The sequence below is a fragment of the Bacillus sp. C28GYM-DRY-1 genome (genome assembly GCF_030519405.1).
Taxonomy (GTDB): Bacteria; Bacillota; Bacilli; order Bacillales; family Bacillaceae; genus Bacillus; species Bacillus spizizenii_A.
On record NZ_JAUMKF010000019.1, the window covers coordinates 1 to 57671 of the forward strand.

Below are 57671 nucleotides of genomic sequence, written 5' to 3' on the forward strand. Positions count from 1 at the left end.
ATCTAAAAAAACTGGCGAATTGGACTTGGAAAGGACCAACTCGCCAGCCTATTCGACCGAAAAACAGAATAAATTGGACAAAAATAGGTCGGATCATAAAGATCCGACTATTTTGTCAACAGTCTGAGAGGCTGATCACTATCAGCCTCTTTTTACTTATTTAGATAACATTATTGATTGCTGAATAAAGATTTTCTCAACATCTTTTTGAGTATAAGCAGGGAAGTATTCACCGCCGCCAACTTTCGCAATGGCATTTAGCTGTCCTTTGTATCCATTTTTATAATCAAATCCGATCACATTAACAGTGATATTGTCTTTTTGCAGTTCACTTGCTGTTTTAACCGGATTTCCGCCGCACGTTTCCTCTCCATCTGTCAGCAGATAGACCACTTTTTCACCTTTTGCATCAAGCTGGTCAAATGAAGATTTCGCCTCGTTCAGCGCTTTGGCAATTGGAGTCCAGCCAGTCGGACCAATTCCATTAAGAGAGTTGAAGAAGCTTTGCTGGTTAAAGTTTTGGAAGCCGTATACGTTGCGGATGGATTCACATGACTGAGTTTTCCCAGAATATTTATTGTTTCCTTCCGAACCGAATACACTCATTTTCACCTGAGTGCCTTCTGGCAGTGAGCTTGCAAACTTAGAAATTTCTTTTTTAGCTGTATTAAATTTAGATACACCATCTATTCTTTTCGCCATACTTCCGCTGGCATCAAGCAAGACTGCCACGTTTGCAGGAGCTTCAGCCTCCGCTTCTTTCTTTTCAGCCGCAAAAGCAGGTGAAGTTAATCCAAATAGCAAGCCTGTCATCATGATCAGTGAGAATCTTTTCTTCATGTCCATACCCCTTTTTTACAAGATTATTTCTGCGTGCAGATGTTCAACGCTGAACATAACTATCGTAATCGACAAAAACAGAGAAATAAATAGGGCGGGCTTCCCCATTGCTGTTGTTTACTTTTGCTTAGAAACCCCTGTTTTTATTAGTGATTTCCGCCTAACATTCCTATGAAAAAAAAAGATTGTCGGCCTTTCGACTTTCGTTCTATGAGTCTGTCGAAGTCTGTCGATACATGTGGATTACTTTACCAATCTCTAAGTCATAAATTAGGAAAAAGGATCTTGTCGCCCTAAAGATTGTCAGAAGCTTCTCTAAACAGTTTTAACCGCTTCTAGAGTAAAAGACCTTCAGAAACAGATAAAGACGCTCATTGAGCGTCTTTACTTCTTCGCCATATATTTATTCAAAAACGAATCTGCGTCTGAAATTTGTGTGCCTTGGTAATAATACTTCACAATTTGATCAACCGTTTTGCCTTCTTTGGCCATAAAATTGGCTCCATATTGACTCATCCCGACACCGTGGCCAAAACCTTTCGTCGTGACCGTAATCGTGTCTCCGTTTCGCTCCCATGCAAAATCGGCTGAATTGAGTCCCAGCTTTTCACGGATGTCTCTGCCTTTCAGCGTCTTGCCGTTAATAACGGCTGTTGCGACCTGGCGACCCGGTGTCTCTCCGGTAATTTTTCCTACTGTGCCAGAACCATCCAATTTAACGCCAAGCTTTTGCTCAAACTCTGTGGCTGTAAACGTTTTCGTTGCCTTATATTTCGGAGACTTTTTATCCCATGAGCTTTTGACGCTTTTTAAATATGGGATGGCACTTGTCCAATAGGCCTCTGCGTTTTCAGTGTATCCATTGCTTGTGGAGAAAAATGAGGCTTCAATCGGCTGGTTGTTGTACGTTAAGATTTTGCCTTGCGTGCTGGCTACCGCATCTGTGATTTTCTTCAGTTTTCCCTCATAGCTCGCGCCCCACTGTTTTTTCAGCTCCGCTTTGCTTTTATACACCTGGAACATCTGTGTATCATCCACCAGCGAGCCTTTAGGAGCCTCTACTGCTGAATTTGCGACCATCAGTCTGACAATAAACGTTCTGGCGGCGAGAGCCTGAGCTTTCAGCGCTTCAGATTCAAAGGTTGCCGGCATTTCGGAGGCGACGACTCCAATGACATACTCTTCAAGCGGAATGTCTTCTACGGATTGATTTGCGGTTCGATAGACGGGAATAGAAACAGGCGATGATTTCAACGTTTCCGCTCCTTTTGATGCTGATTTCGTGCTGACTGCTGTTTTTCCTGATTCTACGCTGGCCCCCGCTTCTTTGTTATGCTGGAACGGAATAACCAAGAGTGTGGGAATCAAGAGAATCAATGCACATAGTATGGATAGTGTGATTACGAATTGTTTCATATTCAGCTGCCTCCTGCTCGGGATTCGACTCTAGTCTAGTTTATGGGTAGGGACAAGCTAATATGACTCTCGTTTTGGACAGAACTTTATTTGTGATTTATGTATTCTTTTTTGCTATTTTGCGCATAATGATGATAATACACGAAAAACAAAAAACCAGTATGCCAGAATGACATACTGATTTTTACGTAAGTTTATGCGTTTAAGTCAGAAACGACTTCTTTGTTCTCTTGCTCAGAAGCAGACTCATCATTTACACGTTCGATGTCTGCGCCAATAGCTGCAAGCTTCTTATGGAAATCAACGTAACCACGGTCTAAGTGCTTCAGTTCAGTAACTCGTGTATGACCTTCAGCCACTAACCCCGCAAGAATCAGCGCTGCACCTGCACGCAAGTCAGTCGCTGCAACTTCAGCTCCCTGAAGCTGTACAGGGCCATTAATGATAACAGAACGTCCTTCAATCTTAATATCACCATTCATACGGCGGAATTCTTCCGCATGCATAAAACGGTTTTCAAAAACAGTTTCTGTAATCATGCTTGTGCCGCTTGCACGAAGCAGAAGCGCCATCATTTGTGACTGCATATCAGTCGGGAAGCCCGGGTGAGGCATTGTTTTAATGTCGATCGGTTTGAGTTCTTTCGGACCGATGACACGCAGGCCTTCACCTTCATCCTTAATCGTTACACCCATCTCTTCCATTTTGGCAATTAAAGAAGTGAGGTGTTCAGGAACTGCTCCTTTGACTAATACGTTTCCTTCAGTAATTGCAGCAGCAACCATAAATGTTCCCGCTTCAATGCGGTCAGGAATAATGTGGTGTTTTACACCGTGAAGCTTTTCGACTCCTTCAATTTTGATGGTGCCGGTGCCAGCTCCGCGGATTTTTCCGCCCATGCCGTTGATATAGTTTGCTAAATCAACGATTTCGGGTTCTTTCGCCACGTTCTCCAGCGTTGTTGTTCCTTCAGCTAGAGCGGCTGCCATAATCAGGTTCTCTGTAGCTCCTACACTTGGGAAGTCCAGATAGATTTTCGCGCCTTGCAGACGGCCTTTTACTTCAGCTTCGATGAAGCCATTGCCGACTTTGATTTCTGCGCCCATTGCTTCAAATCCTTTTAAATGCTGATCGATCGGTCTGGAACCAATTGCGCATCCACCCGGAAGCGCAACTCTTGCATGACCTGTTCGCGCAAGAAGCGGCCCCATGACAAGCACGGACGCACGCATTTTACGTACATATTCAAAAGGTGCTTCAGTTTGTAAAGCGTATGAAGCATTTACAGTCACTTCATTATTCTCAAAATGCACATCTGCTCCTAAATGACGCAACACTTCGTTAATTGTATATACATCGGAGAGCGTAGGTACATCACAAATTACGCTTTTTTCTTCACTTGCTAATAAAGATGCAGCGATAACAGGTAAAACGGCATTTTTAGCGCCTTCAACTTTGACTGTGCCGTTTAACTTTTGACCGCCGCGGACGATGATTTTTTCCAAGGTATTCCCCTCCGCGTCCCTAAATTCTCTATATTAATATTCAGTCGTAACGATTGGTGTGCCAACCGTAACGGTATGTTTTCCGCCCATTCCTGCACTTCTAAGTGCAATTTGCAAATTCATTTTATGTTCCGAGGTCATGATGTACTCTTTCCACTCATCTGTAAACGCAGAAATAGAAACGAAATTTGGCTCAACTACATGTTCAACAGTTCTTGCTTGAAATTCGTTTAATAACTGATTTGCTTTTTTTTGCAAAACAATACCCATATTATCATCTAAATGACCATTTAGACAAGTAAAAGTAACTACTTTTTCTTGGAATATCCTGAGTGTCTCCCGTTCAAACTGTTCATATGTATCATTCCAGCTAACCGGTTTCTTAAGACTCATTTGCTCATATAATAAATACGAAGTTGGGTTGTGTTTTTTGAGGGTTGTGACAAGCTGCAGTCTAAAAGAAGTGTGATTTTTTTTGTCAGTATACGTGCCAACTGCCTTTACGATTTTATCTTCCTGTGCAATCGCCCAATGATATTGACGATACTCTAATTTTAAACGTTTCACTTTTTGATAAAATTCTTTTTCGGTCAGCGACATATTTTGTTTTGCATGCAATGTCCACTTATCTATTGACACATCTTGGCGTTCCATCCCCTCTGCCATTTGTGCTAACGGCGTTAACTCACTCGCATGAATGGTATGGAAAACAGCAATGACGAAGCTTAACATGACGGATATGATAATGGCGTGGCTTACTTGTTTTTTCTTCATGTTCATCTCTCCCCCTTATCCCCAGTTTTACCGGAGGCAAGAGGCGCCATACGTAAAAATCTTCGTCAAAACTCGCGTTATACGCTTCAACCCGCTTCCCAAACCATTCCCGTGATTATCATGTTCAAAACCTATTAAAATAGGTAGGGTAGCTGCTGTGAATAATTAAGGTAATCTAAAAAGAAATTTGCAACAGTCGTTCCAATAGCAATTGTCAGCAATATCATCAGGAGTCTTGCCTGCACGACTTTGCCTTTTTTGATTAATGGATCGATATTGACGGCTTGAAGTGCCCACCAAGTTACCGCTATAAAAATCAGATGAACGACAATACCAATTGCAGCCTGCTGTCCCAATACACTCATCTATTCCACTCCTTTCATCCTTTTTCCGCGTTTATACCCTTTCTTATTATATAAGAAGCACGGATAAAGATGATACTTTTATACAGAACGGAATAATCAGCCAAATTTAGGGGTAATCCCCGCTTAAAGTGCGGTTCTTTTACATGGTATACTTTATTGGAAAGGAGCTGGCAAATGTGAATCATTCTTTTTTTCAGCCTGAAAAGCAATACGGTGAGGACCTGCCAATTTTTGAACAGGAATGGGAAGCAATTGCATTCTATTATGATTATAGACAGTCACAGATTGAAGAACTGAATGAATTGTGTCAGTTTTATAACATTTCTCTCACCTATACGAGAGAAAGCCTTGAAGAGCTTGAAAACCTTTATTTCCAAAGTATACAAGACCTTTTGCTTGCTGATTGGAATCTTCCTATTGAAGAATTCGAGAAAATGATCAGTGTTTATCTAATAGATTGCGTGATTGCTCATCATGAAGACGCTGGGTGGTTCGTAAAGCCATACCCATACAAAGACGGCGCTTATACAATGGGCTTTAGAAGACATCGCAAATCATGGCATACAATGAATTGCTGTGATCGTTTATACTTGCAGCAAAAAGAGGATAAACCGCTTCTGTCGCTGTTTGATTCTCTTGTGCGCTCATAAAAAAAATCCTTCTCATACATGAGAAGGATTTTTTTCTTATTTCCCTGCTACATCCAATCTGTTCAAAGCCCGCTGTAACGCAAGCTCAGCCCGACGAATGTCAGTATCATCTGATTGAGAATTCAAACGCTCCTGCGCCCGCTGACGTGCAGCTGCAGCGCGCTCTTTATCGATGCCTTCCGCTGTTTCAGCAGCTTGGGCAAGGATGGTAACCTGATCAGGACGGACTTCTACAAATCCGCCGCTGACCGCAACCAGTTCAGTCTGTCCGTCTTTTTTCAGACGGACAGCGCCGATTTTAAGAGGAGCCACGGTTGGAATATGACCTGGCAAAATACCGAGATCGCCGCTTTCGGCTCTCACGCTCACCATTTCGATATCCGCATCGTATACTGGGCCGTCGGGAGTAACGATATTGACTTTAACGGTCTTCATGCTTTTACCCTCCTAGGACCAGATTAAACTTCTACACCCATTTCTTTTGCTTTCTCAACAACTTCTTCGATACGGCCTACGAGACGGAACGCATCTTCAGGAAGATGGTCGTATTTTCCGGCTAAGATTTCTTTGAAACCTTGAACCGTTTCTTTTACAGGCACGTAAGAACCTTTTTGTCCAGTGAACTGTTCAGCCACGTGGAAGTTTTGAGAAAGGAAGAACTGAATACGGCGTGCGCGTTGGACGACAAGCTTGTCTTCATCACTCAATTCATCCATACCGAGAATCGCAATGATATCTTGAAGCTCTTTGTAACGCTGAAGCGTTGACTGTACTTCACGGGCAACTGCATAATGCTCTTCTCCGACAATTTCAGGAGCAAGGGCGCGTGATGTAGAAGCCAATGGATCAACCGCAGGGTAAATACCCATCTCAGTTAACTTACGCTCAAGGTTTGTTGTCGCATCCAAGTGAGCGAACGTTGTTGCCGGCGCCGGGTCAGTGTAGTCATCGGCAGGCACGTAGATCGCCTGGATAGATGTAACTGATCCAACGTTAGTAGACGTGATACGCTCTTGAAGCTGACCCATTTCAGTCGCAAGCGTCGGCTGATAACCAACCGCTGAAGGCATACGGCCAAGAAGGGCAGAAACCTCTGAACCCGCTTGTGTGAAACGGAAAATGTTATCGATGAAGAACAGTACGTCCTGTCCTTGTTCATCACGGAAGTGCTCAGCCATTGTAAGACCTGTCAAAGCAACACGCATACGTGCGCCCGGCGGCTCGTTCATTTGTCCGAATACCATGGCTGTTTTGTTAATTACGCCAGAGTCGCTCATTTCGTAGAAAAGATCGTTCCCTTCACGAGTACGCTCCCCTACACCGGCGAATACAGAGATACCGCCGTGCTCTTGCGCGATATTGTTGATTAATTCCTGAATTAATACGGTTTTACCTACACCGGCACCGCCGAACAATCCAATCTTACCGCCCTTGATGTATGGAGCAAGCAAGTCAACAACTTTAATCCCTGTTTCAAGAATTTCAACTTCTGTTGAAAGCTGATCAAATGAAGGTGCCTGTCTGTGAATTGGATCTTTTTTCGCATCCGCAGGAACTGGCTCATTCAAATCAATATTTTCTCCGAGTACGTTAAATACACGGCCAAGTGTTACATCACCAACCGGTACTGAGATTGGCGCTCCTGTATCAACAGCTTCCATTCCGCGCTGAACACCATCCGTAGATGCCATTGCGATTGTACGGACTGTATCATCGCCTAAATGAAGAGCGACCTCAAGCGTTAAATCAATACCTACTTCGTTTTCACTTGTAGCTGGCTGTGAAATTTTAATCGCATTATAAATTTCAGGCAAATGACCATCTTCAAAACGCACGTCGACGACCGGTCCTAATACCTGGCTAACGCGTCCTTTCTTCATCGCTATCCCTCCTGACAAATTCTTTCTATTCTAAAGCGGCTGCTCCGCCGACAATTTCCGTAATTTCTTGTGTGATGGCTGCTTGGCGAGCGCGGTTGTAAGAAAGCGAAAGTGAATCGATAAGTTCCTTCGCGTTGTCTGTCGCGTTTTTCATCGCCGTCATTCTTGCAGCGTGCTCACTTGCTTTACTGTCAAGAAGCGCACCGAAGATTAAGCTTTCTGCATATTGAGGAAGCAAAACCTCCAGAACCTCCTCTTCAGACGGTTCAAATTCATAAGACGCCGTTCTCTTTCCGCCGTCGCTGCCCAAATCAGATAACGGCAGAAGTTTTTTCTCCGTTACTTCTTGAGAAATGGCGCTGACAAAATGGTTATAAACAAGGTGCAATTCATCAAACGCACCATCTATAAACATTTGGATCGTTTGTCGGGCAAGATCCTTAATTTCTGAAAACGTTACTTCATCCCCAAGTCCTGTTAACTCGGAAATGATCGGAATCTCACGTTTCTTAAAGAAATCACGGCCCACTCTTCCGATGACAATCACCGCATACTCATCCTTAGATTGATGACGTTCTTGCATAGCCTGATAAGCACTTCGTAAAACCGAACTGTTAAAAGCGCCGGCAAGACCGCGGTCAGACGTAATGACAAGATATGCCGTCTTTTTCACTTCTCTGCTGAGAAGCATCGGATGCTTCACGTTGCCGGAAACTCTCCCGACATTTGACACAACCTCTTGGATCTTATCCATATATGGCACAAATGATTTTGCATTGTTTTCTGCACGATTCAGCTTAGCCGCAGATACCATCTGCATGGCTTTTGTAATCTGGCTCGTTTTTTTCGTTGACGTGATCCTTGACTTAATATCGCGTAATGAGGCCAAAGATTTCACCACCTTTTCTCTTCATCTGCGTAAAAAGAGAGAAAAAGAGAACCTTTTTCTCTCATCAGCATTCGAGTTAGTTGCTTGGTGCAAATGTGCGTTTGAAGCCTTCGATTGCAGCTTTGAAGTCTTCATCAGCAGGAAGGTTTCCTGTTTTCGCAATTCCGTCAAGCAGTTCTTTATGGTTTTGGTCAAGGTACATGTAGTACTCTTCTTCAAAACGTCTGATATCCGCTACTGGAATATCATCGAGATATCCTTTAGTCAGCGCATAAAGAATAGCTACTTGCTTTTCAACCGGAAGCGGCTTGTTCAGATCCTGCTTCAGTACTTCAACTGTACGCGCACCGCGGTTCAGTTTCGCCTGAGTCGCTTGGTCGAGGTCAGATCCGAATTGAGCGAATGCTTCCAGCTCACGATATGACGCAAGGTCAAGACGCAAAGTACCTGATACTTTTTTCATCGCTTTGATTTGCGCTGAACCACCGACACGGGATACAGACAAACCGGCGTTGATCGCTGGACGTACGCCTGAGAAGAACAAATCAGATTGCAGGAAGATCTGTCCGTCAGTGATGGAAATAACGTTCGTCGGAATATAAGCGGAGATATCCCCGGCTTGTGTTTCTACGAACGGCAGAGCTGTAATTGATCCTGCGCCTTTCGCGTCGCTAAGCTTTGCTGCACGCTCAAGCAGACGGGAATGAAGGTAGAATACATCCCCAGGGAACGCTTCACGGCCTGGCGGACGGCGAAGAAGCAAGGAAAGCTCACGGTAAGCAGCCGCTTGTTTAGAAAGATCATCGTATACAACAAGAACGTGCTTGCCGTTGTACATAAATTCCTCTGCCATTGTAACCCCTGCATACGGAGCCAGGTACAGAAGCGGTGCCGGCTGTGACGCAGACGCCGTTACAACGATTGTATAATCAAGCGCGCCGTGCTTACGCAATGTTTCTACTACGCCGCGGACTGTTGATTCTTTTTGACCGATCGCAACGTATACGCAGATCATGTCTTGGTCTTTTTGGTTCAGGATCGCATCGATCGCAACAGAAGTTTTACCTGTTTGACGGTCACCGATGATCAGCTCACGCTGGCCGCGGCCGATTGGAATCAGTGCATCGATCGCTTTAATACCGGTTTGAAGCGGTTCATGAACGGATTTACGGTCCATAACGCCTGGTGCAGGGCTTTCGATCGGACGTGTTTTGCTTGTGAGGATCGGGCCAAGTCCGTCTACCGGCTGACCTAATGGGTTCACAATACGGCCGATTAGTTCCTCACCGACAGGAACCTCCATGATGCGGCCTGTTCTTTTTACTTCGTCTCCCTCACGGATCTCACTGAAAGGTCCTAAGATGACGATACCTACGTTTGATTCTTCAAGGTTTTGAGCCATACCCAAAACACCGTTTGAAAATTCGACAAGTTCACCGGCCATACAATTGTCAAGGCCGTGTACACGAGCAATACCGTCACCGACTTGGATGACTGTACCTACGTCTTGAACTTCAATATCAGATTGATAATTTTGTATTTGCTGTTTTATCAGCGTGCTAATCTCTTCAGCTTTGATGCTCACTTAGGTTTCACCCCTTCTATCGATTTTCCCCGGCAAGTTGACGTTCAATGCGATGAAGCTTTCCGCTTACGCTGCCGTCAAAAATCCGGTTTCCAATGCGGACTTTAATGCCGCCTATTAAACCCGTCTGCACTTCATTTCTGATTCTGAGTGAAGCGACTCCGGCTTTCTTTGCAAACACTTGTGATAATGATGAAATTTCCGCATCCGTCAGCGGTTTCACTGAATATACGGTCGCGTCTTCTATTTGACGAGCCTCATTTGCGAGTTTGATAAACTCCTCTGTGAGCTCAGGGACAATCGCGGCACGATGGCGGTCAATCAAAAGAAAAATCGTATTGAGCACGGGCTGTGACAAAGAGCCAAATGCATTTTGAATCAGCTCTTTTTTCTTCGCAGCCGGCACCTTCGGATGGTTTAACACATCATTAAGCGCTTTTTCATTTTGAAACACTTGTTTTACAACGGTTAGCTCTTCTTCAACTTGATTCAGCTGAGCGGAATCATTGGCAATATCAAAAAGAGCTGACGCATATCGTTTAGAGACAGCTGATCCACTCATCGGCTTTCTCCTACCTCTTTAAGATAGTCCTGGATCAATTTCTCTTGAGCTTGTTCATCCAGTTCTTTTTCGATCACTTTCGACGCAATCATGACAGAAAGAGACGCTACTTGCTCGCGGAGAGCAGAAACCGCCTGTTCTTTTTCCTTCACGATTTCAGTTCTTGCTGCTTCTTTCAGACGTTCAGATTCTGCACGTGCAGCCTGAATAATCTCTTCTTTTTGCTTATCTCCCAGTTTCTTTGCGTTTTCGATAAGAGTTTGGGATTCCTGTCTTGCTTCTTTTAAAAGAACGCGCTGCTCTTCAATCAGCTGCTGCGCTTCTTTATTTTTTTCTTCAGCAGACGTAATTTCTCCAGCGATGTGGTCTTCACGCTGTTTCATTATGTTTAATAGCGGCCCTAAAGCGTATTTCTTCAGAAGCGCTAATAAGATTAACATAGCTAACAGTTGGAACAGGATATCTCCGCCGTTAAACGACAATCCTAGTTCAAGTGGTAATTGAGACATCTACTACGGCAACTCCCTTCTGCAGGTTTTTCTTTGCTGATTCAGCAGCCGCACTTGTCTCTTTTCAGCCGGCAAGGCGGGATGCTTATCAGACATAAAGCAATGGCGAAGGTTCTCTTGGAATGATCTTCGCCATTTTTAGTTCATATAAGGCTTTTATGCTTAGCCAAAGAACGCTAAGAATGCGATAACGACAGCGATAATAGGAAGGGCTTCAACTAATGCGATACCCATGAACATAAGCGTTCTAAGTTCTTTACCTGCTTCCGGCTGACGGGCAATCCCCTCTACCGTACGTGAAACAATCAAACCGTTACCAATACCTGCACCAAGTGCGCCTAAACCAATTGCAATCGCAGCTGCTATTAAATTCATGAAAAAGTTCCTCCTTTAAAATGTTATCCGTTTGGATATAATGTTTTAATGATCATGACTGATTTTATGAGACATGTACACCATCGTCAGCATTGTAAAGATAAACGCTTGGATGGCACCTATAAATAAACTGAATGCTTGCCATGCCAGCATTGGCAGAATGGCGCCGATCGTACCGACAAGACCGAGAGCCACACTTTGTGAGTAATGGCTTGTCGCTAATCCCGCAAGCAGGCTGAGAAGAATCTCACCGGCGAAGATGTTACCATAAAGCCTCAAACCAAGAGTCAGCGTATTCGCAAACTCTTCGATGATTTTCATCGGGAACATTAATGGAACAGGTCTTAAATAGTCTTTGGAATATTCCTTCAGCCCTTTCATCTTCACACCATAGTAGTGAGTTAAAGCAACAACCATCACGGCTAGCGTTAATGTAATGGCAGGATCGGCTGTCGGAGATTTCCACCAGAGCTCATGTCCGATTGTAATAGAGAAGGGCAGCCCCAGCATATTCGACACAAATATGTACATCAGCAATGTGACACCAAGTGCCAAGAAGTTAGCCCCTGTTTTCAAATCCATTGTACTGCCGATAATATTGCGGACGAAATCCACAACCCACTCCATAAAATTCTGGGCTTTTCCGGGACGGATCGAGAGCGTTCTTGTCGTTAATATAGCAATCAATAAAACAATCACACTCGCCACAGTAATCATCAGAATGTTTGTCAGATTAAAAGTAAGACCTAGAAATTCAATAGTTCTGTATTCATGATTCAAAGGGTTTTCACCTCTCTTCCATTGATGAACGTTTAAGCTGGATAAAGGAATCTATCATAATGACAGGGTATATTGTCATTAATCCAATAACTGTACTTGCCATATGAAAATGCTCGGGATTTTTATAGGCAACAGCCGCAGCAAGAATCGCATTGCACCAGCGCGCTGCGCTCCCAAGAGATCGTATGGACTTCCCTTTCTCAACGGCTCTGTCAAAAGCGTTCATTCTCCTGACGAGCAGTAAAAAATTAAACAAACTGAAAACAGTTCCCAGAATAAGGCCTAAAAACACGGTTTTATACGCTGTTAAACCATAACCCAGTACATACACTGCCAAAATGAACAATAGATATTTACGTTGTCTGCTAAATGTAAGCTTGGGATCGTCCATCAATTATCTGTCTCCTGATGAAAAAATAATGTATAGCTTAGATACGGCATAAATCAGCGGTTAACCCTAGTAGAAGACCTTTTTTGTCCGGCAAAACGGGCCTGTTCGAAAAAATCATTCATCCGCAAGCCTTGCAAGGATGCTGTTTCATTCGCTTAAATAAATCCTCATAATACGGGTTTACTGAGAGGATTTACATTGGGGATGAGGACTATAATGAAAGCTATGAAAACCTTCTCATAATACCCTCGTTTAGCATACAATAGCCCCTAACATGTGTCAATCTGTTTAAAGTTAAAAAACTTTTTATACTGTACGCCTCCACAGAATGTTCACATTTTCACCTATAATTGTATACAAATTGACCGAATAGCAAATAACTGGATAAAAAAGAAAACCCTTTGTCGGGTTTTCTTTTTTATTTTGTTCCAAACATACGGTCTCCTGCGTCTCCAAGACCTGGAACGATATAACCTTTTTCATTTAATTTTTCATCAAGCGCCGCAATGTAAATATCCACGTCCGAATGATGCTTCTGCAATTCTTCCACACCCTCCGGTGCCGCTACAAGACACATGAAACGAATATTCTTCGCACCGCGTTTTTTGAGGCTGTGAATGGCTTCAACTGCGGAACCGCCTGTGGCCAGCATCGGGTCAACCACGATGAATTCACGCTCTTCCACATCAGAAGGAAGCTTCACATAGTATTCCACGGGTTTTAAGGTTTCAGGATCACGGTACAGACCGACATGTCCTACTTTTGCCGCAGGGATCAGTTTTAAGATGCCTTCAACCATTCCTAAACCTGCTCTAAGGATAGGAACAACTCCCAGTTTTTTCCCTGAGATGACTTTCGATTTCGCAGTCTGAACCGGTGTGTTGATATCCACTTCCTCTAGAGGGAGATCACGGGTAATTTCGAACGCCATAAGCGTGGCTACTTCATCGACAAGCTCTCTAAAATCCTTCGTGCCTGTCTCTTCATTCCGAATATATGTCAGCTTGTGTTGAATTAAAGGATGATCAAATACATAAACCTTTCCCATACTGTGTTTCAGCTCCTTTTTTATTGTCCCATCGACAATTTCACACTTCTATTGATTCTACAAAAAAAGACATTGAGTTTCAAGAACATCGTCAAAAAACCCGCCGGGCATTGGCCCGAGCGGGTTTTCAATCTTAGTAACATAATTCTTTATATAGAGGGAATTTGCCAGTCAGAGCTGCTACGCGCTGTCTCGCTTCTTCTAGTTTTCCTTCATCTTCGTGGTTTTTCAATGCAAGCCCAATGATGGCACCTACTTCATCCAATGCGTCTCCGTCAAAACCGCGGCTTGTCACAGCTGCTGTACCAAGACGGATACCGCTTGTTACAAAAGGTTTTTCCGGATCGTATGGAATTGCGTTTTTATTTGAAGTAATACCGATTTCATCAAGCACGTGCTCCGCAACTTTACCAGTCAGTCCGAGAGAACGAAGATCAACAAGGATAAGGTGGTTGTCAGTTCCGCCTGAAACGAGCTGGATGCCCTCTTTCGTTAACGATTCAGCCAGGCGTTTTGCATTTGAAATAACGTTTTGGGCATATGTTTTGAAATCATCCTGCAATACTTCGCCGAATGAGACTGCTTTTGCCGCAATAACGTGCATCAGCGGGCCGCCTTGAATGCCAGGGAAGATCGATTTATCAATTTTCTTGCCGAACTCTTCACGGCAAAGGATCATACCGCCGCGAGGTCCGCGAAGTGTTTTATGTGTTGTGGTTGTTACAAAATCAGCGTAAGGAACCGGGTTCGGATGAAGGCCTGCCGCAACAAGTCCTGCGATGTGCGCCATATCCACCATAAAGTAAGCGCCGACTTCATCAGCAATTTCACGGAATTTTTCAAAGTCGATTGTACGAGGATACGCACTTGCTCCTGCTACGATAAGCTTCGGCTTATGAGCGAGGGCTTTTTCACGCACGTCATCGTAATCAATATATTGAGTTTCTTTATCTACGCCGTACTCAACAAAGTTATATTGAACACCGCTGAAGTTGACTGGACTTCCGTGTGTTAAATGGCCGCCGTGGGAGAGGTTCATCCCAAGTACCGTATCGCCTTGCTCCAAAATTGTGAAGTACACTGCCATGTTTGCTTGTGCGCCTGAATGCGGCTGAACGTTTACATGCTCCGCTCCAAAGATCTCCTTCGCGCGGTCACGAGCGATATCTTCAACGACATCGACGTGCTCACATCCGCCATAGTAGCGTTTGCCCGGATATCCTTCAGCGTATTTATTTGTCAAAACAGATCCTTGTGCTTCCATAACCGCTTCACTTACAAAGTTCTCAGAAGCAATCAATTCGATTTTAGTCTGTTGGCGTTCACGCTCATTTTTAATGGCGTTAAACACTTGTTCATCTTGCGCAGGTAAATGTTTCATCAGCGAGATCCTCTCCTATCCGTATCCTGTTCTTTGTTTTTACCACCACTATTGTACATGGTTTTTTAGGCGAATGTAAAAGATTATTTTTAAAAAATCAAAACTTTCAATGGTAAAAACGAATATTAATAACCTAAATTCAAATTAAAGTTCGGAATTTATTTTACTGCCTTAAAACAAAAGAAAAGACCGGCAATGCAGTCCTTTCATTCGCACTCATAAACCGCCCGTACTCCGCCGATCAGTTTTGGCCGCGTACGCGCTAATGTCACATGGGCTGCACCGAGACTGTTTTGAGAGACTCGTACAGGGACAGCCACCTGCTTTAGATGCATGCCGATAAACGTATCGCCGATGTCTATTCCGGCATCAGCCTGAATGGTTTCGACAAGAACAGGAGACTTCATCTGCTTGAACGCATAAGAAGCCATCGCCCCGCCCGCTTTTGGGACGGGTACAGCAGAAACGGTTGGAAGCCTAAACAGCCGGGCCGTTTCTTCCTCAACGACAAGCGCTCTGTTCAAATGCTCACAGCATTGAAACGCGAGATGGATTCCCGTTTTTCCCTTAAGCTCGGCAAGCCCGCTGTAGATGCTTTCCGCGATTTCTACACTGCCCGATGTTCCGATCCGGCTTCCGGCCACTTCGCTCGTGCTGCATCCAAGGACAAAGAGCTGATCTTGTTTCAATCCCGCTTGTTCCTGAAATTCAAACAGCATCGTCTTCCACGTTTGCTTGATCTCACTCATCGAACAGCACCCCTACAGGTTTTTCTCTTCATAATCTGAGATTTTTCCAATACGGGTTTGATGTCTTCCTCCGGTAAACTCAGTGGTCAGCCAGATTTTCGCAATTTCCCGCGCCAAACCGGGGCCGATCACTCGCTCACCCATCGCGAGAATGTTTGTATCATTATGCTCTCTCGTCGCTTTTGCGCTGAATGTATCGTGCGCCAGCGCGCAGCGGATGCCTTTGACTTTATTGGCGGAAATGCTCATGCCAATACCTGTCCCGCAAATTAAAATCCCTCTGTCAACTTCGCCGCTAACCACTTTTTCGGCCACCGGAAAAGCATAATCCGGATAATCGACAGATCCGCTGCCGCAGTCACAGCCCATATCAATATATTCAATTTGCAATTCGTCCATTAACTCTTTGATTTCATTTCGAATGTGAACGCCGCCATGATCCGATGCTATTGCTACTTTCATCTGCTTTTCCTCCCAGCGTGTGTGATGCGGCCCCGCCCGCTATGTTGACCACGCAGCCTGTCCGCTCTTTTATTCACACCATATGATGTGCTTTTCACTATATTCTACTCCTTCACGCAGGATTTGCAAATGACCTGTTTGCGTTTGCAGATATGCTCAACTTACCTGCCGTCTTTTTTCAATTGTTTTGCCAGCTGCCGAAGAAGCTCTTCAAGCTCATCTCTCGTTTGTTTATAGATGTCAATCGATCCGCCGAACGGATCGATGACATCCCCATGGCTCCCTGTGACATATTCTTTTAATGTAAACACTTTATCACGATAACGTCCAAATTGGCTGGCAATGATCTGTTTGTGCTGATGGGTCATAGCCAGAATCAAATCAGCTGATTCCATATGTTCTTCAGTTAATGGAGAAGACACATGATTCAGGGCAATGTGTTTTTCAAACAGCGCTTCGACCGCTTGAGGCGTCGCTATCCCGTTAGGCGAAGCAAACACGCCTGCCGAGCGGACACTGACATTCAGCCCTTCCGTTTCTGCAATTGATTTAAAAAGCGCCTCAGCCATTGGGCTGCGGCACGTATTTCCAGTACAGACAAAAATAATGTTCATGTCAGTCACCCCTTATTTTCTCTATTATATATGAAGAAAAAAGAAACGGCGACTTCGTTTCTTTTATTGGTATATTAAATTGGCAAAAGCAGCTTAAGGCCGAATACGATTAATATGATGCCCCCTAGCGCTTCGCTGTATGTGCCGAGCCAAGACTGCACTTGTTTTCCGATCAGCAGGCCCAGCCATGTCAAAATCATGCTGATAAGCCCGAACAGGGTAATTGTAAGGAGAGGATGCGATCCGTATATCCCTAAGCTCAATCCGACGGAGAAGCTGTCAAGGCTGACGCCGATGGCAAACAGCAATAAGCCCGGCCCTGTCGGCGACATGAATCGTTCTTCTGACTGTTTAAAAGAAGCCATAAGCATTTGAACCCCCAGAACAAACAGCAGCGAACCCCCGATATAAACCGCTAACACACCAAGGAGCCCTGACAGCATGTTACCGGCCGCCATTCCTCCTAAAGGCATGATGACGTGAAAGAGGCCGATGATGAAACCAATATAGAATATCTGCTTTTTCCTGAGTTTTACCATGCCCATTCCGAGACCGACAGAAAAAGCATCCATCCCTAAAGCAAACGCCATGATGCTTAAAGTAATCAGTTCGCCTATGAACAAATCCGACATACATAAATAACCCCCTTGGACACGCCCCGCTATTTTAGCCTATGCGTGTCCAAAAAGGGTTAGAACATCTGACTGTGTTCAGCGAATCACTCTTCCGCCGGCGGCTTTCATCAGCCTATTCATAATGGCGAGACCGACGCCCGTGTCTGGAAAGGATTCCGCAATAATAAAATCCACCTTATTCTCGTCAAAGCTGCGTAAAGCATCGTACAGCGCTGCCGCAACAGTCTCAAGCTGAGCCCGTCTGCCGCAGCTCTTCACATAATCCGCGGAATAAACACCCGCGTTTTCTTCTGTCGTCAGGACACCGACCCGTCTTCCGCCCTGTTGATATTCTTGGATGAGATGCTGAATGCGCTCTGGGCCGCCTTCACAAATAGCAAGCGGCGCTGTCGGCGCATAATGTGTATATTTCATTCCTGGAGAAATCGGCTTCTCATTTTGATCACTGAGTCCTTTATCCACAAGAATTGGTCCGATCTCCGCTTCAATTTGTTCTTTTGTAATGCCGCCTGGGCGCAGGAGAACAGGGATGTCGCCCGCACATGATAGTACGGTTGATTCGACCCCAATTCCGGTAGGGCCTCCGTCCATAATTCCAGCTATTCGGCCATCCAAGTCGTGAGCCACATGCTCCGCCTTTGTTGGACTTGGCTTGCCTGATAGATTGGCGCTAGGTGCCGCAATCGGCAAACCCGACTCTCGAATCAATGCTAGGGCAAGCGGATGATCCGGCATCCTAATGGCAACCGTTTCAAGCCCAGCCGTTACACGAGGTGAGAGCGCACCAGGTTTGCAAGGCAGAATGAGCGTAAGTGCTCCGGGCCAAAACCGTTTCATTAATGTTTTCGCCTTTTCCGGCGCCGGACCCGTTAAACCGTCAAGCTGACTGATGTCCGCAATGTGGACAATCAGAGGATTATCGCTCGGCCTCCCCTTTGCCTCATATATTTTTTTGACAGCATCTGTGTTTTTCGCGTTTGCGCCGAGACCGTATACCGTTTCTGTCGGGAACGCAACGACCTCATTTTCTCGGAGCAAAGCAGCTGCTTGTGCAATTTGTGGATCATTTGTGGATAACTCGTCAGTTACATCCACAAACCATCTTTTCGTTTTCATTTCTGACCAAACTCCTTATTCACAACAATAAAACGATTGTTTTACGCGTGTAATTCTTTTGAAAGTATAAAAGATGTCCTGTAATAAAACAAGCGTTATCCACAAACTGTGGACAACGCTAATGAAGAAGTGGATAAGTATGTGTATAAATCACGAACATCCAGACGCTTTTTTCATCAAGACCGCCCCTTCGGTTTGCCGCAATTCACAGAAGTGATCAGAAGAAAACAGCTCTTCAGGTACGCTTTCAGCTTGTTCAAATCCCAGCGCCGCCAGGAAGTCAGCAGAAGAATGCTGATTCGCAATTAAATATACTGTTTTGATTTGGTGCTTTTCGCACAGCAGCTCCATGCTCTGAAAGAGCGTCACAATATGGCTTTGGTGAAGCTTGTCCGATATGACAAGTGATCGGAGCAGTCCTTGATCACAGCTTATTTTTTCAATTCCGAGACATCCGGCAATGTTTTTCTCGCTGTCCTCCAGCATAAGAAACTGCGTGAAGCCTTCTTTCACGCCTTCATGATTGGTTTTCGCCTGTTTTAAAAATTTCTCGAGCACGTCTCCGTCTTTTTCCCTTGCCACCCGCAGTTGATAAAACATCCGTTCACCCCATTTTTGCATTCTTTCTTCCAATCTATGAGGCAAATCTATTTTTAGACCAGGTGATTAGGAAAAAAGGCCGGAAATCCACTCGACTAAGAAGAATTTCACTTCTGTGCCGCCTTCCTTCTCTTCTTTCTCTGCTTTTTTGGCTTTTTCCGCTTTAGCGGTTACGTCCTCAAGCACTTTCTCAGTCTGCTTTTTTGAGGCTTCTTTATCTTCCTGTTCTTTGACGGCTTCCCCGTTCGAAAAATCGAGAAAGCAGAGCGGCGGGAACAGCACACACCACCAGTTGGCGCCGTCGCCGTTTCCAAGTGTAATCAGAATCGCTTCATACTCACCAGCCGGATAAACCATGTTGCCGTAAAGCTTTGTCGGAAATGAGATTTTGTCGAAATCAACGGATATCGATTGGTTCGCTCCTTCTTTCTCCATTGTTTCCTTTGCAATTGCTTTGATTTCAGGGAGCTTTGAGCGAATCACACGCCGTGCTTCTTCAATAGAAGTAATATCTTTTACCCAAGTTGTGATTTCTTTATTCACTGCGTCTCTTATATGACGCTTTAATTGCTGATCTTTGTCACTGTCGCTATTTGCTAATATTCTCAGGCGAATCGCCTGATCCGGTATGACTACTGGCTGATTTTCTGATCGCTGTGCCGTCTCTTCTTTTGCCAGCCCTACAAGCGCTCCGGATAATAAAAGAAAGATATATATACATATGATTATTGTTTTTTTCATCGGTCCCCACCGTTCCTCTCCGTGCTTTGTTTCTATCCCTATTATGGACAAGGAGAGCCTAAGGTAAACGTACAGGGTGAAAAAAATCTAGCAAGCTGTTAATCTAATTTATGGTACGATAGTGTTTTAGGAGGTTTAAGATGAAATATAATTATACAGTGCTGTTATCAGCATTCACGATGTCGGTTCTTTATTCGATTATCTATATTCATTCATTTATCATTGCCGCTGTCATCACGATGGCATTTTATTTTCTGTTTCCTTATTTGATATTCGCGCTGCCGCTCCAATTCATGATGAATAAAAAACCGAAACGGTTCAGCCCTTTGTATTTGCTGTATTACCTTGTCGCGGCTTTTATTGCCAACGCGATCATTTTCGGCGTGCTGCAGCCTTCGGGACAATCCCTGTTTCAAAATACAGCCTTCTATCTTTTCGCTGTATTAACAGCTCTTGTTTATTGGATATGGGATTCTGTTTTACTGCAAAAAAAGGAAGCCGAATGAGGCTTCCTTTTTTCATTAAAACAAAACCGTCAGCAAATAACATAGAATAGAAGGTATCGCCGCAACAAAGAAAGCAGCCGCCATTTTCAAGCGGGCTGTACGGCCTTCTTTGGTTTCTGAATGGTAGTTTGCCCGCTGATCGCTTCCGCTTACAGCCAAACCCGATGTGATGATCGCAAGCCCAACCAAAACAAGAGACACAACGCCAAACGTCGTTTCATATGAAAGAGCCTGCGAAAAAATGGTGCCAACCATGCTTTCAATTGCAATGAGCAAAATTCCTGCTGCCAGGGCTTTTTTCATCTTTTACATCCCCTTTGCTGGTGTTAACACAGCTTGATTCATCAACTCGCCAGCAAGCTGCTTATATATCTTTATGAATCACGGCGCATATGGTTCTGTCTTTTCCGTTAATATCTTTCAGCACTTCCACTTCCGAGCCCTTAAACGTCTTGAGAATCAGCTCTTTCACCGCTGCGCCCTGTTTCCATCCGATTTCAAAAACGACAAACACTTTATCTTTCATGACAAGCGGGATGTCTTCCATCAACCGCTTATAGAATTTAAGCCCGTCTCCGCCGTCGGTAAGAGCGTGCAGCGGCTCATGAAAACGGACAATCTCTGATAGATCAGCCATTTCTCCTTCTGAAATATAAGGAGGATTCGAGACGACAATATCCACTTTTTTGCCTTGCTTAATTAAAGGCTCAAGCAGATCGCCCTGAAAAAAGCGCACATCTGCGCCGAGCGTATCCGCATTGGCAGAGGCGACTTGCAGCGCCTCTTTCGAGATATCGACAGCCGACACAGAAAAGTTTTTGTTTTCAAGCGCAAGCGTGACGGCTATCGCGCCGCTCCCTGTACCAACGTCAATGACTTCGAGCCTGCTGTCTTCAGAAAAGACATGCCGATATTTTTCAAGCAGATGATAGACAACCTCTTCTGTTTCTGGCCTCGGGATTAACACATCATCATTCACCATAAATTCCCGTCCGTAAAAAAACTCTCTTCCGATAATGTATTGAACCGGCACGCCCTCTTTATGCATCTCAACGTGACGCTTAAAGCGATACAGTTCGTCTTCGCCAATCGGTTCCTGTAAGCTGGCGAGCAGCTTGCTTCTGTCCATTCCAGTATCATAAAGCAAAAGCAGCTCGGCCGCATTTTCTTCTCTTCCCGCTTTGGTTAAATAAGAAGAAGCCCATTTCAGGGCTTCAAATATCGTCTTCATCTTAACCTTCCGCTTGCTGAAGCTTACTTGCCTGATCTTCAACGATCAGCGCTTCAACCACTTCGTCTAGTTTTCCTTCAAGAATCTGATCAAGCTTTTGAATCGTCAAGCCGATTCTGTGATCCGTCACACGGTTTTGCGGGAAGTTGTATGTGCGGATACGTTCAGAACGGTCACCTGATCCGACTGCTGATTTCCGTGTTTGATCATATTCAGCCTGAGCTTCCTGCTGAAATTTATCGTAGATTCTGGCACGGAGAACCTTCATTGCTTTTTCTTTGTTCTTGATTTGAGATTTTTCATCCTGGCATGATACAACTACACCTGTCGGCAAATGCGTCAGACGAACGGCAGACATTGTTGTGTTAACGCTTTGTCCGCCCGGTCCGCTTGATGCAAACGTATCAACACGGATATCCTTCTCATGAATGTCGACCTCTACCTCTTCTGCCTCAGGAAGACATGCTACTGTTGCAGTAGAGGTATGGATACGGCCGCCTGATTCTGTTTCGGGAACACGCTGTACGCGATGGGCGCCGTTTTCATATTTGAGTTTAGAATATGCGCCGCTTCCCGTAATCATAAAGATGATCTCTTTGTAGCCGCCCGTTCCGGTTACACTCGCTTCCATGACCTCTGTTTTCCAGCCTTGCAGCTCGGCATAACGGGAATACATTCTATACAGGTTACCCGCGAATAAAGCGGCTTCCTCGCCTCCCGCAGCTCCACGGATCTCCATGATAACGTTTTTGTCGTCATTAGGATCTTTCGGAATCAGGAGCACTTTCAAGCGTTCTGACAGTGTTTCCGTTTCCTTCTGAAGTTCAGAAATCTCTTCCTTCACCATGTCGCGCATCTCAGCGTCCAGTTTCTCTTCAAGCATCGCTTTTGCATCAGCCAGCTGTTCTGACGCATCTCTGTATTGTCTATATACGTCAACTGTTTCTTGTATATCAGATTGCTCTTTTGAATATTCTCTAAGCTTTTTCGGATCGTTGACTACTTCTGGATCGCTTAAAAGCTCATTTAATTTTTCGTATCGTTCTTCGATTGACTTTAAACGGTCTAACACGGTCTTCACCTCTGTTTTCCTGTGCGTAACATTCTCATTATAGTATAGTGAATAACCCCAGTCAAAAGCATTTCAATCCCAGCTGGAAAAGCCTTCTCTGCTATACTGGGAATCAAGGAGGGATGATGTTGCTGAAATCCATACATCATATTGCAATCATATGTTCAGATGTTGAAAAGTCGAAAGCTTTCTACGTGCATAAGCTTGGTTTTCAGGTGATTCAAGAAACGTATCGCGAAGACCGCGGTTCCTATAAGCTGGATTTGTCGCTTAACGGCTCGTATGTCATTGAGCTGTTCTCGTTTCCTGATCCGCCCGCACGCCAAACTCGGCCTGAAGCTGCAGGCCTGCGCCACCTCGCCTTCTCAGTCGGCCACTTGGATGAGGCCGTTCAAGAGCTTCATGAAAAAGGGATCGAAACAGAGCCAATCAGAACAGATCCGCTGACCGGCAAAAGTTTCACCTTCTTTTTTGATCCTGACCAGCTTCCTTTAGAGCTGTATGAACAATAACGGTTTTTGAAGAAAAAAAGGAGATACCCACTTTCTTTGCCGAATCTTTTCTTGTTTTGTCTAACAGGAAGGGAACCGCATTCTATGGTCGAATACCTAGCTAAAAAGGAGGTATGGGATCATGAATACAAATATGGTAGCAAGTGAACTCGGCGTCTCCGCGAAAACGGTGCAGCGATGGGTGAAGCAGCTGAATCTTCCGGCCGAACGCAATGAGCTCGGGCACTATTCGTTCACTACAGAAGATGTGAAGGTTCTAAAATCTGTTCAAAAACAAATCTCTGAAGGCACGGCAATTCAGGATATTCATGTGCCGCAAAGCACTAAGAAGCGCACAGGCTTCATTGTTCAAAAAACAAATGGCGACACAGAACGGCGAATTGAACAGCTCGAACAGAAGCTGGACACCCTATTACAGCAAAGGCAGGACGAAAATGAACTGCTGATTAGGATTTCGGAACTGGAACGCCAGCTGAAACAAAAAGCCGATGAGGGTGTATCTTATCAGCTGCTTCAGCACCGCAGAGAAATTGATGACATCCTTGCAGACCTGCAATCACTGACCTCACAAATGAAAGAATTCACCGCTCAGCCAATCCCCGAGACTGCTGCTGCTTCTGAAAAAACCAAAACAAGAAAAAAACCGCTGCTGTCACTGTTCAAATTTCAAACCTAAGCAAAAAAGCTCCCCATAAAGGGAGCTTGAGCTTTTTTAATTATGCAGTAAGCGCGATAATGATCGGAAGTGAAATCAATGACAGAATCGCACTGATCACAAACGCAGAAGCTGTTTCTTCCTCTTGTTTCTCGAAACGAGTCGCAATCATGGCCGCAACAGCAGACCCAGGGAATGAAACAAGTAGGATCGCTTTTGTCATTTGGTCAGCTGGTAGTCCGACTGCAAGAGCAATCAGGAACATTAACGCAGGCTGAACCGCAACTTTGAGTAACGCTATACCAAATGCCGGTACGCTGAGTTTGATACTGCGGATACCAACAGTAACACCGACAGCAAAGAGAGCAACACCAGATGTTGTGCTTCCAAGCTGATCGAGCATTTTAACACCCAGCTCAGGAAGAGTGACACCGCAAAGCACTAAGATCATACTGATTAACGGAGCAGCTGCAAGCGGCTCAGAGAGACCGTGCAGAATTGATTTTCCTGTCATCTTCCAGAAGCTGTCGCCGCCCTCTTCGTTTTTCTTAGAAGACTCACCGACAGTAGCAATAATAATCGCAAGCGGATCAAGAATCGCATTAACAACGATACCTGTAACCGCGATCGGAATCGCAACCTCTTGCGCACCGAACAAGCTTCCCAGAACAGGAATACCCATAAACGCGAATGTCGGCTGTGCAGAGTTCAAAGAAAATACGGATGAGTTCGTTAAATCATATTTAAACACAAATCTGCAAAGCAATAAAATAACGATATAGAAACCAACAATCCCAATAGTTAAAGAAATCATTAATGGAATTTGAGATAAAAATTCACTTCTGGAAGTTGTCAAAATACCAGCGATAAAGTGAGCTGGAAGTGCGTATTTCGTTACTAACGTACTTACCCCTTTTGCCGACTTGGCATCGTAACTTCCAAAATGTCCTGCAAACCAACCCAGCACGATAACAAAGAAAATCGGTGCCAGGAGGATTAAGATATCTAAGATGCTCAAAATATTCTCCTCCAAATCCTATGTCCGTATACTGTAGCTTTACACAAAGCTTTCCCTCGGACGAATAAATTTACTCGCTAATTATTTCGCGATGACTTTTTTGTATTCCGGTGTCCACATTGCATCAAGAACCGCTTGTTTCACATCTTCTGGCTGACGATTTGCTACGCCGTCTTTAATAGCTGCTTCAGCAACAGCAATCGCAACTTGAATAGAAACTTCTTGAAGCTTGTCAATGCTTGGAAGCAAACCTGCTCCAGGTGTTTCAAGATCTACCATTTCAGCAATTGCATCAGCAGTTGCAGCAAACATAGCAGGCGTAATGATACGCGCTTCAGCTACAATTGAACCAAGACCAAGACCAGGGAACGCGAATGCGTTGTTAGATTGTCCGATTTCATAAGAAACACCGTTGTATTCTACATTGTCAAATGGGCTTCCTGTTGCAATAAGCACTTTTCCGTCAGTCCATTTGAACAGATCTTCAGGAACTGCTTCTGCAAGGTGAGTCGGGTTAGACATCGGCATGATAACCGGACGGTCTACGTGAGATGCCATCTCTTTCACAATTTCCTCTGTGAACGCACCTGAAACCCCTGAAGTACCAATCAAGATAGTTGGTTTCGCTTGGCGAACCACTTCATCGAATGGAATTTGGCCTTTTTCATCATGTTTCCAGTCTTTTACTTCATCTGTACTGCGAAGATATGGTTTTTGGAAATCAAGGATGCCTTCGATTTCTTCAGTCAGCAAGCCTCTGTAATCAATTGTGTAGAAGCGTTTGTTAGCTTCTTCTTCAGATAATCCAGCAAGCACCATTGTGTCACGGATTTGATCGGCAATACCGATACCAGCAGAACCAGCACCGAAGACAACAACACGCTGATCTTTAATAGAAGCACCAGTTTTCTTCATAGCGGCAAGCACACCAGCGAGTGTGATCGCACCTGTACCTTGGATATCATCATTAAATGTAAGAATTTCATGGTTGTATTTTTTCATGATATTGCGTGCATTTTTGTTACCAAGGTCTTCCCAGTGAAGAAGTGCTTTAGGGAAGAATTTCAAAGCTGCTTTTACATAAGCGTCAATGAAAGCTTCATAGCGTTCGCCTTGAACACGTTCATGCTTGTTACCAATATATAAAGGATCGTTCAGAAGTTTTTCGTTGTTTGTACCGACATCAAGTACGACCGGGATAACACGGCTAGGGTCAATACCAGCTGCTGCAGTGTAAACCGCCAATTTACCGATTGCGATGTTAATACCGCCTACACCCCAGTCACCGATACCGAGAATACTTTCAGAGTCAGTGGCAACGATAAGATCAATATCGCCTGCTGTCGCATGAAGGTTTTCAAAAGCTTTTTCAATACCGTCAATATTGTCGATTGACAAGTAGACACCTTGAGGTCTTCTATATTCATGGCTGTATTCCTGAATCGCTTCACCAACTGTTGGTGTGTAAACAACAGGAAGCATTTCGCGAAGATGGTTTTTCAGCAATTTATAGAAAAGAACTTCGTTACGGTTTGCAAGATCACTTAAGTAAACATTTTGACGAAGGCGGTCAGGCTGCGCTTGAAATTGCTCGTATGCGCGTTGTGCTTGTTGATCAAGAGAAAGTACAGTCGGCGGCAGAAGTCCTTCTAAGCCAAGCTCTTGTCTTTCTTCTATTGAAAAAGCAACACCTTTATTCAAAGTAGGAATAGATAAAACTTCTTTTCCTCTAAGAGTTGTTTCTAAGTGGCCTTCTTTCGTTTTTTTTATGTTATTCAAGCAAATCTCCTTCTTTCTTGAAATAGTTAATCAGGTTAAGTAATATCCCATCTAAAAAATACCGATCATGATCTTTATGCGACTTTGTGACAATTATTCGAACAATGTCTCAAAACTATTTACATTACGTAAGCTATTGTATGCCTGTCCAAATCAAAATTCAAGGGAAGAAAATTAGTTAATTTTTTAATACACTTAATTAAATTTTTTAATTGTATATTATCAGAATATAGAAAAAACACCGGTGTTTTTCGCCGGTGTTTTCTATCTTTAGACCCATGTTTTGGACTATTTTTTAGATTTTCCAAGGACTTCGTGGTGATGTCTGCATCTTGCTTCATACGATTCGGATGCGCCCACCAAAATGACCGGATCATCGTAAGAAGCAGGTTTACCGTCAATCAGGCGCTGTGTTCTGCTGGCCGGTGATCCGCAGACAGAACAGACGGCTTGCAGCTTTGTCACACTTTCTGCAATCGCCATAATACTCGGGACGACGCCGAACGGCTCTCCCCTAAAATCCATATCAAGGCCCGCCGCAATCACACGGTAGCCTTTATCGGCTAGAGATGATAAAACCTCAACAATTTCCTCATCAAAAAACTGCACTTCATCAACCGCAATTACGTCCGTACTCTCACTGATGTGATCCCAAATGTCAGCAGCAGAAGAAATAGAAAAGCTTGTCATTGATGTTCCATTATGGGAGACAACAGCATCTTCGCTGTATCGATTATCAATCACAGGTTTAAATACCCTGACTTCCTGCTTGGCGTAAGTCGCTCTCTTTACTCTTCTGATCAGCTCTTCAGATTTCCCCGAGAACATGCTGCCGCAAATCAGCTCAAGCCACCCGCTTTGTTTCATTATGTACATAGGCGTCGCTCTCCTCTCTGCCAGCTGTGTATATTAGACAATATAAAAAACAGGCAAGATTGCTCCTTGCCTGTTGAAAAATCTATTATTACTTAAGACCGTATTTTTTATTAAAGCGATCAACACGACCATCAGCAGAAGCGAATTTTTGACGGCCAGTGTAGAATGGGTGGCATTCAGAGCAAATCTCAACGCGTACCTCTTCTTTTACTGAGCCTGTTTCAAATTCATTTCCGCAAGCGCATTTAACTGTTGCTTTTTTGAAATTAGGATGAATTCCTGCTTTCATTGTATCCATCTCCTTCCGCCCTGAATCCCGTGTGGAAACAGAGTTATTATTTCGGAGCATTGTCCGAAACGCATATGAGAAAATTATATCAGTGATTTACTTCTTTTGCAAATACAATTTATCGTCTAGCAGATGATAGATTTGCCTGTTTCCATTCTTGATTGAGAATATCGAAAAATTCCTGGTTTGTTTTGGTTTTTTTCATTTTTCTCATAAATTTTTCTGCGAAATCAGGTGAATCAGACATCGTTTTGCGGATAGACCATAAACGATCAAGGTGCTCTTTAGGCACAAGCAGCTCTTCCTTGCGCGTTCCCGAACGGCGGATATCGATGGCCGGGAAGATGCGGCGCTCTGCCAGAGAACGGTCAAGGTGAAGCTCCATGTTGCCTGTTCCCTTGAATTCTTCATAAATGACATCATCCATACGTGATCCTGTATCAACAAGAGCCGTAGCAAGGATCGTTAAGCTGCCACCCTCTTCGATATTTCTCGCAGCCCCGAAGAAGCGTTTTGGACGGTGGAACGCTGCAGGGTCAATCCCCCCGGAAAGGGTTCTTCCGCTCGGCGGAATCACTAAGTTGTAGGCGCGGGCAAGTCGTGTGATGCTGTCCATCAGGATGATGACATCTTTTTTGTGTTCCACGAGACGCATCGCGCGCTCAAGCACAAGCTCGGCCACTTTAATATGGTTTTCCGGCACTTCATCAAACGTTGAGCTGACGACATCCCCAGCTACAGAGCGCTCGATATCGGTCACTTCCTCTGGTCTTTCGTCGATTAAAAGCACGATTAGCTCTGCTTCAGGCTGGTTTGCTGTAATGCTGTTGGCAATTTCCTTCAGCAACATCGTTTTTCCGGCTTTTGGAGGCGCAACAATCAAACCGCGCTGTCCAAATCCAACCGGCGCCATCATGTCCATTATTCTTGTAGACAAGAAGTTCGGCTTTGTTTCAAGCACCATTTGACGGTCTGGATAAAGAGGTGTAAGAGCCGGGAAATGTACACGCTCTTTTGCTGATTCGGGATCATCCCCATTTACTGCTTCAACGTGCAAAAGTCCATAGTAACGCTCATTTTCTTTTGGCGGGCGAACCTTGCCTGATACTTTGTCTCCGTTCCGCAAATCGAAACGGCGGATTTGTGAAGCTGAGATGTAAATATCCTCTGAGCTTGGAGAGTAGTTGATCGGTCTCAGGAAACCGAAACCTTCGGACTGGATGATCTCAAGAACACCTTCCATAAACAGCAGATCTTCCTGTTCTGCATTTGCTTTCAGAATGGCGAAAATGAGTTCTTTTTTTGTCAGTTTGCTGTAATAGGAGATTTTATAATGTCTTGCAAGTTCATAAAGTTCTTTCAATTTCATATTTTCCAAAGAAGAAATAGATACGTCTTTCATAAAAACACCACGCTTTTCATAGTCAATATCTTACTTGCACATGTAATCTGCTGCTTTTGCACAACATCCGCCAAAGCACATTCTTTTTTAACATAAAGGAACTTCTATCGGTAACACTTCCACCCATGATCGGCGCTTTTGTTAAAAGGATTGTCTTAATGAGTTTTGAAGGAAGCGAGGACAAATACATGAGAAGATCAATACTTATATCGTCTGTATGCGGTAGAAATTGAAACTTTCCTAGTGCTTAAAAGAAGGAATTACGCAGTAAAAATCGCAGCACTCTTTATTTTTACCTTATTTCAAAAGATTATTCAACTGTAATAAGGTTTTGACACGGAATTGATAGAGTTGACGCTTTTCTGCAAAAGAAAAGCGGGCTCACACCCGCATTTTCTATGCTATGGACGGATTACAAGATTTGGTTTCTTTTTCAGGCTATGTCTGCCGTCAACGAAACGGACAGTGCCTGATTTTGCACGAATAACTAAGCTTTCAGTTGTGCCGACAGAGCCTTTGAATTGAACGCCTTTTAATAGCTCACCGTCCGTTACCCCGGTAGCTGCAAAAATTGCGTCATCACCCTTCACAAGGTCTTCCATACGTAGGACTTTGCTTACATCAAGCCCCATATTATGGCAGCGTGTGATTTCTTCATCACTTTGCGGAAGGAGTTTACCGATAATTTCTCCGCCCAGCGCTTTTAACGCAACAGCAGAAAGCACACCTTCAGGGGCTCCTCCAGATCCGAACAGGATGTCAACACCCGTGTGGTCGAAAGCCGTGTTGATGGCGCCTGCGACATCGCCATCATTGATCAACTTGATTCTGGCGCCGGCCTCACGAAGTTCAGAAATAATGTTTGCGTGTCTTTCACGGTTTAAGATTGTGGCAACAATGTCCTCAACGTCCTTGTTTTTCGCTTTTGCCACCGCTTTAAGATTATCAATGACAGGTGCTTCAATATCAATGCAGCCCACCGCTTCCGGACCGACTGCGATTTTTTGCATATACATGTCAGGAGCATTCAGAAGCGTGCCGTGATCTGCTACCGCAATAACCGTCAGCGCATTCCAGCCGCCGCTTGCTAGGATGTTTGTGCCTTCAAGAGGATCAACTGCGACATCGACGCGCGGGCCGTACCCGTTTCCGAGTTTTTCCCCGATATACAGCATCGGCGCTTCGTCCATTTCGCCTTCACCGATCACAACGGTCCCTTTCATCGGAACTGTATCAAAAACGTCTCTCATTGCGCTCGTTGCCGCTTCATCAGCCTCATCTTTTTTTCCCCGGCCCATCCATCTAGCAGATGCCAATGCCGCAGCTTCGGTCACACGTACCAATTCCATTGATAAACTTCTTTCCATTTCAACACGATCTCCTCTCACAAGAAACCATTATGAATTTTGAAGCTGTTCTATTTCTTCGTCAGTCATTCTTTCACGCCAGATTGTCGCTCCAAGCCCCTCAAGCTTCTTTTCAAGACTGCTGTATCCGCGGTCAATATGCTCCAGACCCGTAATTTCCGTGACACCGTCAGCCATCAGTCCGGCTACCACCAGGCAGGCTCCAGCACGCAGATCGCTCGCCTTCACTTTTGCGCCTTGAAGCTCGACAGGACCAGTGATGATGGCAGATCTGCCTTCTACTTTCATATTGGCACCCATCCGTCTCAGCTCATCAATATGCTTAAATCTTGCCGAGTAGATGGTGTCTGTTACGACGCTTGTCCCTTTTGCTCTTGTCAGGAGCGCCGTCATCGGCTGCTGCAAATCAGTCGGAAAGCCCGGGTAAACAAGGGTTTTGACATCAACCGGCTTTAAGTGCTTCTGCCCGCCGACAATGAGAAGCTGGTCGTCGCTTGTTTCGATATGATAGCCCATTTCTCTCAGCTTTGCCGTTAACGATTCAAGATGAGTGGGAATCACATTATCGATAATAACTTCCTTGCCCATTGCAGCTCCCGCAATCATAAATGTCCCGGCCTCAATTCTGTCCGGTATGATTGTATGCTTGCAGCCGTGCAGTTCCTTCACACCGTCAATTCGGATCACATTGGTTCCCGCACCTTTGATTTTGGCTCCCATGCTGGTAAGCAGTGTCGCGACATCAATGATCTCAGGCTCCTTGGCAGCGTTTTCGATAATCGTTTTTCCTTCTGCCAAAACAGCGGCAAGCATAATGTTAATGGTTGCCCCTACGCTTACGACATCTAAATAAATACGTGCGCCCCTCAGCCTTTCAGCACGCAAATAAATAGCACCTTGTTCATTGGTCACTTCTGCCCCTAACGCTTCAAAGCCTTTGATATGCTGATCAATCGGACGGGGCCCTAAATGGCAGCCGCCGGGCAATCCGATGACGGCCTGCTTAAAGCGGCCGAGCATTGCCCCCATTAAATAATACGACGCGCGAAGCTTTTTTACTTTCCCGTTAGGTAGCGGCATGCTGATCATCGACGTGGGGTCAACAACCATTTCCCCATTCTCAAAATGCACGTTGCCGCCGATTTCCTTTAACAGGTCACGCAGCGTTTCAATATCTGAAATCTCTGGAAGCCCTTCAATTGTCACCTCGGAATTTGCCAAAATGGTTGCAGGTATTAATGCAACAGCACTATTTTTAGCGCCGCTGATATGTACTGTACCGTTTAACGAGTCACCGCCGGCAATATTCAACTTTTCCATGATAGTCTCCTTCCATAAGAAGATAGCTGCGGAGCTAGATAAAATGTCATTTTATTCTGTCTCTGCAAATAAAGCTCATGTCCAAAATCTAGCCAATTCGAAGAGAAAGAATACAACACATTGTAAAATATCAAGAAGAAAATAGCGAAGCTTTGCGGGGGACAGGTTTCGATAGTTGCACAGAGACCCGCCGGCTCGAGAGACATCATCGTCATCCGGCAAAAGCAGTACGCAAACCCTTCATTCCGATATCAGCTTCTGCAGCCCAATGATTCCTTCTCTGTAAAGCGGCGTCAACATCTGTAGGTCCGCTGTATCAGACGGTGAAAACAAAGGTTGCGGCAAACAGGCATATAAGCTGTTTGCCGCCCTTTGCGATTATTTATTCCAGTCTGCCAGGAATTGTTCAATTCCTTTGTCTGTTAACGGATGCTTAGTGAGCGCATGAATGACTTTCAGCGGCATTGTGCCGATATGAGCCCCTCTTAGAGCCGCTTCTGTCACGTGCTGCGGATGACGGATTGACGCTGCAATGATTTGCGTGTCAAGACCGTGAATGTCAAAAATCGCTTTGACGTCTGAAATCAGGTCAAGTCCGTTGTGGCCGATGTCATCTAAACGTCCCAGGAATGGAGATACATACGTTGCCCCAGCTCTGGCAGCGAGAAGCGCCTGGTTAGCATTGAAGATCAATGTGACGTTTGTTTTGATGCCTAAGTCAGTAAGTGCTCTTACCGCTTTTAAGCCATCAGACGTCATCGGGATCTTCACCGTGATGTTCGGAGCGATTTTCGCCAGTTCTTTTCCTTCCTCGATCATTTCCTCAGCTTTCAAAGAAATAACCTCTGCGCTTACAGAGCCTTTCACGACGTCTGTGATCTCGCGAAGACGGTCGTGGAATGATACGTTAGCTTCTTTCGCTACTAAACTAGGATTCGTGGTTACACCGGCAAGAATTCCTAGTTCATTCGCTTCTTTAATTTCATCAATATTGGCTGTATCAACAAAGAATAACATTTTCAAAAGCCTCCCTGATTAAGAAATTTTCTGAACTGCGAATATGATTGCGCTTTCTAAAGATAGACGGAAAACCGCCTGTCAAGCTGTCAGGCGGCTATAAACGTTCCAATTGAATTAAGCTTGGTTTGAAGAACCAAATTCACGCATTTTACCGATAACTGTTTCTTTGATCGCTTCACGAGCTGGTCCAAGATATTTACGTGGATCGTACTCGTCAGGCTTAGCTGCCAATGTTTCGCGAACAGCTTTTGCAGAAGAAATTTGGTTTTCAGTATTCACGTTGATTTTAGCTGTACCAAGTGAAATTGCTTTTTTGATGTCAGCAGTCGGAATTCCAGTACCGCCGTGAAGAACTAGCGGAAGACCAGTTGTGTTTCCGATCTCTTCCATCTCTTTGAAGCCAAGGTTTGGCTCACCTTTGTAAGGGCCGTGAACAGAACCTAGTGCAGGTGCAAGGCAGTCGATGCCAGTGCGCTCAACAAGCTCTTGGCACTCTTTAGGATCAGCGTAGATTACGCCTTCAGCGATAACGTCATCTTCTTGTCCGCCGACTGTTCCAAGCTCAGCTTCTACAGATACTCCGTGGAAATGAGCAAGCTCAACAACTTTAGAAGTTGTTGCTACGTTTTCTTCAAATGGATGGTGAGAAGCGTCGATCATTACAGATGTGAAACCTGCATGAATCGCTTTCGCACAAGATTCAAAGCTTGAACCGTGGTCTAAGTGAATCGCAACAGGAACTGTCACTTTGTACTCTTCCATAAGTGCTTTTACCATAGCAACGACTGTTTTGAAGCCGCCCATGTAGCGTCCCGCACCTTCGGAAACACCAAGGATCACTGGAGATTTTTCTTCTTCAGCTGCTTGTAAAATGGCTTGAGTAAACTCAAGGTTGTTTAAGTTAAATTGTCCTACAGCATAACCTTTTTCTTTAGCTGTATTCAACATTTCCGTCATAGAAACTAAAGGCATGTCGAATGTCCTCCTTATGTAGCCTGATTGTCTTCTAGCGAAAAAAGCTTTCCACCCTAGCATGACCCATCTATTGCTGTCATATGTAAATACCAGATCGCTTTTTCTCCATAACTAGAATACCAACTTTTCGACAAATCGGCAACACAATGACATGATTCATTTGTTTCTTCTTTTTGTCAGTTAGACTTCAGGGGCAGATATTTTTTCACGGCGTCTCTAATTTCATCGATATCAAACGGCTTCGCAAAGTGCGTCAAAGCGCCCAGTTCCTTTGATTCCTGGATCATGTCGAGCTCTCCGTATGCCGTCATGATAATCACACGGATGTTCTCGTCAATGACCTTCATCCGTTTTAAGATTTCGATACCGTCCATGCCGGGAATTTTCATGTCCAGAAGCACAAGGTCGGGCCGTTCTTTTGTCACGATGTCAAGCGCCTGCAGGCCATTTGCAGCCTGAAACGTCTGGTAGCCTTCTTTATTGAATACTTCGTTAAGCAAAATACGTATACCGTATTGATCATCAACGATTAAAATTTTTTCATTCATCATTTTACACCCCAATGTTATGATTTTCGTCAAAAGTAAGCAGTAGTGTATGTATTCTGTTTGATTTTCCTATTTCCTTTAATTATAATAGTCTACTTTACGACATTTTCTGAGCATTTTCTCTTTTGCTGTATACTGATATTGTACGTTATAAAGGAGGATTCACTTATGTTGAAAATATTTACGACGCAGTTAACAGGTATTTTTTCCCGCATTCAGGATAAGGAATCTGACGCGATTGAAGATGGGGCGCGGCTGCTTGCTCAAGCAGTGATCAGCGGACATTCCATTTATTTATACGGAGCTAATGAGCTTCAGGGCGTCTTTTATGAGGCGACCGAAAGCAGCGAACCCTTCCCATCTGTCAAAGCCTTTCCAGAAAGCGCTGAGGAAGTGACAGAAAGCGACAGAGTGCTGATGTTTTGCTCAGGGACCGGCACAGCCGAAGAGCAGGCGCTCGCGAAAGAGCTTTATGAAAAAGGTACGGGAGTCGTATGCGTATCGCCGGCAGCCAAAGACAGTACGGGAATTGAACAATATTGCGATGTGCATATTGATTCTAAATTAAAAATGCCGCTCGTTCCCGATGAAGACGGCACCCGTTATGGATTTCCCTCTTTAATGACAGCACTGTATGTCTACCATGCTTTATCGTTTACATTAAAAGAAATTCTGCAAGAGTATGCATAATATCTTATTGTACATGCTGTATCTTGCAGGAAACAAATAAAAAAGACTTGCCCGCTATTGACAAACGGCAAGTCTTTTTTAATTACTTCTGATTTGCAGCTTCGACAGACGCTCCGATAAAGCCTTTGAATAGAGGCTGAGGTCTCGTCGGTCTGGACTTGAATTCTGGATGGAACTGAGAAGCCACGAACCAAGGGTGATCTTTTAGCTCGATGATTTCAACAAGGCGTCCGTCAGGGCTTGTGCCTGAGAATACGAAGCCTTGATCTTCCATTTGCTGTCTGAATTCGTTGTTGAATTCATAACGGTGGCGGTGACGCTCGTACACCACTTCATCCTGATACACTTCAAAGGCTTTCGTGCCTTCTTCAAGCTTACAAGGGTAAAGGCCGAGACGAAGCGTTCCTCCAAGATCCTCAACATCCTTCTGTTCAGGAAGAAGGTCAATAATTGGGTATTGAGTTGACGGATCAATTTCCGCAGAGTGAGCACCTTTTAAGCCCAATACATTACGTGCGTATTCAATAGACGCAACCTGCATACCCAAGCAAATACCCAAGAATGGAATATTGTTTTCACGCGCGTATTTGGTTGCAACGATTTTGCCTTCAACACCGCGGTCTCCGAATCCGCCCGGCACGATAATACCGTCCGTTCCGCTTGTGAGCTCCTGGATGTTGCTTTCTGTCACTTCTTCTGCATTGATCCATTTCACTTTTACATCTGTGTCAAACGCATAACCCGCATGGCGGAGAGACTCGACAACAGAGATGTATGCGTCAGGAAGCTCAACGTATTTCCCGACAAGGCCGATCGTAATCGTTTGAGACAGATTGCTAACCTTGTTAACAAGCTCTTTCCACTCTGACATTTCAGCTTCTTTGCATGCCAATTGCATGTGCTCGCAAACAAGCTTATCAAGCCCTTGTTTTTGAAGTTCAAGCGGAATGGAGTAAAGGTTGTCCGCATCCTCACACTCGATCACCGCTTTTGTATCGATGTCGCAGAATAGCGCGATTTTATCTTTCATATCTTGAGAAATCGGCATTTCTGTACGCACGACGATGATGTTTGGCTGAATGCCCAAGCTGCGTAATTCTTTTACGCTATGCTGTGTCGGTTTTGTTTTCAATTCGCCCGCAGCCTTAATGTAAGGAACAAGCGTGCAGTGGATGTACATTACATTTTCACGGCCGATGTCGCTCTTCATTTGGCGGATCGCTTCAAGGAATGGCAGTGATTCGATATCTCCGACAGTACCGCCAATTTCTGTAATGACGACATCCGCGTTTGTTTCTTTCCCCGCACGGTAAACACGGTCTTTCAATTCGTTTGTGATGTGCGGGATAACCTGTACGGTTCCGCCAAGGTAGTCTCCGCGTCGTTCTTTTTTAAGAACTGTTGAATAAATTTTACCAGTTGTTACGTTGCTGAATTTATTCAGGTTGATGTCGATAAAACGCTCATAGTGACCAAGGTCCAAGTCTGTTTCTGCGCCGTCATCCGTTACGAATACTTCACCGTGCTGGTATGGGCTCATCGTTCCCGGGTCGACGTTAATGTATGGATCAAATTTTTGAATCGTCACGTTCAGTCCGCGGTTTTTCAGCAAACGCCCCAATGAAGCTGCTACAATACCCTTTCCAAGCGAGGATACGACTCCCCCGGTTACAAAAATATATTTCGTCATTTCGTTTGCTCCTCTCTTCGCTCATAGCTACATGTTTAAAATGTACTGTTTTATAGAAAATCATTTAGCCTTTTAAATGATTTATAAGAAAAATGAGGGGTGAAAATAAGAAAGCTCCCTTTCAATTTCTTGAAAGGGAGCATAACGCACTATGTTCTCTCTTCGTTTTTGAAGAGCCCAAAATACATACTACATAGTTCGACTTTGAAAGTCAAGATTGTTTTAAAGATGATCTATTACTATTTGAGATCCTCATCTTCATCATCAAGATCTTCATCATCTTCATCATCTTCATCAATAATATCCTCTTCGATCTCTAGATCATCGTCGTCTTCATCAAGATCTTCATCGTCAAAATCGTCAGCCTCAATATCAAGTTCTTCCTCGACTACATCTAAATCAATGTCGTCTTCATCGATCTCTTCAAACTCGTCAAGGTCAAGATCTTCTTCGACTACTTTCTTGGCTTTTTTCTTTTTCGCCTTGACGGTCGGCTGCGTTTCTTCGTCAAGCTGATCATACGGATACCAGCTGCGAAGTCCCCAAGTCTGGTCAGAAAGCGCCAGGAAGCGGCCGTCAATGTTTAAATCTGTATAAAATTGAGCGATGCGGTCTCCAAGCTCTTCTTTTGCCACGCCGAGCAAAGACGCAATTTCATTTAAAAGCTCCTGAAAAGGAACTGGTTTTTTATGTTCTTCAAATAATTCGTGAGCGATTTCAACTAAAGCCATTTCCTTTAGCTCTTCCTGTGAATATTGTTTGATACCCAAGGTCGGACACTCCCTTTCTATTACTTATATGTATCTGTTTTATCATTAATGAAAGCGATTTTGTATCGTTCTTATACAAACCATACCTCTCATTATAAACAAAATAAAACAGAATATGCTACCCTTAACAGCGTTAATTTAAATAATTTTACAAGAGTGTTCCGACTGATAGATGTTTTGCGTTATTCCGCGAGCATTCTGGAGATGACAAGTCTTTGAATTTCTTGAGTGCCTTCATAGATTTGCGTGATTTTTGCATCACGCATATAGCGTTCAACCGGATAATCTTTTGTATAGCCATAGCCGCCGAAAATCTGCACGGCTTCGGTCGTCACCTTCATTGCCGTATCCCCCGCCAGCAGTTTGGACATGGCGGAAGCTTTTCCATATGGAAGGCCTGATGATTCCAGCCATGCCGCCTGATAGGTCAATAGCCTTGAAGCTTCTATCATTGTAGCCATATCCGCGAGTTTAAAAGCAATGCCCTGCTGCTCTGCGATCGATTTTCCGAATTGCTTTCTCTCTTTTGCGTATTGAAGCGCCGCATCAAGCGCTCCCTGTGCGATGCCCACGGCTTGAGCAGCAATGCCGTTTCTGCCTCCGTCAAGCGTCTTCATGGCAATTTTGAAACCCTCCCCTTCTTCTCCGAGACGGTTTGCTGCAGGTACAACACAATCTTCGAACATGATTTCCGTTGTCGGAGACGAACGGATGCCCAGCTTCTTTTCTTTCTTGCCTGTCAAAAAACCTTCGAATTCCTTTTCTACAATAAAAGCGGAAATGCCTTTTTTCTTTTTCTCGGGATCGGTGACTGCAAAAACAATGTAAATATCCGCGATGCCGCCGTTCGTAATAAACACTTTTGAGCCATTTAACACATAGTCATCGCCGATTTGTTCAGCAGTTGTTTTCATGCCGCCGGCGTCAGAGCCGGATCCTGCTTCGGTCAAAGCAAAACCGCCGATTTTCTCTCCTAGGGCCAGTTGTGTCAAATGATCTGTCTTCTGCTCATCCGTCCCAAAGGCAAACAGCGGCCAGCTGCAAAGAGAGATATGGGCGGAAAGCGTCACACCGGTGGAGGCGCACACTTTCGACAGTTCCTCCACCGCGATGACGTAGGCCAGATAGTCACTTCCGATTCCCCCATAATCTTCAGGCCATGGAATTCCCGTCAGCCCCAGATTCGCCATTTCCCGAAACAGCTCACGGTCGAAGCGTTCTTTTTCGTCGCGTTCTGCGGCTGTCGGGGCCACCTCATGCTTCGCAAAATCACGCACCAATTTCCTGATCATCTCGTGTTCTTCTGATAATGAAAACTTCATGGCTTCTCCCCCATTTTCATATCAGCACCTAAGACAGATTGGGCCAGAAGCTCGGCGACGTCATACGTTTTGACTTTGTCTTCGGCTTCTTTCGCCTTTGTGCCATCCCCGAGCATCGTGAGACAGTAAGGACAGCCTGAGCTGATCACCGATGGGTTGACCGCGAGCGCTTGCTCTGTCCTCGCGACGTTAATCCTGTTGCCTGTTTCTTCCTCCATCCACATTAACCCCCCGCCGGCGCCGCAGCACATGCCGGTTTCCCTGCTTCTCTCCATTTCAATTAGCTGCACGCCCGGAATGGCATTCAAAATCTCTCTCGGCGGATCATAAACTTCGTTGTAGCGGCCCAAATAGCATGAATCGTGGAAGGTAATCGCCTCTTGAAGCGGGTGCCGCGGTTTTAATTTTCCGTTCCTCACCAGCTCAGCCAACACCTCTGTGTGATGATAAACCTCGCCTTCAAAGCCGAAATCAGGATACTCGTTTTTAAATAAATTGTATGCATGGGGGTCGATCGTAACGATTTTGTTGACATGATTTTTTTCAAATTCAGAGATATTCTTCTCAGCCAGCTCTTGGAATAAAAATTCATTTCCAAGGCGGCGCGGCGTGTCTCCTGAATTTTTTTCTTTATTGCCGAGGATCGCAAAGGACACGCCGGCGTGATTGAGCAGCTTGGCAAAAGAAATCGCGATTTTCTGGCTTCTGTTGTCGTAAGACCCCATGGAACCGACCCAGAACAGGTATTCAAATTCTTTCCCTTCTTTTTTCATTTCTTTTACGGTCGGAATCTCAACATCCGGCGCCGCGTCACGCCAATTTTCGCGTTCCTTGCGGTTGAGGCCCCACGGATTTCCCTGCCGCTCGATACTGGTCATGGCGCGCTGTGCATCACTATCCATTTTTCCTTCTGTCAAAACGAGGTAGCGGCGAAGGTCGATGATTTTATCCACGTGTTCGTTCATAACCGGACATTGATCCTCACAATTCCGGCAAGTGGTGCACGCCCAAATTTCTTCCTCTGTAATGACGTCTCCGATCAAGCTCGGATTGTAATCTAGCGCTGCCGCGGCTTCCTGCGATCCGCTGCCCGCTGACGCCGCAGCCAGCTGATTGCCTCTTGTGTGCCGGAACGCTGCCGCGGGCACCCATGGCGAGCGCGAGGTGACGGCGGCGCCTTTTTCAGTGAGATGGTCTCTGAGACGCAAAATTAAGTCCATCGGCGACAGCATTTTTCCGGTGCCTGTTGCTGGGCACATATTGGTGCAGCGGCCGCACTCGACGCATGCGTACAGATCAAGCAGCTGGGACTGCCGGAAATCTTCAATTTTTCCCGCTCCGTAGCTTTCTTTCGTTTCGTCGGTAAAATCAATTTTTTCAAGCTTACCGGGTGACTCCATTCTATTGAAAAAGACATTTGCCGGTCCGGCGATTAAGTGGGCATGCTTCGACTGAGGCACGTACACTAAAAAGCTCAGCAAAAACAGAAGGTGCACCCACCATGCGATATAGAAAATGACCGCCGCACCTGTTTCCCCGACTCCGCTAAGCAAAAACGCGATACCTGATGCAATCGGCTCGCTCCACGAAAGCCCGTGCTCATGCCAGATCAGGTTCATCCCGTTTCCAGCCAGAACGGTCAGCATCAATCCTCCGATAAAAATAAGAACGAGTCCTGCTTTGAAATCGCGTTTCAGCCTGACGAGCTTTTCGATATAACGTCTGTAGAATGCCCAGCCCACAGCAATTAAAATGAGAAATGTAACGATCTCCTGAAAAAAAGTGAAGGCGGGATAGACAGGGCCAAGCGGCAGATTCCGATCGGGGGCCAGTCCTTTGATGATAAAGTCAATTGCTCCGAACTGAACCAAAATAAATCCGTAGAAAAACATGATGTGAATGATTCCGCTTTTCTTGTCCTTGAGCAGTTTTTTCTGTCCGAATACATTTACCCATATGGCGCGAAGCCGTTCCTTAATCCGTTGATCAAAGTGTTCTTTCTGCCCAAGCCTGATGTAGGCCAGTCTCGTTTTAACCAAGTAGATAAACAAATAGACAGCGTAAGCGGTTACAATCAGAAATAACAATGCATTTGCGATGAGAAAGCCGCTCATTTTAATTCCCCCTTTTTACTGATAAAGACCGCGATCCCCTACCCTCGAATCTGTTAAAGATTATCTTTATGATAAATAATGAATGAGTGTTCAGTCAATAATTAAATTCCTGCTGTTCGGGCACACTACCTTTACTACGGAAAGGAGTGCCGGAATGAAGATATTTTTTGTAATCCTCATCATTGTCATCATACTATTGACTTTTATTCTGCTTGATATCTTCATGGGTCGCGCCGTTTATAAAAAAAACGCGTACGAGCCTGTTTTTTCGAAAAAGAAGAGTGATATCGAAATGATCCACTGCGGCGCTGATCTTGTCGAACGGATGATGGAAGACATCCGCCAGGCCGTTTCCTCTGTTCACGTGATGTTTTTTATTATGAAAAATGATGAGGTCAGCCACAATATGTTTACGCTGCTGAAAGCTAAAGCTAAAGCTGGTGTTTCTGTTTATTTGCTGCTGGATTGGTCAGGCAGCCAAAACATTAAAAAACCGGCGCTGGAGACGATGAAACATGCCGGGGTTCATGTTCATTTTCTTAACAAGCCCCGTTTTCCTTTTTTCTTTTTCCATATGCAAAAACGAAATCACCGAAAAATCGCTGTCATAGACGGAAGAATCGGTTATATCGGCGGGTTTAACATCGGTGAAGAATACCTTGGAAAAAAGGCGAAATTCGGCAATTGGGAGGATTATCACCTGCGCATGAAGGGAGAAGGTGTCCACGATCTTCAGACGCTTTTTACAACCGATCTGAAACGGAATACCGGATCAGCTGAACTGGATCCGGAAGTTTGGCCGGAGCTTCCGCAAGGGAATATCTCTCATCAGATTTATGCGACTGATGGTTATTCTCTTGAAAAAACGTATTTGGCTAATATCGCGCAGGCAAAAGACCACATCACCATTTGCACACCTTACTATATTCCGACAAAACCGATTCAGCAGGCATTGGTCAAAGCAAGAAAAAACGGTGTAGCGGTTACGATCATTGTGCCGATGAAATCAGATCATCCGCTGGTCAGAGAGGCAGCTTTTACGTATTATTCGGAGCTCTTGGATGCCGGCTGTCTTATCTACCGTTTTTACCAGGGGTTTTATCATGTGAAAGCCCTGATCATTGACGATCACTTCAGCATCATCGGCACAGCCAATTTTGATCAGCGAAGCTTTTTTTTAAATGAAGAGGTGAATGTTGAAATCGATGATAAGGCTTTTACAAAAGAAGTCTATGCCACGATTGAAGAGGATATTAATAGGTCGGAGCTGCTGACAAAGGAGAAATTCAAAGAGCGTACGTTTAGACAGCGCCCGGCGGAATGGCTAGGCAGAGCATTATCTTATTTTTTATAAAGGAGAGTTCCTATGATTTTCAGATTCGGGTTCGTTTCAAACGCGATGAGCCTTTGGGAGGCGTCTCCCGCTAAAACGTTGACATTCGCGCGTTATTCCAAGCTTTCAAAGGATGAAAGAAAAGAAGCCCTGCTGACTGTGACAAGAGCCAATCTACGTAATACGATGAGAACCCTTCACTATATCATCGGCCACGGTATTCCTTTGTACCGTTTTTCCAGTTCGATTGTGCCGCTGGCCACGCATCCCGATGTCATGTGGGACTTTGTAACGCCATTTCAGAAAGAGTTCCGGGAGATTGGAGAGCTTGTTAAATCACATCATCTGCGAACAAGCTTTCACCCAAACCAATTCACTCTGTTTACGAGCCCGAAGGAAAACGTCACAAAAAATGCGGTGACCGATATGGCGTATCACTACCGCATGCTTGAAGCCATGGGCATTGCTGATCGCTCCATAATCAATATTCATATTGGCGGCGCTTACGGAGATAAAGACACCGCCACTGCTCAATTTCACCAAAATATGAAGCAGCTGCCGCAGGAGATCAAACAGCGGATGACGCTGGAAAACGATGATAAAACCTATACGACAGAAGAAACGCTTCAGGTCTGTGAACAAGAGGATATTCCGTTTGTCTTTGATTTTCATCATTTTTACGCCAATCCAGATGATCACGCCGACCTGAATGAAGCACTGCCCCGGATGATCAAAACGTGGGAGCGGATAGGGCTGCAGCCAAAGGTTCACCTGTCTTCCCCAAAATCGGAGCAAGCCATACGCAGCCATGCCGATTATGTTGACGCCAATTTTTTGCTGCCGCTGTTAGAGCGCTTCAGACAATGGGGAACAAATATTGATTTCATGATCGAAGCAAAACAGAAAGACAAGGCGCTTCTTCGCCTGATGGATGAATTAAGCTCCATCCGCGGTGTCAAACGCATCGGCGGCGGCACGCTTCAATGGAAATTATAAATGTGCCATATTAGGTTTACATTTTGTCCGCTCTGGGAACATACGCTATATAAGACACCAACCGATGGAGGAGAAAGATTATGAAAAACATCAAGTCTCTAAAAGTAGCCGCACAGGCATTTACTTTAAGAAATTTGATTCATCTATATAAAATGTGCCATTCTGGAAGCCACGAGGTTTATATTTATTCAAAGAAAACAATGTGCAAAATCAAAAGCTTAATTGAGCTTGAGACGTTCCGTATGGCTCATGATGAAAATGAATATCTGATTGTAGTCGAAGGAACTAAAGCATCACAGCTGATTGAAAAGTTCCAAAAAATTATCGAGCCTGCTGAAAAAGAAGCACTCTAACTTACATACAATACAAAAAGGATAGACATGTTTTTCTTGTCTATCCTTTTTCTTATGGTCTGACATAATGAAGCTGAACCGGTTTTATCCTGATACGGGAAAACCGGTGTAAGAATTTTGACGTGTTCATATGTGCTCCGGCCTAAAATGACAGTATCAATAGTTTGATAAAACGCCGCACTGTAACCGTTATCGCCTTCACCTTCAAATTCATCCAGCCAATCGATGCTTCCATCCTCTAGAGCACATTTTTTTCTGTTCATATTCCCCTCTTATAGCTGCACCATTTGCCCGAATTGCGCTTGATGCAGCCTGCTGTAAAGACCTCCGGCTTTGATCAGGTCTTGATGGCGGCCTTGTTCTTCAATACCGTTGTTTGTGACGACCACAATCCTGTCCGCGTCTTTGATTGTCGCCAGCCTGTGGGCGATGACGAGCGTCGTGCGCCCCTCGGACAATTCTTGCAGCGCCTTTTGGATCGCCGCTTCTGTTTCTGTATCTAGGGCAGAGGTTGCTTCGTCGAGTATCAGGATCGACGGATTTTTCAAGAACATCCGTGCAATTGACAGGCGCTGTTTTTGACCGCCGGAAAGCTTAACGCCCCGTTCACCGATAATGGTATCCAGCCCATCCGGCATGTGATGGACGAGCTCTTCCAGATGCGCCTGCTTCACAGCCTGCCAAATGTCTTCTTCTGATGCGTCTAATCGGCCGTAGGCGATATTTTCTCGAAGCGTGCCCGAGAATAAGAAAACGTCCTGCTGCACGACGCCAATCTGACCCCGCAGCGAAGACAGCGTCATGTCTTTAATGCTGATGCCGTCGATCGTAATGTCACCCTCCGATGCTTCGTAAAAGCGCGGAAGCAGACTGCAAAGTGTCGATTTTCCCGCACCTGACGGACCGACGAACGCAACCGTTTCCCCCGCTTGAATGGACAGGTTAATGTCATTGAGGACGTGGTGATGCTCATCATAGCCAAATGAAACGTGTTCATAGCAGATATTGCCCTTCAGACCGGAAACGTCTCTCGCATCAGGAGAATCCTGAATATCCGGCTCTGTCTCCATCAGTTCCATATAGCTTTTGAAACCGGCAATTCCTCTCGGATACATTTCGATAATCGCGTTAATTTTATCAATGGGCCTGAATAGCACATTCGTCAGGAGCACAAACGCCACGAATTCCCCGTACGATAAAGAGCCGCGAATGACAAACCACGTTCCGCACAAAAGCACAAACAGCGTGACAAACCGAGTCAGCATATAGCTGATTGAGCCATTTTTCGCCATGATTTTATATGAGGAAAGCTTTGTGACACGGAAACGCTGATTGTTAACAGCGAAGCGTTCTTTTTCAAATGATTCATTGCCGAACGCCTGCACAAGCCGGATCCCGCCGATATTATTTTCTACACGCGCGCTGAAGTCTCCGATATCTTTGTTCAGCGTGGTAAACGCTCTGGTCATTTTTTTGTTGAAATAAAGCGCTAGCCAAATGACAATCGGCATGATGATAAACGTTAATAATGCAAGCTGCCAGTTAATAAACAGCATGACACCGAACGCCCCGAGAATGGTCATGATGGCAATGAACAGGTCTTCCGGGCCATGATGGGCAACTTCGCCGATGTACATTAAATCGTTTGTCAGCTTCGACATCAGCGTTCCCGTCTTGTTGTTGTCGTAAAATTTGAACGAGAGCTTTTGCAAATGGTCAAAAAGCGACTTTCTCATATCGGTCTCGATATTAATCCCGAGCATGTGTCCCCAGTATGTGACGATATACTGGAGAGCCGAGCTGAGCGCATAAACCGCAAATAAGCCGATTGAGGTCGCGATGATCAGCCCCCAGTCCCTGCCCGGAAGCAAGGTGTCAATAAAATAATTGACGATTAAAGGAAAACTCAGCTCCATTAAGCCTCCCGCGATGGCCGAGAAAAAATCGAGAAAGAATAACGTTTTGTATGGTTTATAATACGAAAAAAATTGCCGCAGCACCCTATCTTCCCCCAATGCATAAATAACTGATAATTTTTTCAATTATACTATACACCGGCATTTTTTATAGATGAGATTTCTTTTTTACAGAACACCTGAAAACAGACGGGCTAAGGATTCTTTTGTCCGGTCGGTCATTCCCCTTTTATAAAAGCCGACAGGGCTGAGTTTTTCACTGTCCAGCATATCCTCTTCGAAATGGGCTTCAAGGGTGCGGATCGCATCGGCATCCGTGAAGAACACGTTTACTTCAAAGTTGAGCTGGAAGCTGCGCATGTCCATATTCGCGGTGCCGACGGAGGCGAGATCGCCATCTACAATCATGACTTTTTGGTGCATGAAGCCTTTTTGATAAGAATACACCTCTATGCCTTCGAGAAGCAGCTCTGGGAAATAGGATCTTGATGCGTATTGCGTCAAAAAGCTATCATTCTTCTCCGGCACCATGACCCTTACTTCTACGCCTTTAGTCGCCGCTGCTTTCAGCGCCGTGCGAATGGATTCATTCGGTACGAAATAAGGTGTAGCGATCCATATTGATTTCTGTGCTGAAGAAATCATTTCATAATAAAGGTCGCTCATGCTTTCCTTCATGTCAGGGCCTGTCGCGACAACTTGGTAAATGCCCTCTCCTTCCACGGGAACCGGGGTATTGTACTCCTCTTGATCAATTAACACTTCATTGGAGACGTATTCCCAATCGAGCATAAAGATGGCGTGAAGCGTTTGCACAATTTCGCCTTCCAGCCGCAGATGAGTATCTCTCCAAAACCCGATGTCCGGATCTCTGCTGATATATTCCTTCCCGACATTTAATCCGCCGACAAAACCGGTTTTTCCGTCGATGATGACGATCTTCCGGTGATTTCTGAAATTCAGCTTCTGATTGAAGAACCCGTATTTCAGCGGAGAAAACGGAACGATGTCCACTCCCGCTTGTTTCATTTTCATGATGTCTCTTCTTTCCAGCTTGATGCTTCCTGCGGCGTCATATAAAAACCTTACATCGACACCCTGGCGCGCTTTTTCCATCATAATGTCCATCATGCCGCGGCCAAGCATGTCTGATTTAAACATGTAGTATTCAATATGTATATAAGATTTCGCTTTCCTCATCGCTTTGAAAAGGTGCGGAAAGGTTTCTTCACCGTTTTTCAGCACTTTGATCTTGCTTTTCGTATTGATATTCATATGGGCAGCCCTGATGGAATACGTAAAGAATCTCTCCTGATTGTCTTTCAGCCCTGTCACTTCCGGCGTTTCCTCCATGTCAAACAGCTTCCTGAGCTTTTCCCTGTTGTGCATTCGTTTTGTCTTGAACAGCTTCCCTTTTACATAAAGCTGTCCGGAAAACAGATAAAACATGTAGCCTGCGATCGGAAAAAAGACAAGAATGTGGATCCATAGCAGCGTGTGCTGCGATGTGCGGTTTTCAAGAATTAATGAATAGATGCTGAACAAAATAATGCTGACATAGCAAAGCAATCCCCCGTAAAACTCAAGTCTGGAAACCGGAAAAACCCATATGACATATGCTCCGATAAGCATCATATATAAAAAGAAAAATTCCAGTCTCCTTTTCAGCATCCTGATTCTCTCCAATCTGATTCGATTACATCCGTATTACCTCTTTTTTCTAATCGATAAACCTTCTATGTAAAAAGCCTCTCCGCAAGATGCGAAAAGGCTTATGAAGAAGCTTCCTGAGATTGGCCGGATGTGATGTTCTGGAGCATGGCCGGATTGAGGGAATAGCTGCTTTTGATTTTATTTTTGAAGAAGCTGACGATCAGGCCCGTGACCGCAATCGACACTAAGGAAAAGAGCCCTTTCAGCAATCCGACGGAGAAAATGCCGACCAGCACTACGCCAAAGTCGAAGAGGAAATTAACCGTACCCGGATTCCATCCGTAGCGCTTTTGCAGAAATAAAGCAAGAATATTGGCGCCGCCGAGCGAAGCCTGATGATAAAACATGAGCGACAAGCCCAACCCAATCAGCGCACCGCCGCAAATTGCCCCGGCAAACGGCGAAAAAGAGACAGACGGCAGCCAGTGATCCGCGCTTGTAAACAGAGTCAGCGCTGTGACTGCAAATACAGTAGATAGGGTGAATTGAATGCCCATTCTGATGAGAGAAAACACGTAAAACGGGATATTGATCAGAAAGAAGATCATGGCAAACGAGGAATGAAACAAGTATGTCAGGCTTAGTGACAATCCGGCTGTCCCGCCGGTTAATACGTGAGAATGTCTGAGTGTCAGGACCCCCGCGCTTGTCATAAGACAAGCAGCTACAATGAGTAAAATCCGCTTCATTCTTCACTCTCCTTATTAAAATGTTATTTCCAAATACAAACATACCAGGATTCCTGGCCGCCCAGCCATTACCTTGGCAGAAAATATCTTACGTTTTTATTTTTTTATCAAACTGTTTTGTAAGACTTGTTTCCATCATCATAAAAAATCCCCCTCTTTCAAGGGGGATTTTTACGAGCGTTTTCGATACACGACATAGCTTCGTGTCAAATACTTGAGCGGCAGACTGAACACGTGTACCAATCTTGTAAACGGCCACAGGATAAAAATGATGTACCCTATCATGATATGAAGCTTAAACCATAGCGGGACACTCCCCATCAAAGAGGCGTCAGGGCTGAACAAAAAGATCTCCCTGAACCACGGCCCGACTGTTGTCCGGTAATCAAATCCTTTCGAATCAATGTTTAGAAACGTGGCGGCAACGCCTGACAGCATCATGAACAGCAGCAGGATGAGAATAAGGATATCCGATAGCGAGCTTGTTTTGCGGATTCTTTTGTCAAACAGCCTTCTGTACGTCAGGATGAAAAGTCCGGTACATGCCACAATCCCCGCCGGCAGGCCTGCGCCAATCGCCATCTTGTGATAAGCATGCTCTGAAATGCCAATAGAAGTGTACACGGCTTCCGGGATCAGAATTCCCATGAGATGCCCGCCGATAACGCACAGCATGCCCCAGTGAAAAAGTGTACTGCCCGCCGCAAGTTTTTTCTTTTCTAACAGCTCGCTGGATTTCGCCGTCCACCCAAATTGGTCATGCTGGTAGCGGTAAATATGGCCGCCGATAAAGATTGTTATTACAATGTATGGCATCACGCCCCACAGGATCTGCCCGCTCATGCCTGAACAGCCCCTTCAATGCTTTCACGTACGCCGATGTTTTTCAGCGCGGCCAGCAGCACGTACAGCAGCTCCGCATATATGCTGTCATTTTTTCCGAGGCGGGATGCCAGTTCCCTCACATTGGACAGATATTTCTCAAACACGCTTCTCGCTGCTTCAATCTCTGCAACCGCGGCAAATTCCAGCATAAGCGGCAAATAATCAGGCAGCTCTTTCTCTGTCGGCAGGAAGCCGGATTGCTGATATGTGTTCTTTAAATGCAGCAATTCAACGCCGCGTTCTCTTTGCTCACCTGAATTAAAGTAAGTGACGTACATATTCGTTTTTTTTCCGAAGTCGAACGTATAGACGTAGTGTTCAATCAGCGTTTCTTGAGAAAAGCTGGCTGACGCCTCTAAAAAGTGCAGCAGCTTCTCCCGAATTTGATGGTTGCTGATGTCATGGATAAGAGCATTCCACTCGGGAAGCTCGGCTCTCCACTCTTCATCCGGATAGGAAAGAAGACAGGAAAGAGCGGAGAACGTGATTTGCCGGTCTGTGGTGTTCATCTTGTTACACCTCGTTTATCAAAAGTTAAAAACAAGAGCCGGGATCGCCTGAAAATGATAAGCCGCAGCTCCCTTGTTCAGCGTATAAATCAGACACTTCTTCTCGGTGGCTGCTCGGAATCACAAATCGGTCATCGTATTTGGCGATCGCAAGCAGCCGATACATGTCTTCAATTTGCTGTTCTGTTAAGCCGACACTGGAGATCAGTGCCGGGTCGATTGATTTATTTGTCTGGACTGCTCTCATATACTGGCGCATGACAGACATTTTCTTTAATGTCGACCGAATATGATCTGTATCACCGGCCGTTAATAGCTGCGCCAAATAGTCAATCGGAATCCTCATTTGGTCGATAGCCGGAAAAATATCTTCCGCTGTTTGCCGGCTTCCCTCTCCTTCAAAGAGATTCATGATTGGACTCAAAGGCGGAATGTACCAAACCATCGGCAATGTCCGATACTCCGGATGAAGCGGCAGGGCGATTTTCCAGTCGATGATCATCTTATAAATGGGCGATTGCAGTGCAGCCTCTATCCATTCTGTCGGGATGCCTTGTTCTTTTGCCAGTTTGGCAACTTCAGGGTCATTCGGATCAAGAAAAACGTCCAATTGGGAATGGTAAAGATCCTTTTCATTTTCAACAGATGCCGCTTCCTCCACTTTGTCCGCATCGTACAACATGACGCCGAGATAGCGGATTCTGCCTACACACGTTTCGGAGCAGATAGTCGGCAGTCCCGCCTCCAAACGCGGAAAGCAGAGGGTGCATTTTTCCGCTTTGTTCGTTTGCCAGTTAAAATAGACTTTTTTATAAGGGCAGGATGAGACACAATATCTCCATGACCGGCATGCGTTTTGATCCACAAGCACAATGCCGTCTTCCTCGCGTTTGTACATGGCGCCGGAAGGACAAGAGGAAACGCACGCCGGGTTGATGCAGTGCTCACAAATACGCGGCAGATACATCATAAAAACCTCATCGAATTCTGTTTTGATCGATTCCTCCATCTTTTGCACATTTGGATCCTCAAGCCCCGTAATATGGCCGCCTGCGAGATCATCCTCCCAATTCGGGCCCCATTCAATATTCATGAAATCCCCCGTCAGCGACGATTTTGGGCGTGCCACTGGCTGGTGTTTTTTCTGCGGGCTGTTTGTTAATGTTTCATAATCATAGTTCCAAGGTTCATAGTAATCATCAATCGACGGCTGGTTTGGGTTATAGAAAAGGCCAGCAAGCCGATTTGTTTTCGGGCCTGATTTTAGCTCGAGTTTTCCTTTTTTCAATGCCCAGCCGCCTTTATATTTGTCCTGGTCCTCCCATTGCTTCGGGTAGCCGATGCCGGGCTTTGTTTCTACATTATTAAAGTACATATATTCCGCACCGGAACGGTTTGTCCACGTGTTTTTGCAGGTGACGCTGCACGTGTGGCAGCCGATGCATTTATCCAAGTTCATGACCATACCGATTTGCGCTTTAATCTTCAAGCCAATCGACCTCCTTCAGCTTACGGATAACGACGTTTAGATCGCGCTGATTCCCTGTTGGACCGTAATAGTTAAAGCCGTAGCTGAGCTGGGCATAGCCCCCAATCATCTGTGTCGGCTTGACGTGTATCCTTGTCGGGCTGTTATGGGTGCCTCCGCGGTTATTCGTCAGTTTTGTGCCTGGCACGTTGATGTGGCGGTCCTGGGCATGGTGCATAAACGCCATACCTTTAGGAATCCGGTGAGACAAAACCGCTCTCGCGACGACAACACCGTTTCGGTTAAAGCATTCAATCCAATCGTTATCTTTGATATCCGTATCCTCTGCATCATCTTTATTCATCCACACCGTCGGCCCACCGCGGAACAACGTCAGCATTGGCAGGGAATCAAAATACATGCTGTGGACAGACCATTTATTATGCGGCGTCAAATAATTGAGGACGATTTCTTTTCCCTCTTGATCAGGCCGCTTGCTCAGAAACGGACGATGCTGGAGGATCGGTTTAAATGTCGCCATCGTTTCACCGAATTCCATCATCAGTTCATGATCGACATAATAAGATTGTCTGCCGGTCAGTGTTCGCCACGGGATTAATTTTTCTACGTTCGTCGTAAACGGGGAATACCTGCGTCCCCCTTTTTCTGAGCCGGTAAATGCCGGAGAGGTAATGACCGTTTTCGGCTGGGCTGTAATTTGTTCAAACGTAAAGCATTCTTCCTCCCGTTCTTCCGCCAGGTCTTTCAGCTTCAGGTTTGTGATGTTTTCAAGCGATTCCCATGCTTTCACGGCGACTTTTCCATTAGAAGTGGACGATAGGGTTAAAATCGCTTCTGCCGCCTGCTTTGCTTCACTTATATTCGGACACCCCTTTGCAACGCTGTCCGAGGTGATTTCTCCCAATCTCTTTTTGAGTGTTTCATATTCATCGGCTATCGACCAGCTCATCCCTTTTGTTCCGCTCGGTTTTAAACCGGCATAAGGTCCGAGCGCGGTCATTTTATGAAAGATGTGCTTGTAATCACGTTCAACGACTTGGATGTTCGGCATCGTTTTTCCCGGAATGGCTTCGCATTCGCCCTTGCTCCAGTCATTGATTTTGCCGAACGGCTGAGCTAATTCCTGCATGGTGTCATGGAGTAGCGGCGTCGCGACCACTTCTTTCACCGGCTCCATATCGACTTCTTCTGCCAGATCAGAAACGGCTTTTGACAGTGCTTTGAAAATATCCCAGTCTGACTTCGATTCCCACGGAGCCGAGATCGCCGGAGCGAAAGGATGAATGAACGGGTGCATATCTGTGCTGCTGAGATCGTGTTTTTCATACCATGTCGCTGCCGGCAGCACGATATCGGAATAAAGCGCCGTACCGGCCATTCGAAAATCGAGATTGATTAACAAGTCGAGCTTTCCTTCCGGTGCCTGCTCCCTCCATTTAATTTCTTCAGGGCGAATGCTGTCGCTGTCGTCATTCATCAAACCGTTTGTCGTCCCCAGCAAATGCTTTAGAAAATATTCATGCCCTTTTCCTGAGCTGGAAATCAGATTTGCCCGCCATACAAAGAGATTTCTTGGGAAATTTACTTCATTGTCAGGATCTTCAATTGCAAATTTCAGCTTTTTCTCTTGAAGCTGTGAGGCCACGTACGCACCAACGTCTTCAGGTGTTGTTACACCCGCTTTTTCAGCTTCTTTGTACAGATCAATGCCATTTTGATTAAACGTCGGGTAAGACGGCAGCCACCCTAATCGCGCTGCCATCACATTGTAATCGGCATGATGCTTGTAGCGGGATGACGCAGCGATCGGTGATGCCAAATCACTGATCGGTTGGTCCTCGTAACGCCACTGATCTGTCGCAAAGTAGAAAAATGAGGTGCCGTTTTGCAGCTTGGGCACGCCCTCCCAGTCCTTTGCATTTGCAATCGTCTGCCATCCTTCAGCAGGGCGGAGCTTTTCCTGCCCCACATAATGGGCCCACCCTCCGCCGTTTACGCCTTGGGCGCCTACCAATAATACAAGATTTAATACTGCCCGGTAGATCGTGTCAGAGTTGAACCAGTGGTTAATTCCCGCCCCTACGATAATCATCGATCGGCCGTCTGTATCGATCGCATTTTGGGCAAACTCTCTGGCTATCTTGATGACGGCTTCTTTTTTAATTCCTGTCATCTGTTCCTGCCAGGCAGGCGTAAACGGCTCAGGATCATCATAGGAGAAAGCTGATCGTTTGCCGATGCCCCGGTTCACGCCGTAGTTAGCCAGGATCAAGTCAAACACGGTCGTGACACAAACCTCTTCGCCGTTCAGGTTCAGTTTTTTTATAGGGAGATCCCGCTCAAGCACTTTGTTGCCGTCATTTGAAAAATACGGGATGCGCACCGTGACGATTTCGTCTTCTATTCCCAGCACAGAGAGACGGGGTTCAATCGGTTCCCCGGTTTCTTCATCAATCATGTGCAGGTTCCATTTCTGCTGCCCATCCCAGCGCGAGCCCATTGTCCCCTGCGGTATGGCAAATGCGCCTGTCTGTTCATTCCAGACTGCAGGCTTCCATTGATCATGCTTTGCCTGCCGCCCGATGTCTTTCGCATGCAGAAAACGCCCCGCTGTGTATACGCCGTTTTCTTTTGACAGGGTGACGAAGAACGGAAAATCCGTGTATTGCTTTGCGTACTCAATGAAACGTTCCGTCTCTTGGTTCACGTAAAATTCCTGTAAAATGACGTGACCCATCGCCATCGCAAGTGCTCCGTCAGTCCCTTGGCGAATACTCAGCCAGTCATCTGCAAACTTTGAGGATTCCGCAAAATCCGGACTGATCGAAATGACTTTAGCGCCTTTATAGCGGGCTTCCGCCAAAAAATGCGCGTCAGGCGTTCTCGTTAACGGAACGTTGGAGCCCCATGTGATGATATAGCCTGAATTGTACCAATCACTGCTTTCCGGAACATCCGTCTGGTCACCCCAAATTTGCGGAGACGCCGGAGGAAGATCCGCATACCAGTCATAAAAACTGAGCATAGGACCGCCGATCAAAGACATAAACCGTGAGCCTGATGCGTGGCTGATCATGGACATGGCCGGAATGGGGGAAAAGCCGACATTCCGGTCAGGCCCGTATTTCATGACTGTATAGAGCAGAGAGGCTGAAATCAGCTTCAGCACCTCCGGCCATTCAGCGCGCACAAAACCGCCCTTCCCTCTTGCCTGTTTATAGGATTTTGCTTTTTCAGGATTTTCAACGATCGATTTCCAAGCATCCAATGGATTTTGATGGGCCAGCAGTGCTTCCCGCCACAAATTGATCAGCACACCGCGTACGTATGGATATTTCACACGGAGCGGGCTGTAGATGTACCATGAAAAACTGGCCCCCCGCGGACATCCTCTCGGTTCGAAATCAGGCATATCCGGGCCTGTTGATGGATAATTCAAGTTTTGTCCTTCCCACGTGACAATTCCGTTTTTCACATAAATATTCCAGCTGCAGGAACCCGTGCAGTTGACGCCGTGAGTGGAGCGAACGACTTTGTCGTACTGCCATCTGTTTCTGTATACATTCTCCCAATCTCGGTCTTCGCGAGTGGTTTGGCTATGTTTATTTGAATGGTGTTCGATAGGAGAGAAATAGTTCAATCTCCTAAACAACGGACTCATTTTCTTTTTCTTCATAAAAGTTCACTCCTTCCGAGTCAGGTGATGCTAAGTTCACTATATACAGAGACAGCCTGTTTCCTTGTGAACTATGTCACACACTTTGTTTTTTTCACAAAATGTTCACACAAAAGGAAGGACTTCCACAGGATGTGATGAAGGCGGGACGCCTGAGTCAATGGCCGCCTTTCATTCAAAGATCAAAAAAACCGGCTCTGTTTAAGAACCGGGCTCGGTATTTTCATCCTGTGATGTATGCAGATAACGCAAAAATAATTGATAGGACCAAAAGACATTTTGCTGAAGCATGGCCAAAAAATTCATTTGCAGCTGTGGATTGTAAGACATGATTTTATTAAATGTGTAGTAAGGAATATTGAGAATCAGAATGTCTGAAGTGGCATTGACTGAGATAAAAGGCGATAAATACATCCCGCCTTTTTCATCAATCAGAAATACATCGCCTTTCTCCCACAGCGCAACGGTTTTCGATCCGTCAGGGAGCCTGCTGTCCATAAAACGGACACTGCCTTTTAATACAATATATACGGATTGAGAATGAAGAAAGGATAGAGAATGATCAGATGTTCCGCTGATAAACGTCCCGTTTTTCAGCAAGGTTTCGACAATGGATAGAGGCACTTCATTAAACATAGGAAGTTGTTTCAGAAATAATAAATAGTCACACTGATTCATAGGAAAGCCTCCTGTGTTAAGGATAGCTTTAGTCTAGCCCGATTGAGCCTGTCCAGCAGTGATGTAATTCACATCTTGTATGATGAATGTCACTTATCGGGAGCATGTCTGCATTTATAATGAAATAAAAAGGAGGATTTCGATGAAAGCGCTGATTCCGAAGCAGCACGGCGCATGGGCAATGCTGCTGATCCCATTTTCACTCGGGATGGTCAAGGGAGGCCCCGTTTTCTGGCATATTCCGCTCTTCCTAGGCTGGCTTTTCCTTTACTTGGCGGTTTATCCCATCACGCTTGCTTTGAAAAAAAAGCAGATCAAATCCTATCTAAAGTGGATATATTATTACGGTGTTCCGGCCTGCTGCTTTTTGATGATTCCTGTCTTTCATAAGCCACCACTCATCTGGGTCGGCGTTTCTTTATTGCCGCTGTTTCTCATTCATATGTATTATTCCCGCCGAAAAAACGAACGGGCGCTAGTGAACGATATTGCGGGTGTCTTGTTCTTTTGTTCAGGCGGGCTTGCGAGCTGCTGGCTGGGGATGGGAACCCTTGACGAGTGGGGTTGGTTTATTTTTTCTCAATCTGCTTTATTTTTTATCGGAAGTTCCTTTTATGTGAAGTCGGTGATACGTGAGAGAAAAAACAGCGTATTTGCATACTGGTCATGGGGATGTCACCTGCTGCTTCCCTTTTTATCCGCTCTTCTTGGAGCAGGATGGGCATTTCTCGCTTTTATCCCAAGCAGTTTGCGGGCATGGTTTTTTCACGGAAGAGACTGGACCGTTAAAACGATCGGCATTCTGGAAATCGTGAATGCCTGCTTCTTTTTTGCCGTCATGTGTATGTTTATCACTAGATAAAAAACCAAGGACCGCCGGCGGCCCTTGGTTTTTCAGTCAATATTGCAAATCTCTAGCGGACAGTTTTCACACTCAATCTCGCATCGCAAAAAGTCCCGTTTATGCAAAATAATTTTCCCGGAATCTTCTATCGAAATTACCCCTTGTTTGCGGAGGTCCCCAAGCATACGGTTGACGCTCTCCCTTGCCGCTGCACAAAACTTTGCCAAATCTTGATTTGTCAGCACTATATTAATCAGAATGCCGTCACTTCGTTGCACACCGTAGCTGTTTGATAAGCGAATAAGGGTGGAGTAGAGCGCCCCCTTTTTGCCGTGAAGAAGCAGATCCCTTATTTTGGACTGGATTTTCCGGAGGTGCGTGCTCATCCATTTCATAAATTCAAATGTCAAAGCACCATTGTGGATTAATTCCTTTTCCAGCTTGTTTTTATTAATGACGAGCACCTCGCCATCCTCTAGCACTCTTGCACTGAGCATATATTTTGGTTCTTCAGTGAAAAGTGTTAATTCCCCGACGATATCATGCTTTTGGCAGATTCTAAGTGTCAGGTCTTTTCCGTCAGATGTCAGCTTGCCGATTTCAATGAGTCCTGATTGAATCAGATAAAGCTCTTCTGCATCCATTCCTTCCCGAAACAAATACGTGTGTTTTTCCATTTTTCTTTTCGTACTAATCGATTCCAGCAAATCATGCAGATCGCTGGAAATAAGATCACTGTCAGATGGTCGAACAGAGAGAAAATTCATGAGCTCACCTCGAAGAAAATCACGTTGTGTATTTATTGTAACGTGAATTGATTTGCCCTCATCCAGAAAAAACTAACAATCTTGTGAATGCCCAGTTTTAGTTGACGCTCTGACTGTTTCTCTCCGTGTGCGTTTTCATTCTTTCCTGCCAATACATCCATATGACAAGGACAAAGCTTGCTAACGCCACTTCAGAAAGCGCCATAAAACCGATCGCGTATTGGCCTGTTGCTTGATAAACACTCGCCAATATCAGCGGAGGGAAAAAACCGCCTAATCCTCCCATGGCAGACACAATCCCATTGGCAACCCCCGCTTGCTTTGAAAAATAGAAAGGCACCAGTTTAAAAACGGTCCCGTTTCCTATGCCTGAGCAGACCGCCACCGTCAATGACCCAAACGTATAAAGGCCGATCGTCGGCGAGAACGATAAGACAATTCCTGATAATGTAAGTCCCGCAAAAACGACCATCAAAATGCGGAGCGGGCTCACTTTATCAGCCAAGAGTCCGCCTACAGGCCTGAGCAGCGTGGAGACGGCAATAAAGCCAGCTGTCCGCAAACCGGCGTCCGCAGGATTCAGCCCAAAGTATTCCACTAAAAAGTTCGGCAGATAGATGGTGAAGGCGACAAAGGCGCCAAACGTAATAAAATAAAAAAGGCTCAGAAACCATAGGATATGATTTCGATAAACGGCTTTGATTTGTGTTTTTACCGAAACATTCACTTTCTTCTCATGCCGGTCGCCGAACAATACGTGCAGCAATGCGAAAACTGCCAGCAGAACCATATACATCTGC

Annotated in this window: 59 protein-coding genes and 2 pseudogenes (1 of these 61 running past the window's edge); 9 read left to right on the forward strand and 52 right to left on the reverse strand. The window is 45.2% G+C overall.

The window, feature by feature from the left end; translation table 11 throughout:
- Window positions 1–156: 156 nt before the first annotated feature.
- The 5 genes from Q3W56_RS16150 to Q3W56_RS16170 all read right to left on the reverse strand — a co-directional run bounded on the left by Q3W56_RS16150 (window position 157) and on the right by Q3W56_RS16170 (window position 4900).
- Window positions 157–840 (reverse strand): vWA domain-containing protein, encoded by a 684-nt coding sequence (locus Q3W56_RS16150; RefSeq protein ID WP_302896183.1) that lies wholly within the window; start codon window positions 838–840, stop codon window positions 157–159.
- A gap of 384 nt (window positions 841–1224) precedes the next feature.
- The gene (gene spoIID / locus Q3W56_RS16155; protein WP_302896184.1) at window positions 1225–2256 is read right to left on the reverse strand and encodes a stage II sporulation protein D; all 1032 of its coding nucleotides are present in this window, start codon (window positions 2254–2256) and stop codon (window positions 1225–1227) included.
- A 194-nt stretch (window positions 2257–2450) separates the two neighbouring features.
- Window positions 2451–3761, reverse strand: coding sequence for a UDP-N-acetylglucosamine 1-carboxyvinyltransferase (gene murA, locus Q3W56_RS16160; protein ID WP_003221875.1), 1311 nt, complete (start codon window positions 3759–3761; stop codon window positions 2451–2453).
- 33 nt (window positions 3762–3794) lie between these two features.
- Window positions 3795–4535: a YwmB family TATA-box binding protein gene (locus Q3W56_RS16165; protein ID WP_302896185.1), complete on the reverse strand. Its 741-nt coding sequence runs from the start codon at window positions 4533–4535 to the stop codon at window positions 3795–3797.
- Between the two features lie 134 nt (window positions 4536–4669).
- Complete coding sequence (locus Q3W56_RS16170) at window positions 4670–4900, reverse strand: DUF1146 family protein (RefSeq protein ID WP_003221879.1); 231 nt, start codon at window positions 4898–4900, stop codon at window positions 4670–4672.
- 176 nt (window positions 4901–5076) lie between these two features.
- Here Q3W56_RS16170 and Q3W56_RS16175 point away from each other — a divergent pair, with 176 nt between their 5' ends.
- A complete protein-coding gene (locus Q3W56_RS16175; protein WP_302896186.1) occupies window positions 5077–5550 on the forward strand; it encodes a hypothetical protein in 474 nt (157 codons plus the stop codon).
- A 36-nt stretch (window positions 5551–5586) separates the two neighbouring features.
- Here the strand turns inward: Q3W56_RS16175 and Q3W56_RS16180 are convergent, their stop codons facing one another.
- The 18 genes from Q3W56_RS16180 to spoIIR form a co-directional block, all read right to left on the reverse strand.
- The gene (locus Q3W56_RS16180) at window positions 5587–5985 is read right to left on the reverse strand and encodes a F0F1 ATP synthase subunit epsilon (protein WP_003221882.1); all 399 of its coding nucleotides are present in this window, start codon (window positions 5983–5985) and stop codon (window positions 5587–5589) included.
- 23 nt (window positions 5986–6008) lie between these two features.
- Window positions 6009–7430, reverse strand: coding sequence for a F0F1 ATP synthase subunit beta (atpD, locus tag Q3W56_RS16185; protein ID WP_302896187.1), 1422 nt, complete (start codon window positions 7428–7430; stop codon window positions 6009–6011).
- Between the two features lie 25 nt (window positions 7431–7455).
- Window positions 7456–8319 (reverse strand): ATP synthase F1 subunit gamma, encoded by an 864-nt coding sequence (atpG, locus tag Q3W56_RS16190; protein WP_302896188.1) that lies wholly within the window; start codon window positions 8317–8319, stop codon window positions 7456–7458.
- Window positions 8320–8395: 76 nt separating this feature from the next.
- On the reverse strand, window positions 8396–9904 hold the full coding sequence (atpA, locus tag Q3W56_RS16195; RefSeq protein WP_014115501.1) for a F0F1 ATP synthase subunit alpha: 1509 nt from the start codon (window positions 9902–9904) through the stop codon (window positions 8396–8398).
- 16 nt (window positions 9905–9920) lie between these two features.
- Complete coding sequence (locus Q3W56_RS16200) at window positions 9921–10466, reverse strand: F0F1 ATP synthase subunit delta (RefSeq protein ID WP_302896189.1); 546 nt, start codon at window positions 10464–10466, stop codon at window positions 9921–9923.
- The gene (gene atpF, locus Q3W56_RS16205; protein WP_003221894.1) at window positions 10463–10975 is read right to left on the reverse strand and encodes a F0F1 ATP synthase subunit B; all 513 of its coding nucleotides are present in this window, start codon (window positions 10973–10975) and stop codon (window positions 10463–10465) included. Before atpF ends, Q3W56_RS16200 begins: the two co-directional genes overlap by 4 nt.
- A gap of 162 nt (window positions 10976–11137) precedes the next feature.
- Window positions 11138–11350, reverse strand: a complete 213-nt coding sequence (gene atpE, locus Q3W56_RS16210) for a F0F1 ATP synthase subunit C (protein ID WP_003151167.1) — start codon at window positions 11348–11350, stop codon at window positions 11138–11140.
- 45 nt (window positions 11351–11395) lie between these two features.
- A complete protein-coding gene (atpB, locus tag Q3W56_RS16215; protein ID WP_302896190.1) occupies window positions 11396–12130 on the reverse strand; it encodes a F0F1 ATP synthase subunit A in 735 nt (244 codons plus the stop codon).
- A gap of 7 nt (window positions 12131–12137) precedes the next feature.
- A complete protein-coding gene (gene atpI / locus Q3W56_RS16220) occupies window positions 12138–12521 on the reverse strand; it encodes an ATP synthase subunit I (protein WP_003221899.1) in 384 nt (127 codons plus the stop codon).
- 418 nt (window positions 12522–12939) lie between these two features.
- Window positions 12940–13569, reverse strand: a complete 630-nt coding sequence (gene upp / locus Q3W56_RS16225) for a uracil phosphoribosyltransferase (RefSeq protein WP_003221902.1) — start codon at window positions 13567–13569, stop codon at window positions 12940–12942.
- Window positions 13570–13702: 133 nt separating this feature from the next.
- Complete coding sequence (glyA, locus tag Q3W56_RS16230; RefSeq protein ID WP_302896191.1) at window positions 13703–14950, reverse strand: serine hydroxymethyltransferase; 1248 nt, start codon at window positions 14948–14950, stop codon at window positions 13703–13705.
- A 206-nt stretch (window positions 14951–15156) separates the two neighbouring features.
- Window positions 15157–15699: a TIGR01440 family protein gene (locus Q3W56_RS16235; RefSeq protein ID WP_302896192.1), complete on the reverse strand. Its 543-nt coding sequence runs from the start codon at window positions 15697–15699 to the stop codon at window positions 15157–15159.
- 12 nt (window positions 15700–15711) lie between these two features.
- On the reverse strand, window positions 15712–16161 hold the full coding sequence (gene rpiB, locus Q3W56_RS16240) for a ribose 5-phosphate isomerase B (protein WP_003221910.1): 450 nt from the start codon (window positions 16159–16161) through the stop codon (window positions 15712–15714).
- Between the two features lie 161 nt (window positions 16162–16322).
- Complete coding sequence (gene prpB, locus Q3W56_RS16245) at window positions 16323–16775, reverse strand: protein arginine phosphatase PrpB (protein ID WP_302896193.1); 453 nt, start codon at window positions 16773–16775, stop codon at window positions 16323–16325.
- Window positions 16776–16849: 74 nt separating this feature from the next.
- The gene (locus tag Q3W56_RS16250) at window positions 16850–17407 is read right to left on the reverse strand and encodes a manganese efflux pump MntP (RefSeq protein ID WP_019716033.1); all 558 of its coding nucleotides are present in this window, start codon (window positions 17405–17407) and stop codon (window positions 16850–16852) included.
- A gap of 78 nt (window positions 17408–17485) precedes the next feature.
- Window positions 17486–18526 (reverse strand): L-threonylcarbamoyladenylate synthase, encoded by a 1041-nt coding sequence (locus Q3W56_RS16255; RefSeq protein ID WP_302896194.1) that lies wholly within the window; start codon window positions 18524–18526, stop codon window positions 17486–17488.
- Window positions 18527–18676: 150 nt separating this feature from the next.
- Entirely contained in the window at window positions 18677–19126 is a 450-nt protein-coding gene (locus Q3W56_RS16260; RefSeq protein ID WP_302896195.1) for a GNAT family N-acetyltransferase, read from the reverse strand.
- Window positions 19127–19192: 66 nt separating this feature from the next.
- A complete protein-coding gene (gene spoIIR / locus Q3W56_RS16265; RefSeq protein ID WP_302896196.1) occupies window positions 19193–19867 on the reverse strand; it encodes a stage II sporulation protein R in 675 nt (224 codons plus the stop codon).
- A gap of 140 nt (window positions 19868–20007) precedes the next feature.
- On the opposite strand from spoIIR, the gene Q3W56_RS16270 reads away from it, so the two are divergent.
- Window positions 20008–20373: a UPF0715 family protein gene (locus Q3W56_RS16270; RefSeq protein WP_019716037.1), complete on the forward strand. Its 366-nt coding sequence runs from the start codon at window positions 20008–20010 to the stop codon at window positions 20371–20373.
- A gap of 15 nt (window positions 20374–20388) precedes the next feature.
- Here the strand turns inward: Q3W56_RS16270 and Q3W56_RS16275 are convergent, their stop codons facing one another.
- From Q3W56_RS16275 to prfA, 3 genes are all read right to left on the reverse strand, one after another.
- Window positions 20389–20676, reverse strand: a complete 288-nt coding sequence (locus Q3W56_RS16275) for a DUF5316 family protein (RefSeq protein ID WP_019716038.1) — start codon at window positions 20674–20676, stop codon at window positions 20389–20391.
- 61 nt (window positions 20677–20737) lie between these two features.
- Complete coding sequence (prmC, locus tag Q3W56_RS16280; protein WP_302896197.1) at window positions 20738–21604, reverse strand: peptide chain release factor N(5)-glutamine methyltransferase; 867 nt, start codon at window positions 21602–21604, stop codon at window positions 20738–20740.
- Between the two features lies 1 nt (window position 21605).
- Complete coding sequence (gene prfA / locus Q3W56_RS16285) at window positions 21606–22676, reverse strand: peptide chain release factor 1 (protein WP_003221928.1); 1071 nt, start codon at window positions 22674–22676, stop codon at window positions 21606–21608.
- A gap of 125 nt (window positions 22677–22801) precedes the next feature.
- Here prfA and gloA2 point away from each other — a divergent pair, with 125 nt between their 5' ends.
- Together gloA2 and racA are read left to right on the forward strand one after the other, a co-directional pair.
- Window positions 22802–23188: an SMU1112c/YaeR family gloxylase I-like metalloprotein gene (gene gloA2 / locus Q3W56_RS16290; RefSeq protein ID WP_302896198.1), complete on the forward strand. Its 387-nt coding sequence runs from the start codon at window positions 22802–22804 to the stop codon at window positions 23186–23188.
- A 121-nt stretch (window positions 23189–23309) separates the two neighbouring features.
- Window positions 23310–23864, forward strand: coding sequence for a chromosome-anchoring protein RacA (gene racA, locus Q3W56_RS16295; RefSeq protein ID WP_302896199.1), 555 nt, complete (start codon window positions 23310–23312; stop codon window positions 23862–23864).
- Window positions 23865–23904: 40 nt separating this feature from the next.
- Here the strand turns inward: racA and Q3W56_RS16300 are convergent, their stop codons facing one another.
- From Q3W56_RS16300 to spo0F, 11 genes and pseudogenes are all read right to left on the reverse strand, one after another.
- Window positions 23905–24861, reverse strand: a complete 957-nt coding sequence (locus Q3W56_RS16300; protein ID WP_302896200.1) for an AEC family transporter — start codon at window positions 24859–24861, stop codon at window positions 23905–23907.
- Window positions 24862–24942: 81 nt separating this feature from the next.
- Window positions 24943–26640 (reverse strand): oxaloacetate-decarboxylating malate dehydrogenase, encoded by a 1698-nt coding sequence (malS, locus tag Q3W56_RS16305; protein ID WP_302896201.1) that lies wholly within the window; start codon window positions 26638–26640, stop codon window positions 24943–24945.
- A gap of 288 nt (window positions 26641–26928) precedes the next feature.
- Window positions 26929–27516 carry a thymidine kinase gene (locus tag Q3W56_RS16310; RefSeq protein ID WP_302896202.1) on the reverse strand — a complete coding sequence of 196 codons (588 nt, stop codon included), beginning with the start codon at window positions 27514–27516 and terminating at the stop codon, window positions 26929–26931.
- A gap of 88 nt (window positions 27517–27604) precedes the next feature.
- A complete protein-coding gene (gene rpmE, locus Q3W56_RS16315; RefSeq protein WP_003151132.1) occupies window positions 27605–27805 on the reverse strand; it encodes a 50S ribosomal protein L31 in 201 nt (66 codons plus the stop codon).
- Window positions 27806–27923: 118 nt separating this feature from the next.
- The gene (gene rho / locus Q3W56_RS16320; RefSeq protein ID WP_003221939.1) at window positions 27924–29207 is read right to left on the reverse strand and encodes a transcription termination factor Rho; all 1284 of its coding nucleotides are present in this window, start codon (window positions 29205–29207) and stop codon (window positions 27924–27926) included.
- Window positions 29204–29397, reverse strand: a pseudogene (locus Q3W56_RS16325) (hypothetical protein). Before Q3W56_RS16325 ends, rho begins: the two are co-directional and overlap by 4 nt.
- A gap of 211 nt (window positions 29398–29608) precedes the next feature.
- Complete coding sequence (gene glpX, locus Q3W56_RS16330; RefSeq protein ID WP_302896203.1) at window positions 29609–30574, reverse strand: class II fructose-bisphosphatase; 966 nt, start codon at window positions 30572–30574, stop codon at window positions 29609–29611.
- Between the two features lie 30 nt (window positions 30575–30604).
- A complete protein-coding gene (locus tag Q3W56_RS16335; protein WP_014115520.1) occupies window positions 30605–31894 on the reverse strand; it encodes a UDP-N-acetylglucosamine 1-carboxyvinyltransferase in 1290 nt (429 codons plus the stop codon).
- 378 nt (window positions 31895–32272) lie between these two features.
- A complete protein-coding gene (fsa, locus tag Q3W56_RS16340; protein WP_019716047.1) occupies window positions 32273–32911 on the reverse strand; it encodes a fructose-6-phosphate aldolase in 639 nt (212 codons plus the stop codon).
- Window positions 32912–33028: 117 nt separating this feature from the next.
- Complete coding sequence (locus Q3W56_RS16345; RefSeq protein ID WP_019716048.1) at window positions 33029–33886, reverse strand: class II fructose-bisphosphate aldolase; 858 nt, start codon at window positions 33884–33886, stop codon at window positions 33029–33031.
- A 179-nt stretch (window positions 33887–34065) separates the two neighbouring features.
- Complete coding sequence (gene spo0F / locus Q3W56_RS16350; RefSeq protein ID WP_003227621.1) at window positions 34066–34440, reverse strand: sporulation initiation phosphotransferase Spo0F; 375 nt, start codon at window positions 34438–34440, stop codon at window positions 34066–34068.
- Window positions 34441–34605: 165 nt separating this feature from the next.
- On the opposite strand from spo0F, the gene Q3W56_RS16355 reads away from it, so the two are divergent.
- Window positions 34606–35127, forward strand: a complete 522-nt coding sequence (locus tag Q3W56_RS16355) for a DUF2529 domain-containing protein (RefSeq protein ID WP_302896204.1) — start codon at window positions 34606–34608, stop codon at window positions 35125–35127.
- A gap of 82 nt (window positions 35128–35209) precedes the next feature.
- Here the strand turns inward: Q3W56_RS16355 and pyrG are convergent, their stop codons facing one another.
- The 4 genes from pyrG to Q3W56_RS16375 form a co-directional block, all read right to left on the reverse strand.
- Complete coding sequence (gene pyrG / locus Q3W56_RS16360; protein WP_019716050.1) at window positions 35210–36817, reverse strand: glutamine hydrolyzing CTP synthase; 1608 nt, start codon at window positions 36815–36817, stop codon at window positions 35210–35212.
- Between the two features lie 239 nt (window positions 36818–37056).
- Window positions 37057–37587: a DNA-directed RNA polymerase subunit delta gene (gene rpoE / locus Q3W56_RS16365; RefSeq protein ID WP_302896205.1), complete on the reverse strand. Its 531-nt coding sequence runs from the start codon at window positions 37585–37587 to the stop codon at window positions 37057–37059.
- A 182-nt stretch (window positions 37588–37769) separates the two neighbouring features.
- The gene (acdA, locus tag Q3W56_RS16370; RefSeq protein ID WP_302896206.1) at window positions 37770–38909 is read right to left on the reverse strand and encodes an acyl-CoA dehydrogenase AcdA; all 1140 of its coding nucleotides are present in this window, start codon (window positions 38907–38909) and stop codon (window positions 37770–37772) included.
- Window positions 38906–41023 carry a heterodisulfide reductase-related iron-sulfur binding cluster gene (locus Q3W56_RS16375; protein ID WP_302896207.1) on the reverse strand — a complete coding sequence of 706 codons (2118 nt, stop codon included), beginning with the start codon at window positions 41021–41023 and terminating at the stop codon, window positions 38906–38908. The genes acdA and Q3W56_RS16375 overlap by 4 nt, the downstream gene beginning before the upstream one ends.
- A 154-nt stretch (window positions 41024–41177) precedes the next feature.
- Here Q3W56_RS16375 and cls (Q3W56_RS16380) point away from each other — a divergent pair, with 154 nt between their 5' ends.
- From cls (Q3W56_RS16380) to Q3W56_RS16390, 3 genes are all read left to right on the forward strand, one after another.
- Entirely contained in the window at window positions 41178–42377 is a 1200-nt protein-coding gene (cls, locus tag Q3W56_RS16380) for a cardiolipin synthase (protein ID WP_302896208.1), read from the forward strand.
- A 12-nt stretch (window positions 42378–42389) separates the two neighbouring features.
- Window positions 42390–43352 carry a UV DNA damage repair endonuclease UvsE gene (uvsE, locus tag Q3W56_RS16385; protein WP_302896209.1) on the forward strand — a complete coding sequence of 321 codons (963 nt, stop codon included), beginning with the start codon at window positions 42390–42392 and terminating at the stop codon, window positions 43350–43352.
- 80 nt (window positions 43353–43432) lie between these two features.
- Window positions 43433–43705, forward strand: coding sequence for a hypothetical protein (locus tag Q3W56_RS16390; protein WP_019716056.1), 273 nt, complete (start codon window positions 43433–43435; stop codon window positions 43703–43705).
- Between the two features lie 80 nt (window positions 43706–43785).
- On the opposite strand, the pseudogene Q3W56_RS16395 reads toward Q3W56_RS16390, so the two are convergent.
- The 9 genes and pseudogenes from Q3W56_RS16395 to Q3W56_RS16435 all read right to left on the reverse strand — a co-directional run.
- Window positions 43786–43968: pseudogene (locus Q3W56_RS16395) on the reverse strand (hypothetical protein); the annotation flags it as partial.
- 9 nt (window positions 43969–43977) lie between these two features.
- Complete coding sequence (locus Q3W56_RS16400; RefSeq protein WP_302896210.1) at window positions 43978–45705, reverse strand: ABC transporter ATP-binding protein; 1728 nt, start codon at window positions 45703–45705, stop codon at window positions 43978–43980.
- Between the two features lie 84 nt (window positions 45706–45789).
- Window positions 45790–47292: a cardiolipin synthase gene (cls, locus tag Q3W56_RS16405; RefSeq protein WP_302896211.1), complete on the reverse strand. Its 1503-nt coding sequence runs from the start codon at window positions 47290–47292 to the stop codon at window positions 45790–45792.
- A 101-nt stretch (window positions 47293–47393) separates the two neighbouring features.
- On the reverse strand, window positions 47394–48023 hold the full coding sequence (locus Q3W56_RS16410) for a YitT family protein (protein WP_268399845.1): 630 nt from the start codon (window positions 48021–48023) through the stop codon (window positions 47394–47396).
- A gap of 171 nt (window positions 48024–48194) precedes the next feature.
- Window positions 48195–48866, reverse strand: a complete 672-nt coding sequence (gene narI, locus Q3W56_RS16415; RefSeq protein ID WP_268399846.1) for a respiratory nitrate reductase subunit gamma — start codon at window positions 48864–48866, stop codon at window positions 48195–48197.
- On the reverse strand, window positions 48863–49417 hold the full coding sequence (gene narJ, locus Q3W56_RS16420; protein WP_302896212.1) for a nitrate reductase molybdenum cofactor assembly chaperone: 555 nt from the start codon (window positions 49415–49417) through the stop codon (window positions 48863–48865). The genes narI and narJ overlap by 4 nt, the downstream gene beginning before the upstream one ends.
- Window positions 49418–49442: 25 nt before the next feature.
- Window positions 49443–50906, reverse strand: a complete 1464-nt coding sequence (gene narH / locus Q3W56_RS16425) for a nitrate reductase subunit beta (protein WP_302896213.1) — start codon at window positions 50904–50906, stop codon at window positions 49443–49445.
- Entirely contained in the window at window positions 50896–54582 is a 3687-nt protein-coding gene (locus Q3W56_RS16430; RefSeq protein ID WP_302896214.1) for a nitrate reductase subunit alpha, read from the reverse strand. The genes narH and Q3W56_RS16430 overlap by 11 nt, the downstream gene beginning before the upstream one ends.
- Window positions 54583–54783: 201 nt before the next feature.
- Window positions 54784–55260, reverse strand: a complete 477-nt coding sequence (locus Q3W56_RS16435) for a cyclic nucleotide-binding domain-containing protein (protein ID WP_302896215.1) — start codon at window positions 55258–55260, stop codon at window positions 54784–54786.
- 142 nt (window positions 55261–55402) lie between these two features.
- Between Q3W56_RS16435 and Q3W56_RS16440 the strand changes: the two genes are divergently transcribed.
- On the forward strand, window positions 55403–56122 hold the full coding sequence (locus tag Q3W56_RS16440) for a YwiC-like family protein (RefSeq protein WP_302896216.1): 720 nt from the start codon (window positions 55403–55405) through the stop codon (window positions 56120–56122).
- Window positions 56123–56154: 32 nt separating this feature from the next.
- Here the strand turns inward: Q3W56_RS16440 and fnr are convergent, their stop codons facing one another.
- Together fnr and narK are read right to left on the reverse strand one after the other, a co-directional pair.
- Window positions 56155–56871, reverse strand: coding sequence for a fumarate/nitrate reduction transcriptional regulator Fnr (fnr, locus tag Q3W56_RS16445; RefSeq protein WP_302896217.1), 717 nt, complete (start codon window positions 56869–56871; stop codon window positions 56155–56157).
- Window positions 56872–56968: 97 nt separating this feature from the next.
- Window positions 56969–57671: the 3' portion of a nitrate transporter NarK gene (gene narK / locus Q3W56_RS16450; protein ID WP_302896218.1), read on the reverse strand. 485 nt of this gene lie beyond the right edge of the window; the window shows 703 of its 1188 coding nt (coding positions 486–1188); its start codon lies off the right edge, out of view; its stop codon occupies window positions 56969–56971.

Coding starts and splice junctions, on each gene's coding strand:
- Q3W56_RS16345 (WP_019716048.1), bottom strand. CDS start 33,886: ATGCCTTTAGTTTCTATGACGGAAATGTTGAATACAGCTAAAGAAAAA.
- atpE (WP_003151167.1), bottom strand. CDS start 11,350: ATGAATTTAATAGCAGCTGCGATTGCAATTGGTTTAGGCGCACTTGGT.
- rho (WP_003221939.1), bottom strand. CDS start 29,207: ATGAAAGACGTATCTATTTCTTCTTTGGAAAATATGAAATTGAAAGAA.
- Q3W56_RS16390 (WP_019716056.1), top strand. CDS start 43,433: ATGAAAAACATCAAGTCTCTAAAAGTAGCCGCACAGGCATTTACTTTA.
- gloA2 (WP_302896198.1), top strand. CDS start 22,802: ATGTTGCTGAAATCCATACATCATATTGCAATCATATGTTCAGATGTT.
- acdA (WP_302896206.1), bottom strand. CDS start 38,909: ATGAAGTTTTCATTATCAGAAGAACACGAGATGATCAGGAAATTGGTG.
- Q3W56_RS16310 (WP_302896202.1), bottom strand. CDS start 27,516: ATGTACATAATGAAACAAAGCGGGTGGCTTGAGCTGATTTGCGGCAGC.
- prpB (WP_302896193.1), bottom strand. CDS start 16,775: ATGAACATTATTTTTGTCTGTACTGGAAATACGTGCCGCAGCCCAATG.
- Q3W56_RS16375 (WP_302896207.1), bottom strand. CDS start 41,023: ATGAGCGGCTTTCTCATCGCAAATGCATTGTTATTTCTGATTGTAACC.
- narJ (WP_302896212.1), bottom strand. CDS start 49,417: ATGAACACCACAGACCGGCAAATCACGTTCTCCGCTCTTTCCTGTCTT.
- narI (WP_268399846.1), bottom strand. CDS start 48,866: ATGAGCGGGCAGATCCTGTGGGGCGTGATGCCATACATTGTAATAACA.
- cls (WP_302896211.1), bottom strand. CDS start 47,292: ATGCTGAAAAGGAGACTGGAATTTTTCTTTTTATATATGATGCTTATC.
- Q3W56_RS16150 (WP_302896183.1), bottom strand. CDS start 840: ATGAAGAAAAGATTCTCACTGATCATGATGACAGGCTTGCTATTTGGA.
- racA (WP_302896199.1), top strand. CDS start 23,310: ATGAATACAAATATGGTAGCAAGTGAACTCGGCGTCTCCGCGAAAACG.
- Q3W56_RS16200 (WP_302896189.1), bottom strand. CDS start 10,466: ATGAGTGGATCAGCTGTCTCTAAACGATATGCGTCAGCTCTTTTTGAT.
- Q3W56_RS16335 (WP_014115520.1), bottom strand. CDS start 31,894: ATGGAAAAGTTGAATATTGCCGGCGGTGACTCGTTAAACGGTACAGTA.
- pyrG (WP_019716050.1), bottom strand. CDS start 36,817: ATGACGAAATATATTTTTGTAACCGGGGGAGTCGTATCCTCGCTTGGA.
- Q3W56_RS16410 (WP_268399845.1), bottom strand. CDS start 48,023: ATGAAGCGGATTTTACTCATTGTAGCTGCTTGTCTTATGACAAGCGCG.
- spo0F (WP_003227621.1), bottom strand. CDS start 34,440: ATGATGAATGAAAAAATTTTAATCGTTGATGATCAATACGGTATACGT.
- spoIIR (WP_302896196.1), bottom strand. CDS start 19,867: ATGAAAAAAACAATAATCATATGTATATATATCTTTCTTTTATTATCC.
- atpF (WP_003221894.1), bottom strand. CDS start 10,975: ATGTCTCAATTACCACTTGAACTAGGATTGTCGTTTAACGGCGGAGAT.
- Q3W56_RS16170 (WP_003221879.1), bottom strand. CDS start 4,900: ATGAGTGTATTGGGACAGCAGGCTGCAATTGGTATTGTCGTTCATCTG.
- prmC (WP_302896197.1), bottom strand. CDS start 21,604: ATGAAGACGATATTTGAAGCCCTGAAATGGGCTTCTTCTTATTTAACC.
- spoIID (WP_302896184.1), bottom strand. CDS start 2,256: ATGAAACAATTCGTAATCACACTATCCATACTATGTGCATTGATTCTC.
- glpX (WP_302896203.1), bottom strand. CDS start 30,574: ATGGAAAGAAGTTTATCAATGGAATTGGTACGTGTGACCGAAGCTGCG.
- fnr (WP_302896217.1), bottom strand. CDS start 56,871: ATGAATTTTCTCTCTGTTCGACCATCTGACAGTGATCTTATTTCCAGC.
- Q3W56_RS16270 (WP_019716037.1), top strand. CDS start 20,008: ATGAAATATAATTATACAGTGCTGTTATCAGCATTCACGATGTCGGTT.
- Q3W56_RS16165 (WP_302896185.1), bottom strand. CDS start 4,535: ATGAAGAAAAAACAAGTAAGCCACGCCATTATCATATCCGTCATGTTA.
- Q3W56_RS16260 (WP_302896195.1), bottom strand. CDS start 19,126: ATGTTTTATCAACTGCGGGTGGCAAGGGAAAAAGACGGAGACGTGCTC.
- cls (WP_302896208.1), top strand. CDS start 41,178: ATGAAGATATTTTTTGTAATCCTCATCATTGTCATCATACTATTGACT.
- rpiB (WP_003221910.1), bottom strand. CDS start 16,161: ATGAAAGTAGCAATAGCATCGGATCATGGCGGCGTTCACATTCGAAAT.
- uvsE (WP_302896209.1), top strand. CDS start 42,390: ATGATTTTCAGATTCGGGTTCGTTTCAAACGCGATGAGCCTTTGGGAG.
- Q3W56_RS16180 (WP_003221882.1), bottom strand. CDS start 5,985: ATGAAGACCGTTAAAGTCAATATCGTTACTCCCGACGGCCCAGTATAC.
- rpmE (WP_003151132.1), bottom strand. CDS start 27,805: ATGAAAGCAGGAATTCATCCTAATTTCAAAAAAGCAACAGTTAAATGC.
- glyA (WP_302896191.1), bottom strand. CDS start 14,950: ATGAAACATTTACCTGCGCAAGATGAACAAGTGTTTAACGCCATTAAA.
- fsa (WP_019716047.1), bottom strand. CDS start 32,911: ATGTTATTCTTTGTTGATACAGCCAATATTGATGAAATTAAAGAAGCG.
- Q3W56_RS16275 (WP_019716038.1), bottom strand. CDS start 20,676: ATGAAAAAAGCCCTGGCAGCAGGAATTTTGCTCATTGCAATTGAAAGC.
- Q3W56_RS16430 (WP_302896214.1), bottom strand. CDS start 54,582: ATGAAGAAAAAGAAAATGAGTCCGTTGTTTAGGAGATTGAACTATTTC.
- atpI (WP_003221899.1), bottom strand. CDS start 12,521: ATGGACGATCCCAAGCTTACATTTAGCAGACAACGTAAATATCTATTG.
- Q3W56_RS16435 (WP_302896215.1), bottom strand. CDS start 55,260: ATGAATCAGTGTGACTATTTATTATTTCTGAAACAACTTCCTATGTTT.
- Q3W56_RS16440 (WP_302896216.1), top strand. CDS start 55,403: ATGAAAGCGCTGATTCCGAAGCAGCACGGCGCATGGGCAATGCTGCTG.
- atpD (WP_302896187.1), bottom strand. CDS start 7,430: ATGAAGAAAGGACGCGTTAGCCAGGTATTAGGACCGGTCGTCGACGTG.
- Q3W56_RS16250 (WP_019716033.1), bottom strand. CDS start 17,407: ATGTCGGATTTGTTCATAGGCGAACTGATTACTTTAAGCATCATGGCG.
- upp (WP_003221902.1), bottom strand. CDS start 13,569: ATGGGAAAGGTTTATGTATTTGATCATCCTTTAATTCAACACAAGCTG.
- Q3W56_RS16255 (WP_302896194.1), bottom strand. CDS start 18,526: ATGAAAACGAAAAGATGGTTTGTGGATGTAACTGACGAGTTATCCACA.
- Q3W56_RS16355 (WP_302896204.1), top strand. CDS start 34,606: ATGTTGAAAATATTTACGACGCAGTTAACAGGTATTTTTTCCCGCATT.
- Q3W56_RS16235 (WP_302896192.1), bottom strand. CDS start 15,699: ATGAGTGAGATCAAGCAAACGTGGAAGACGATGCTGTTTGAATTTCAG.